This window comes from Colwellia sp. E2M01 (assembly GCF_018860585.1).
Lineage (GTDB): Bacteria > Pseudomonadota > Gammaproteobacteria > Enterobacterales > Alteromonadaceae > Colwellia.
Genome location: NZ_JAHKPR010000041.1, coordinates 7,423 through 65,093, shown reverse-complemented (window position 1 = coordinate 65,093; position 57,671 = coordinate 7,423). Strand labels below are relative to the sequence as shown.

Sequence of the window (57,671 nt, the reverse complement as noted above, 5' to 3'; positions counted from 1 at the left end):
TATTTCGTAGTCAGTTTCGTGAGCAATTTAGCGGAAATATTCATAAAGAATCGGTTTACCATAAAGTCAGCAATGGCATATTACCGCCAGGTATTGAATATTACTTGCCTCTATTCTTTAATAAAGACGTTTATAACCAAAAAGAAGCTCCAACCAATACGTTAAGTAACACATTATGTGATTATTTAACTAATGACACTTTAGTGGTGGTTAGTGGCGATATCGAGGACTCACTTTCTACCTATTGGCTTGATATAGAATATCGTTATGAAAACAGACGTTATGATCCAACTCGACCTTTATTGCCACCAGATCAGTTATTTTTAACCGCAACTCAACTTTATAGCGCATTAAAACCGTTTGACCGAATTACTATCACTAAGCAGCTAGCAATACAAACCACGGCGTTAAATGACAACGCTTTATTAGCCGCTAAAGAAGATGATAATAACGAGCAGCTTATTACCGAAAAGACTAGCGAAAGTACTAGCGAAAGTACTAGCGAAACAGTTAATGCTGAAAGCGATGTTAAGAGTAAAACGAAAAGCAGTGAAATTTACTTTGATGTTAGCGCCCTACCCGACTTAACAATTAATCATAAGCTAAAACAGCCTTTTGAATTAATTAATAAATTTATTGCCAGTAAACTTACCCCTAGCAAAGTACTGTTTATCGCGCAAAGCCAAGGTCGCCGTGAAAGCGTACTTGAATTATTAGAGCGCGATAATATCAAGCCTGCACAATTTGATAATCTTGATGACTTTATCAATGCTGACGATAGTATTGGTATTACCGTTAACAGTTTAACGCAGGGTTTTTCGTTTCAAGCCAAAGGTCATAGCCAGAAAAATGCCATTGCTTTAGTCACAGAAGCTGAATTACTGGGCGATCATGTTTCACAGGCTAGGCGCAGAACTAAAGCGCAAGACTTACAAGCGGACGCTTTATTTAAAAATCTAGCAGAATTAACCATCGGCCAACCTGTAGTACATATAGAACATGGTATTGGTCGTTACTTAGGCTTACAGACCATTGAAAATGGCGGAATAGTTACTGAATTTTTAATGCTCAGTTACGCCAACGAAGCCAAACTTTATGTACCTGTTAGCTCATTACACTTAATTGGCCGCTATTCTGGTGCTGATAGTGAAAACGCACCTTTACATAAATTAGGTACCGATACTTGGAGTAAAGCTAAACAAAAAGCCGCTGAGAAAGTACGTGACGTTGCTGCAGATTTACTCGATATTTACGCTAAACGCGCCAGTAATCACGGTCATACCTTTAAACGTGACAAACAAGATTACCAAGCCTTTAGTAACAGCTTTGGTTTTGAAGAAACCTTCGATCAAAAACAAGCCATCAACGCCGTGGTTAGCGACATGTTATCGCACAAAACCATGGACAGACTGGTGTGTGGTGATGTTGGTTTTGGTAAAACCGAAGTGGCTATGCGCGCCGCGTTTATTGCTGTTAATGATGGTAAACAAGTGGCAATACTTGTACCAACCACCTTACTTGCACAACAACATTACGAAAACTTCAGAGACCGCTTTGCTAACTGGCCAGTAACCACCGAAGTATTATCTCGCTTTAAAAGCGCTAAAGAGCAAAAGGAAGTGATTGCCCGCGTTGAGTCAGGACACGTTGATATTCTTATTGGTACCCATAAACTGCTGCAAAATAGTATTAAATATAAAGACCTCGGATTATTAGTGGTTGATGAAGAGCACAGATTCGGTGTTAAACAAAAAGAAAAGATCAAACAGCTACGCAGCAATGTTGATATTTTAACTCTTACTGCAACGCCTATTCCTCGTACTTTAAATATGGCGATGGGCGGCATGCGTGATTTATCAATCATCGCCACACCGCCAGCAAAACGTTTAGCGGTAAAAACCTTTGTACGTGAACACGATGAAGCGTTAATTCGCGAAGCTATTTTACGTGAAACTTTACGTGGTGGTCAGGTTTACTACTTGCATAATCATGTTGATACCATTGATAAAACCGCTGCTGATATTCAAAAGTTAGTACCCGAAGCGCGTGTTGTTACAGCGCACGGTCAAATGAATGAACGTGAATTAGAGCGAATAATGAGTGATTTTTATCACCAACGCTTTAACGTGATTGTTTGTACCACCATTATTGAAACCGGTATTGATGTACCAAGTGCCAACACTATTATTATGGATAGAGCTGATCATCTAGGTTTAGCCCAACTTCATCAGTTACGTGGTCGTGTTGGTCGCTCGCATCACCAAGCTTATGCCTATTTATTAACGCCGCATGAAAAGCGCATGACTAAAGATGCTAAAAAACGTTTAGACGCCATCGCATCCTTAGAAGATTTAGGTGCTGGTTTTACCCTAGCAACCCACGATTTAGAAATTCGTGGTGCTGGGGAGTTATTAGGTGAAGACCAAAGTGGCTCCATGAGCCAAATAGGTTTTAGCTTATACATGGAAATGCTCGACCAAGCAGTTGAAGCCTTAAAAGAAGGTAAGCAACTATCTCTTGATCAAGTAATGTCGAATCAAACAGAAATTGAACTGCGTATTCCTGCGCTATTACCTGAAGACTATATTTTTGATGTCAGCTTACGTTTAAGTTTATATAAACGTATCGCTAGTTGTAAAACTAAAAACGAGTTAGATGATATTCAAGTAGAATTAATTGACCGTTTTGGTTTATTGCCGCAACCAAGTAAAAACTTAATTCAAGTTGCTAAATTACGACTTAGAGCACAAACCATCGGCATATCTCGTATTGAAGCAAGTGCTACAGGTGGCTCAATTGAGTTTAGTAATAATACCACAGTTGATCCTATGTTAATTATTGGTTTGATTCAAAAGAACCCTGCAATGTATAGCATGGCAGGCGCAAGTAAATTAAAATTTGTTAAAGCCAACGAGGATACTCAACAACGCTTTACGTTAATTGCCAATATATTAAATGATTTAATAAAGTAATCATTTAATAAAGTCAGCATTATAACAACACACGGTTAGATAAAGTTATTTAGTAAAATAATGATATATAATGGTAAACTTGAATGGTTAGATAGTCGATGTTACTTTTTGTTAATATTCTACTAACGCTTTAAGTGCGATAACTCTGCCTTATAATATGGATTAATACGGATCTTTAATGAAATACAATTCAACTAATGCCTTCAACTTACCAGTTAAGCGCCGTTTAAAGCTAACCACACTAGCTGCTTCTGCACTGTCCTCCTTGTGTATATTGAGCAGTTTTCCCTTGATGGCTGCTTATAATGATGCTGATAAGGCTGACGACCGTTGGTTTGAAATTGAAGTTATTCTGTTTAAACATAAGACTATTAATTCCTCAGATAAAACAGAGCAATTCACAGCGAATGACTTAACCGATAAAAAGCGTAATGCCATTGATTTATTAACACCTTATATACAACCGAATATCGCTTCACTAAAGCAATTATTACCGCCTTGTGAACAGAACTCAACAGACTCTAGTGCTATAAGCACAACACTGAATGTATTGCCTTACAGTCAGTATTCAGAACAATTTTCTGTACCTGAATATACAATATGGAGTGATACTGTTAATCATAGTGATACTGTTAATCATAGTGATACTAGTCAGCTTATAGAAAAGCAGCAAGGTGATATACACAACGCATCAATAGCTGCGTCATCAAGCACCACTCCCCCTAATATGTCAGTTTCGGTGATTGAAAACCGAGATACTTCGCAACAAGCTCAATTCGGTAAACAAAACGTTAGCGCATTATTATCTCAAATGGCATTAACAAATTTCACTCAGTACCCAAGTGATAGCAAAGTACCCCTGTGTATTATCTCTACTGAAACGCTTACTAAGCACCTAACAGCTGAACAACAAGCAATTTTTGAAGTTGACGGCTTTCCTGTTGCTGAGTTTAAAACAACTGTCGATGGTTTAGAGCAATGGAAAGACGATGAAAATGGTGAAATAACGTGGGCAAGTAACAGTCCTTATTTAATTAGCCAAGACTCATTACGATTAAAATCTATTGCCAATAGGATCAAAAGATCCCGTAATTACCAGTCACTACTGCATGTTGGGTGGCGCCAAGTTGGCGAAGCAAAAAGACAAGCAACAGCCGTTAATTTGTTTGCCGGTGAAAATTTAATGAATGATTACCAACAAGCACTTGCAAAAAAAATTAGTACACAAGGAACAATTACCAAAAATGCTCAATCAAATACACTCGTTGGCACCGAAAGCACGTTTAAATCAGACGAAGTTCGCAATGATAATTATGTTAAAGAGCAACAAATACAACAAGTAAAACAGCAAGAATTAAACGCTATTTTCGAGCAATTTACACTTATAGCTGACAGCAAAAAAGAGCCTTCATCAGAAACTGAAAATTTAAACAATAGCAAACAAAACACCACTGAAAATAAAGAGCAAGTTCAGCGTATTGTTAACGAATTAACTTACGACATAGCTAAAAAGCCCTTGGCCATTTCCGCCATTGAGGGGGATAATTCAGAAACTGTCATTCTAGCACCAATTCAACCTTGGTCACTCGATGGTTTATTTAAAGTCCACTTAGATCACTACCTATACATCAACACTGAATTTAACCTTGTTGAAAAAACTAAGTCTGCAGCTAAAGTCAGCTTTAATAATGGTTTAGTTAACCAAACCACAACAGATGATAAGCCTTTTAAGGTGATTAGTTTTAAACAAGATCGTCGCGTGATCACTGGTGAAATTCATTATTTTGATCACCCAAACATGGGCATGGTATTACAAATAAGACGCTTTGACCCAACTAAACCTGCAGCAGAAGCTGTGACCCAAGCAAAGAAGTAGTCAGAGCTTATTCTACTTCTCTGTATAGTTGATTTATACAGAGGAGTAACATTCCCACAACTTAATGATGTGTCTATAAAGGTAAAGTCATGAGCAAAAACATAGATAAAGAAGTAGAAATTCAGGCGGCAGTATTTCGTCGTTTATTAGCACACTTAGATTCTCGTAAAGATGTACAAAATATTGAGTTAATGAACTTAGCAGGATTTTGTCGAAATTGTTTTAGTAAATGGACTGTGCAAGAAGGCGAGAAATTAGGCGTAGACGTTGACATTGATACCGCACGCGAGCAAGTGTACGGTATGCCTTATAGTGAATGGAAAGAAAAACACCAATTGCCAGCCACTGCAGAACAAATGGCTAAGTTTAACGAGTTAAATCCTAAGAAGTAACGCTGAAGTTATTGCCTCTAGCCTTACTTCGTAAACGGGTTCTTTAGGCTTAGGTGCTAGAAATTAGATGCTCTAAACGTTTTTAGTAAAGTTTTTTCTTAACGAGTTAAATTATTTTATACTCAGTTAAGAAGCAAATAAGGCTATTTCATCCATAGTTAATTCGCGCCATTCACCTGGCGCTAAATCACCTAAAACAATATTACCAATTTGCTCACGGTGTAAACCAACCACACGATTACCAACAGCGGCAAACATACGCTTAACTTGATGATATTTACCCTCAGTGATTGTTAATAGCACCTCACTGCGATAACTTTCATCATCAATCAAATCGTCTTCCTCTACACGTACGAGCGATGCCGGACGAGTTAATCCATCCTCACCTTGTAATTGTAACCCTTGAGTGAACTGCTCAATTAATTCCGGCAGTTTTTCATCGGTAATTTCATTACGTAACCACACCCGGTAAGTTTTAGGGCACTCTTTTTTAGGTGAGATCACATTATGCGACCAGCGACCATCGTCTGTTATTAATACTAGACCTGTAGTATCAGCGTCTAACCGACCAGCAATATGTAAATCAAAAGCTTTATCAACGTCCAAAAAATTTAACACCGACGGGTATACTTCATCCACATTAGAACAAATAGAGTCAACCACTTTATGTAAGATGAAATAACGAGAGCCTCGTGCGGTAAGTTGTTGTCCATCAATAGTAATGATGTTATTTTCATGTACTTGCATAGCCGCATTTTTAGCAACGTCACCATTAACTCGAACTTCTCCGCTTTTAAGCATCTTTTTTGCTTCTGTTCTCGTCAGCTCAGTACTTTTACAAATAAACTTATCTAGGCGCATTACAAAATATTCTTTAACTACTATTCAATGCCCCTATTATCCTTACCTAAGATATAAGTATCAATAACTTTAAGAGCTAAAAATTAATTAAAACTTAACTAAAAAATTAACTAAAAAATTAACTAAAAAATTAACTAAATAGTTTAAAATTTGCTTACGTTTATAAAAAAGATATAAGTAACCTCATAATAAAACAGTAAAAACCACTTTTAATTTTATATAAAAAAGCTACACTGAAGACTGTAATAAAATAAGTGGTAGTGATAATGACGAATTTCAAGGACAAGAAAACGTTTACCCCAAAACGCTATACGATTCGGTTTACCGTCGTTAGTATCTTCATATTAGCCACGTTAATCACGGCGACCATTGCTATTGGTTTGCAATATCATTTCAGTAAAAAAATGGCCGTTGAGTCTACCCAGCAAATATTTTCATTAACAAGCGATAAAACTCAAGAAGGCTTTAGTTCATTAGATAGAAACGCCGAGCAAATCACTCGCTTATTAGCGACATTAGGTGATTTCATACAAGGTAATAACCTCAATCAAACTGCCTACTCTCTCTTTGCAGAATCATTAAAAAACAATAACGAGTTTTATGCTATTTATGTCGGTTTTCCTAACGGAAATTTTCATCAATTAGTTAACTTAAATGCAAGTTCAAGCATTAGAAAACAAATGCACGCCACTAATGAAGACCGATGGTTACAGCTTATCGTCAACAATGAGTCTGATGAAAAAACGGCGACTTACCAATATCTCGATTCTGAACTATCTGTACGCTCATCCAAGAGAGAGTCCAGTGACTATGAGGTAACGGCACGACCATGGTACTTAAACGCACAGTACAACACAGTGTATAAAACCAAGCCTTACTTGTTTAAACACTTACGAGAACCAGGACAAACTTATTCTATTAAAATCCCTAATACCGAGATTGTATTAGCAGTAGATATTGCCCTCTCCTCATTTAGTCAATATCTAACTAAACAAGAGCAATTATCCATTGATAATTTACATAAAGAAGTCTATTTATTTCAACGCTCAGGTGAGGTAATTGCCAGTAATCAACAACACAATGCGCAGCAGTTACATCAACATATCACTAAGTTACCCTTAAACCAGCAACAGCGTCAGTTAATTGCCAATACTCCGACATTAAGGGTTTCTAATGAACTGGACTGGGCTCCTATCGATTTCTCTATTGCAGGAGAGCCAATGGGCTTAAGCATCGATATATTGACTTTAATATCATCAATGACGGGGTTAACGTTTGAATATAGCAATGGCCTAACCTGGCCAGAGCTTATAATGAATTTTGAAAATAAAAAGATCGATGTCTTACAACCTATTTTTAAAACCTCTGTTAACAATAAAAAAGGGCTATATACTAAGCCTTTTATCGATTTACCTTTAAGTTTAGTTACCTTGCCTAATACTGATAGCATTGGTCATATTGAACAACTTAAAGAAAAAACGTTAGCTATTCCCTCTGGTTGGTCAATTATTCCTTTAATTAAAGAAAACTACCCCAAAATACGTCTAAAAGAATATCCCTCAAGTAAAGCGGTATTAGATGCTGTCGCTACAGGAGAAGCTTACGCAGGATTAGACACACAAGCGATATTTCAATATACACAAAAGCAGTTTTTTATCGATAATATTAAATATCACACCAATATCAAATTAGGTAAAGCTCACTTAGATACCTCACTGCACTTTATGCTGCATAAATCTCAACATGCGTTAGTCGATATTTTCAACTTAGCTATAGACAAAATTAATGATAAACACTACCAAGAACTGCACGAAAGATGGTTTAAAAATCCCACAAACAGTTCAGAAAAAAAACTTAACGATATAAGTAAAGTGGTTCCATACCAAGCACTTATAGAAGAAGCAAATAATATAAAAAATTATGGAAAGTTAACGGAATTCTTGCATGAAGATGTAAAGTACTTGTTGTATTTAACCCCTATTACGGCCCATCAAGATGAGTTTATCGCTATCGTTGTCAATAGTGACTACATCTATGATCAAAGTCTTGAAAAAGTTAAGATATCTATAATACTGACAACACTAATTCTCTTTTTGACCTTGCCTATTAGTTGGATTTTTTCTAGTCCTATTGTTAAACCGGTTAAACTCTTAGCGCTGGAAAATGAAAAGGTGATTAAAGGTCAGTATAATAAAGTTAGGCGTATTTATAGCAATATTAAAGAAGTGGATGCGTTAGGCGTATCACTTTTAAAAATGTCTGAGTCAATCGAAAATCATGTAAAAAAACAAGAAGCCCTGATGGACTCCTTTATCCAACTTATTGCACAAACAATAGATGATAAATCTCCATATACTGGCGGACATTGTAACAGAGTGCCTGACTTAGGTATGTTGTTGGTAAAAGCGGCTGAAAAAGATACCAATCACTTTAAAGACTTTAGCTTTAAATCAAGAGATGAGTGGCGTGAATTTAAAGTATCGGCTTGGCTACATGACTGTGGAAAAATAATTACTCCTGAACATATTGTCGATAAAGGCAGTAAACTTGAAACAATTTATAACCGCATACATGAAATAAGAATGCGTTTTGAAGTGTTATGGCGTGATGCAGAAATCACTTACTATCAAGCCCTCATTGCCCAACCGTCTCAACAAGAGGCTTTGTATAAAGCGCTTACCGAACAACAACAAAAACTAATAAACGATTTTAACTTTGTTGCCAGTACCAATGTTGGCGGAGAGTTCATGGATGAAGATAAAGTCGTTAAACTACATAAAATAGCACAACAAACTTGGCAACGTCACTTTGATGATACTTTGGGGTTATCACCCGTTGAAGAACTGCATATAGCAGAACAAAGCCAAAACAGTCAGCAAGAGCTGGAGGCAAGTTCACAAGCGCTTCCCGTTACTGAAATGCTATTAGCTGATAAAGCACAGCACATTTTTAAACGAAAAAATCAGTTAGCCTTTGATGAAAAATTTGGCATAAAAATGTCAGTACCTGAGCATCAAGCTAATTTAGGTGAACTATATAATTTATCGATTTCTCGGGGCACGTTAACCGTAGAAGATCGTTTTATAATCAACGAACATATTATTGAAACTATCAAGATGTTAGATCAACTCCCCTTCCCTCCTGAGTTAGCTAATGTACCTAAATATGCATCAACACACCACGAAACCTTAATAGGAACAGGTTACCCCAGAAAACTAACTGCTGATGACTTAACTATCCCTGAGCGGGTATTAGTGATCGCTGATATTTTTGAAGCATTAACAGCTGCAGACAGACCATATAAAAAAGCCAAATCGTTAAGTGCGTCTATCAATATACTGCACAAGTTTGCTTTAGACCAACATATCGACATTGATTTATTCGAGCTGTTTTTAACCTCAGGCGTTTATTTAACTTATGCCAATAAATATATGCATGTAGATCAAATTGATGAAGTAGATATCAGCAAATATATCCGAAGTTAAACTGTTTATGGGCTATTAGTTGCTAGCACATATTTTTGTATTGCAACAACCCCATGTGTTTATAGTTAAGCATAAATATAATCACCTACTGCCCTACATCATTTTTATTTAAAGCGCTAAGAACACGCTTTAATTTTAACCACTTGACATGAGCGATAAATACCCATAATTTGTATACTATACATACAGAGACACATTAAAAACACACCTAACTCTTAAATTAAATAATTAACAGAGTGAGTCCTATGAACATCAAACTTCACATTGTAATATTATTCCTACCATTATTTTTATTTGCCTGTGGTGGCGGTAGCGATACACAAAACACACCGTCTACAAATAATGATACAGATAAAACCCCTGAACCACTTTTTGATGAATCACCTGAAAATTCTGATACTGACGATCTTGACGTAATCCCCCTTGACGACACTGTTGATGTTCTGCCTAGTCAAACACCAGAAACGCCTGATAGTAATAATCAAGATTATTCTGACGACGTAGTCGATGGTGGTCTACAAAATGGCGACCTAGAAAATGATAACCCTGTAATTACCAACCCTGCTGATAATGATACAACTCAGTCTGATGAATATACAAACCACGTAGCAAAGATTACAGACACGTTAACAACAGATACAGGGGAGCTTAGGTATCAACTGAGTGCTCCTGTAGAGTCTGGGAAAATAAGCTTATCATTTTTGAAACAAGCGTCTGAAAAAGATGCATTTATTACATTATTTGGTAGCTCTACCACAGTAAGTACTGCACTCATTGACTTAAGAATAAAGTCTGGAAGTTTTGAAATTAGAAACCTAGACACTCTTGTAATTCAACAAACATTTGTTTCAGGTGAGTGGGTTAATGTTAAAATTTCTTGGGATACAACACAGGCAACTGAAAGCGTAGCCCCTCTTTTTACCTTAACGATTAATGGCAATGAAGTTGGCGAGTTTAGTTCTGGCTCGTCTGATTTATCTTTAGTGAAAAGTGGCGTTGAATATGTCGGAATGAGGCTTGGCGACAACCTTTCGGTACTAGAGTCAGCTTATTATATTGATAACTTAGCTATTTTCTCCGGTAAAGAGTTCTCAGGTACAGAATATTCAGGCACAGAAAAGCAGGAAGTATTATTCTCTGATAATTTTGAAAACCACAAAGCAGGTACTTCTTTAAAAATAGCACCTTATGAAAACAATAATACCAATGAAGCAATAGTTTATGGCTTACCCATTGACCTAGTAAATATATCTGAAATTTTAGACTTAGATGGTGACGGCATTATAGGTAGTGAAGATCCATTTCCGAATAATCTCTATAATTATGAATCAATTACCGTGTGTAGCCGAACGGAAGATGTTGGAACGAAAGACCATGAATGTGAAGAAAAAAGTTTCATGGATTATGGTTTAGGCAGTATAACTGATTATAAAATCACTGATCCCTCCGTGCTTTTATTTGACAGATCTGCACGTAAAGCTGAATTAGCCACCTACCCTCAAGAAACTGTTGATTCAATTTGTACCATTGAAAAACCAGTAGATTACGACAGAAAAATTGAAGCTCTACCTGAAAAATACTATGGCGGAGAGTATATTCATGGTGACGATTATGTGTATGACGATGCAGAAAAGGAGCGTTTATTAGACTTTAAAGAAGCATTTACCGTGGCTACCGCAGATTGGTTTGTTAATGAAAATGAGCAAGCGGTCACCTTTATGGTTCAAAACCTTTTATTATGGGCTGAAACTGGCTCTTTAACTGAAATTGATTTAGCTCACGGAAGAAGTACCTTTGACATGAAAAGGTGGAGTATTGCGGTATTATTTGCTTGGGAAGCAATTGGAAACCTTGATCTAATTGCTGATGCTGACAAACTTGTTATCGAAAGTTACCTTAATACAATAATCTCACGTATGGACTATCACGACTACATTGAACAAGGTAGCTCTGAGCCAACTGGCCTAGATATGTATAATCATGGTTGGTTTAAAGACGCTATTAATATGATGTGGGGAATTAAAACCAATAATGATTTGTTATTTCAGTTGGGCATTAAAAGGTATTTAAGAATACTTGATGGTCACCTTCGTACAGACGGTTCAGTTATTGCTGAAACTCAACGAGGGAGTGTTGCATTACACTATCATACTGTTTCGGTTGGTCATGCGGTTCAATTAGCGGAAATCGCTTATCAGCAAGGATATGATTTATATAGTGTCAGTGTGAATGGCTTAGACATACATAAGGCGGTAGAATATACCATATCCGCAATAGAAGACCATTCTCTAGTCACTCAATACAGTCAATACCAATTAACCTGCACTGAGGAACAATGTAATAACTGGCAAGTGCAAGACTTTAATGAACGCAGTGGTTGGAATGATGCAGCCTTTTTAGAAATTTATATTAGGCGCTTTCCTGATAGTGAATTAGCTAAACGACTAAGAGATTACTTCACCCTACCAGAGTTTAATTCTGTTTATCACGACACGTTAGGTTCAATTACAAGCTGTGATTTTAGGCAGTATTAGTTTGTTAATTAGATTTTTTAACACACAAACAGTATGCCCACGCTATTAAGATCAACTGTAAAGGTGCACGTATCAATAAGTAAATGGGTCCCCATTGATGACCACCTAAGCCAACACTATTGACCGCAGCATAAATATTGGCAGGAAAAAAGACTATTAATATTAAAATAGCCAGTTTTGCGGCAATTTGTTGATACCTTGGAATAAATAACGCACAGCCTACTAAAAGCTCTAATACCCCCGTGGCATAAATTAAGAATATTTTCAAAGGCACCCAAGGTGGTAGCATTAACGCCATACCTTCGGTTTTAACAAAGTGCCCAATAAAAAAGAAAATAAAAGCAAAGCCTAAGCCCCAACTGGCGTATTTTCTACTATCTAAAGTTGTGCGCTTTAATCTCGAATAGATTAAAGCAAACGCTAACGGGCACGAGAGAATAAAAAGAATTAATATCGGCGTTATCATAGTTTAATTCATTTGGCTTACAATCCCTAAGCAATAACTAAGCAACCCCAAAGTAAGCCCTAAGTGACTTCGCTAATTCTTTAATTATCTAAGCGACTATTTCTCTCGTACCATCGTTTGCTTTAATGAATTGATTACTCTACTTCAGCTAAATACCAATAACCTTGGTTAAATAATACCGTCACTAATTCAACAAAAGCCGCGTTGTGACTCCAGTCACTTAAATCATTAGGGGATAACATTACCTTATCACACAATAATTTAACGCCATCAGCAATATCAGGGGAAAACTCTAATTCACTACCGTTGATGTAACATAAACCTTGTTCGACGGTGTCTTCAAAATAAAACGCACGTAAGCCACCTAAACGTTTAATTGCATGACTATTAAGTAAATTACTTACTTCGGTTAGTTCAAAGGGTTCATCTGGCAACATAATATCTAACTCATGCTTTGCTGCTGTTAGAAACTGTCCGGTAAAGTTTTTAAAGCTAGTGTCATCATCTAATAGGTTTTGTACTTGTGACTTAATACTCGCGTAATCGTCATTGCTAACTGCGCCGCTATTAGTGACTACCTTGCGACTTGGATCCGTTAAAAGCTGTGTGCCTTGCTCTGTATCAATTAAGTGATCAGCAAAAGCGCTAAATACACTAACCGCTGAATTAGCTCTGAATCCAACAGAAAAACTCATAGACGTGTCTAAGGAAATTCCTTCATGAGGAAAGCCCGGCGGAATATATAAAATATCACCAGCTTCTAATTCAACATCAATAATGGCTTCAAAAGGTTCAACATGTAATAGTGATTCGTGCGCGGCAAATTCAACATGTTCACCGTTATTACCAACACGCCAATGGCGTTTACCAGAGCCTTGACAAATAAAGGTATCGTAATTGTCTTTATGTGGGCCTACACTGCCGCCTGGCATAGCAAAACTTGCCATTAAATCATCTAAACGCCAGTGTGGTAAAAAGCGGAACGCTTCAATAATTTCAGCGGCTTCTTCTGAAAAATGGTCAAGGGCCTGCACAACCAAAGACCAATCTTGCGTACCTAAATGCTCATAACTTTCAAAAGGGCCAAATTCAGCTTGCCATTGCCCATCTTTTTTATGAACCAAGCGCGATTCAACTTGCTCTTCCATGGCAAGACCTGCCATTTCATCAGGAGCAATAGGATCAAAAAAATCTTTGAACCCTTGGCGAATAACAACAGGTTTTTTTTGCCAATATTCATCAAGAAACTTTTGTTGTGTCATTTGGTTCAAATTTAATGTGTACATAGTAATCTCTGTTAGGTTATGACTTATAATAATGACATTAAGTCTTTTCAACTCAGCTTTGTGTTAATAAAATTATACATAAGCACAATTGAATAAAGGAATAACTTATTTGAATTGTACTTTATCTTTAGCAATAAACGGACGCTGATGAATTGTTATTTAATCACAACGTGAAGTAATAGTGATGTTTAATGAGTGAGATTATACTTACAACCTAGCAAAGTTAGAATACCGATTAACATAAAATTTATACCTCAACCCCTTAAAGATTTATACCCCTCTTATTTACACCTCTGCCTTTAGTGGACTTATGTACAATAAGAAAGCAATCGTGCTTATTCTGACAAAATAACTTACTTTTAATATTTAAACGCGGATGTAAATATATTGTTATACTAAAGATAAGTTTTTTACTCATTATCAAAACTATTCAAGCTATAAAAACCTAACCGCATTACCTAGCTCATCAACCAATACAACATATATTTTCAAACATACAGTAATATAAATTTCCTCCTTTAATTAATTCACTCTTACGTATGTTTTAAACTGTCGTTTAAACACAGTTAAACTCCCGTTAACATTATCATTTAAATTTATTATTTATTATTTATTATTTATAATGAATCAAATAAATAATAGCTTAGAATAACATTGCACAATTACTCGTAAGAGGTATCATGTTTAAAGTAAAATGCTGCAAACATTCATTGGTAAGGGATATATCAAGTGAATAAAGTCACTGTAATAGCTATAAATTAAAGGTTAGTAGTCTTAATGAATTTATCTCTCTTTGAAATACAAAATATTATCTATTCATACGAAGATACTGTTGTTGCACGAGCTATTTCTCATCACCCTGAAATTACCGACTCTACGGTTATTATTAAATATCAAAATACTGATTACCCTTCTGCTGAATTAGACTCTCGCTGGAAAAACGAATTTAAGTTATTACAAGCTATAGATTCAAACTGGGTGATAAAAGCTCATGCGCTAAAACAACATAAAAACAGTCATATTTTAGTATTAGAAGATTTCTCATCTACCAACTTAAGTCATCTTATCGCAAAAGACACACTCACTTTTGAACAGCGCTTACATATAGCCTGTCAATTAACAACTGCTTTAGCCGATGTACACCAAGCTCAATTAATTCACCGAGATTTAAACCCAAGCAACATTTTAATCAACCCTGATACCTTACAAATAAAACTATGTGATTTTGCTTTAGCAACACGTTTAAGCCATAAACAAGTAAAAGCGCCTAACCATAAATTATGGGGAAAGTTTGAATATATTTCACCTGAGCAAACAGGGCGTACCAATATAAACGTTGACTATCGAAGTGATTTTTATTCCCTAGGTATAACTTTATTTGAATTGTTTACTGGTAGGTTACCTTTCATCTCACGTAATGCTATGACCTTATTACACTCTCATATTGCTCGAACACCAGAGCCAATGGTTGATGTAAAACCGGGTACTCCGTTAGTCATTTCTGCAATTGTCAGTAAGTTAATGGAAAAATCGCCAGATAATCGTTATCAGAGTAGTTTTGGTCTACAAACAGATTTAGACAATAGCTTATCTCAATGGCAACAAAGCAATCACATTGATAACTTCCCCTTAGCAACAACCGATGTATCACTTCAATTTAATGTCTCCAATAAACTTTATGGTAGACAACACGAACTCATTACTATTTTAAACGCTTATCAGCGCACCTGTATTGGTCAAACTGAATTGGTAATGGTTAGTGGTTATTCAGGCGTTGGTAAATCAGCATTAGTTAATGAATTACAAAAAACAATTCTCGCCACTGACGGTTTATTTATCACCGGGAAATGTGATCAATACAACCGCGGCCAACCTTTTGTCGTGTTAATTGACGCGCTAAAACAATTGTTACAACACTTATTAAGCGAAAGTAATGAAAAGTTAAAACAATGGCGTACTAAATTACAAATGGTTTTAGGTAATAACGCCGCCATTATTACTGAGTTATTACCCGATTTAGCTTTAATTATTGGTCAACCACCGACATTAACCGCATTACCTCCTGCTGAATCAGAAATGCGATTAAATATGGTGTTTATAGATTTTGTGAGTGCGCTATATTCGAAAGAAAGGCCACTCGTTATTTTTCTTGATGACTTACAATGGGTAGACATACCAACGTTAACATTACTACAAAAGCAAGTTAGCGATAACAATAAACAAGGTTTATTTATTATTGGAGCTTATCGAGATAATGAAGTAGACCAAGCACACCCGTTAGTGAAAGTCATCGACAGTATGGCGCAAGATGAGTTCTTAACCCAACTGCACATAGCACCATTACAAATACAACATGTACAACAGTTACTTTGTAACACCTTACAGTGTGACTTTGAAAGTGTCGCCAGTTTAGCCGAACTATGCATGCAAAAAACGCAAGGGAACCCTTTTTTCCTTAACCAGTTTTTATTAGCGCTTTACCAAAAAAATAGTATTCAGTACCACCATGAAAAAGGCGTATGGTTATGGTCTATTGAGGAAATAAATCAACACGCTATGACAGATAATGTTGTAGACCTAATGATTGTTAAATTTAAAAAACAAAGCCATGAAAGTCAATTACTTGCTTCCATTGCCGCGCACCTGGGTCACAACTTTACGCTCAGGCAACTATCATCAGCCTGTAAGGGTGATTTAATAACTACCGCAAAAAACTTATGGCCATTACTTGAAGCTGGTTTTATATTACCGCAAGATGAACATTATCAATTTATTGATGATGAATACCGCTTAAATCAATCACAATATGCTTTTTTACATGATAAAGTTCAACAAGCAGCTTACCAATTAACACCTGAAGAAGGTCGTGAGCAGTTACTTTTACACATTGGTCGACACTGGCTTGAAAACATTACCGATGAAGAGTTAAACAGTAACCTTTTTACCTTATTAAGAGTGCTCAATGGCGCAATTAATATTATTGATGATGAAAAAGAATTAACAAAAATAGTAGGGTTAAACGTAAAAGCCGGTTTAAAAAGTAAAGATGCTGCAACATATAAAGATGCAGCTAAGTACTTTACTTTTGCTAAAAAACACTTGGCTGCCGATGCATGGAGCCATAATCTCCCACAGGCATTAGCAGTTAATAAAGGTTTAATAGAAACAGAATTTTTAGCCGGAAATATTGATGTCGCTAGAGCGCTGTATCTTGATTGTATTAATACTGCACCTACCGATAAAGCTAAAATAGCACTCATTTTAGTGCAAGCAGACCAATTTCAATCTAGAGGAAGTTTTGCTGACGCTATCACGGTGTTAATGGGCGGGTTAGCAATATTAAAAGTTGATTTTCCCGCTAATGAAAGTGAAGCAAAAAAACAGTTAAATAACACCTTCAGTCATACGCAAGAATTACGTAAAACCTATAGTGATGAACAATTATTAGCTGCAGAGAAAATGACAAGTGAACAGTGTTTATTGCGTATGGAAATTCATAATGCACTTGCCCCTGCCTTTTATTTATCCGGTAGTGCGCTATCTTATGCAACTAACGCCTGCAAGATGGTGCAATTGACATTAGAGTTTGGACAATGTGAATTAAGCTCTATAGGTTATGCTGCATATGCTACCGCAATGTCTATGATGGGAGAAAAACCGCCGGCCTGTTATCAAATGAGTAAATTAGCAAAAAGTGTTTCTGATTTATGGGAAAGCAAATACCATCGAGCCACTATTTATCAATATTTTGCTTCGAGTTACCAACACTGGTGTGAGCCTATTGAAAACACTTATCCTTATCTAGATCAAGTAATAGAGTGGGGAGAAGAAGGCACTAATCTTGTGTTTGCAGGGTATTGTGTTTTATTTAAAGCTTGTAATAAGCTTATTAAAGGTGAACCCTTAGAAGAGTTACAAGCCGACATAGAGCAAGGTTTAGCTTTTTTAACGAAAAAACAACAACCTGCTACAGTTAATTTTGTGTTATTGGGCGCTTATCAAAGCGTATTAGCACTGCAAGAGAAAACCATACCCTCAAGGTCTCTCAATACAGCCTCATTTAATATTAATGACCACTTTACTAATGACTTTCATACTCCCTCAATGGGCATGGCTTTTTATACGTTTACAGCGCTACGTTATGCTTACCTCATGGGTGATAAAACATTACAAACACAATGCATTAAAAATATTGATATTGTCTGTATGTTTTTACCTGACAGTCCAATAATGACTGAAAGTCTGTTTTACCTTGCCTTGATTTTAATAGATGGCATTGAAAAAGATATAGAAAAAAACAGCGATAAAACGAATACCAACAAAGAGAAGAGCTCAAATAATTTGGCAAAAGCACAAGAGATTTGTCAGCAATTTAAAAGCTGGTCTGTACATAGCGACAAAAACTACCTCCATAAATATTATTTACTGTCGGCTGAAATAGCGCAAGTACAGCAAAATGATAAAGCAGCAACCGAGTTTTATGCAAAAGCGCTTGATGCCGTTGAAGCAGCAAACTTTATTCATATTGAAGCGCTTATTAATGAACGATATGCAAAATACTGGCGTAATATAGGGCAAAATCGTATTGCCGAAAATTGTATTAAAGATGCTCATTACCTCTATTCTCGCTGGGGAGCTACGGCTAAATGTACTCAACTAGAAGAGCAATGGCCACAACAACGCTTTAATATTATTAGCACTACTTTTACATCACACGGTAATTTGCAACATTCAATACAAAGCTCTTCTTATAATCAAGCACAATCTATTGATTTACATTCTCTACTGCAAACCAATCAGTTGTTATCTGAAGAGATTTACGTTAACTCGTTATTAGAAAAAATGATGACTGTGTTAATGGAAAACGCAGGCGCTCAATACGGTGCGATAATCATTAGTGAAGATAATCAATTAACTGTTGAAATTGTTGGCTCTATTGCTAACCCTTCAACGTCAATCGACAGTAAGCTACACAATATTAATTTAGATGATGTAGATAGCGCACAGCAGCCATTATTACCTGATGCTTTAGTGCGTTATACCCAAAAAACGATGAAAACATTAATCATAGATAACCCTGGTGATGATCCTCGATTTATTCATAACACGTATTTACGAATGAATAAGCCTAAATCCGTATTATGTTTACCTATTACCGGTCAAGGTCGTTTAATCGCAATTGTTTACCTAGAAAATAATTTAACCGAGCATGCCTTCACTAAAAAACACAAAGACATGGTGGAGCTTATTTCGGCACAAGCGGCGGTATCATTAATCAATGCTCGTCATTATGAAACTTTAGAAAACAAAGTAGCTCAACGTACTGAAGAGCTACAATTATTAGCAATAAAAGATGGTTTAACCGGTATTTTTAATCGCCGTAAATTCGATGTTACATTAGATAAAGAGTGGGGACGAGCTTCGCGTGAATTTACCTCTTTATCATTAATGATGATAGATATAGACCATTTTAAAGCTTATAACGATAACTACGGACACCCCGAAGGTGATGCTTGCATTAAGTTGATAGCACAAACCTTAAACTCCATTGTTGCGCGTAAGAATGACTTTGTTGCCCGTTATGGTGGTGAAGAATTTGTTATTTTATTAACAACATCTGATCAAGAAACGATTGAAAGTATTGCTCAACATTGTATTGAAAAAGTCAGGGCGCTGGCAATACCGCATCAGTTTTCTGAAACAGCCGACCACATTACTATTAGCATAGGCATGGCCACTTTAACGGCTCTACCCCATGTCAGCTCTAGTACTTTAATAAAGCAAGCGGATACGGCTCTATATCAGTCAAAAGAGAAAGGACGAAATCAATTCACCTACGCAGAATAACCCCATTACAATACCTTAAGTAGAATACCTCGCGTTAAGCCAATTAATGTTAAGCCGATTAATTATCTTAATCGGCTTATTACGTTTTATGAAGCTCTTTTTTAGATACTCGTACTATTCGGGATCATTGAAGGAAGCTGAAAAGTATAAGGCATTGCGCGGTTTTTATTACGATGACAAATTTCAATTTCAATACCCGCTAATTGACACTGAAAATCACTTACCACTTCAGTTACTTTTTCATCTTTAAAGTACGCAATACGCGGATCTTCATTGTATTTACCAAACACATCATATTGAACACCACTCAATAAATATTCAAACGATAAAGTATATAATGCAATATCAAGCGGTGGACACCAAGATAATAGGTCTTCTTCTGTATCCAGTTGAGTTTCTTTACCTGGTGGTTGATGATAAATACAACCCGTTACGCTCGGTGCAAATGACATTAATGGGTATTGAGCATAATTTACCGACGCATGTTGAGGTCCTGCAATATAGATAATATGTGAGACAAGTTCGACCAAATAATCGAAACTATCTATTTTAAAAGGTTGTTCAGGATTATTGGTAGCAGTTAAACCGTTAAGCCCTTTAAAACCAGCTAATTTCGGAGAAACTAATGCCGAAATAAAACCTTGCAACTCAGTATCTTGCTCAACAGTTTTATCATCATTTTCATAATATACCGTTAAATATTCTCGTACGAAGCTTTTGATTGCTTGCCATAACAGCAAGGTGTCATCACGAAACTCAAAATGCGGTAAGCTGTTTGTATCGACCCCACGGTCTTTAAATAACTGCTCAGGGCTTTGTTCATCCCAACGCCATGACTGCCTCGCTTCTGCAATCATTTCGAATGAAGACTCAGGTGTTAAGCCAACATCACATGCAGTAACACCGCCAGGAATAATGAGATTATGCAAAGCATCATTATTGATATTTAAGGTAAAGCGAAAATGCGGGATCAATAAGGTAAGTATTGGGTGCTGCCTTGATAGCTCTCTATTAGCAGCAATAATAATGGTATCTAGAATTAAATGACACGCACCAAGGTGAGCGACATTTTCATGCTGTATTGCACTACAAATATTTACGGTTTGTTTCGCTATTTGCCATTTTAAGCCATTGCTATCATTTGCATCACTACAATCATTTGGTGTAAATATAGGTGTTTTAGATGCATCATATTGTTGATCTAACTGAATCGCAATCGGTCGCATATATCCATCAGTTTCAGGGTAACCTGCGGCTCGCTCTTTACTCCAATAAAACACTGCAATTGGGGCTGTAACATAACGTTGCTTACCATGAAGTATGTTACTTTTTTTGCCTACTAACATGGTGTAATCACAAATATACAAACGTTTTTGTTCAACGGCCGTTTGCAACGTTACCTTGTTATCACCTAAAACGGATTGCAGTATCGCATCAGTCAGCGGCATTTTATTAAGTAAGTTAGATAATAACATCGCATTTTTTGCTTGTTTGTTATCATTACGTACTGCTAATAAATTAGTTGTATTAAAGCCACCCGTTTGTAAATAACCAAAAAACCAATCTTGCTGATAAGGCGCTTTATCACTTTCCATCCATGGCTTATTCTTAATGGTAACGGTTAATGGTGGCGTTTCAAATGACTGATAAAGATCATTATAATCAGTAATTGAGTCCGCTTTTAAGTAATCACGCTTACCGTCATTATTAAGTAAATCATACAATGTTGATTTCAACAAAGCTGTAGGCCCCTCTTCCTGAACCTCTTTAATAACGGCCTCTATACCTTCCATCATTTTTAATAAATCTTTAGGAATATTTTGAGCATCTTCTAAGGCGGTAGGCAATTTACTTAAGCTATACATAAAGTTCTTTAAATTTTTAAGATCTTTATCTGGATGAAATACACTCATCTCCTTTTCTAGTTTGATATAACTCTGTTCGATATCAGTAAATATGTCGCTATCAATATCGCCATTTAGTTCTTTTTCAAGTAACTCTATAACATTCGTTTTAAAGTTCTCAGCTAATTGAAAAAATACTAATAATACCCCTTCTTTATATTTCAGTGAAAACTCTTCACCAACAGGAACATCAGCAGATAACGGAACACCTTCTAAGTATGAGGTCATATAATTATATTTAGTACGAGCTAGAGATAGTTGAAATTCTCGCGTAGATTTCACTTCAGCATTATCATGTTGAGGAAGACTAGGCAGGGGGCTAATCGACATGTTATTTCCTTTTTATTATTTTTAATTTCAATCAAGTTAAACGACACTATTGCTTGAATAAAGTAGACAGGCTAAGCATAAATAAAGCAATACCAAGTAGCAGCGTACTTTTCAAACATCAGGGAATACTTTCTCTAAGAAAGTATATTTATGAACCTGACTGAAGGTTAATTATTAAGATTTAATTTAGTTTTAAACGTTTAGGTATCTGTAGTTGGGCTACTACAGATGAATAATCTATATGATTTTTATGACAAATAATATAGTTAACCTTGAGATAACATTGGGATAGGACAGGTATATTTAAAAATAACAAAACGTATTAGCTAAACAAATAAGTCTTTAAGTAGAGAGGTACTTCTCTGAGCAGAAATAAATAAGACAGGAGCCTACGTTATATTAACCCTATAACGTAGGTAAACTAGCGAAAGATTTTCTGAGTGAGTAATCACTAAATGAGGTAACTTATTAAATATTTTAATAACTTACCAAGCTTGCGGCATACGTTCTTGCTTTTGCTAAATCTTCAGGGGTATCAACACCTTCAACAGGTACATGACTATTTGCTACAGCAACGTGAATTTTCTCACCTTGATATAAAACCCTTAACTGCTCAAGTGCTTCAACTTGCTCTAATTCACTGGTTGGCCAATTAACATAATCTTTAATAAAACCCGCACGATAAGCATAAATACCAACGTGTCTTAAATAGTAATCGCCTACCTCTGTGATATTGTCAGCGGTATTTGCATCACTATTTAAAAAACGCGTTCTATCGTAAGGGATAGTTGCACGAGAAAAGTATAATGCGTAGCCGTCTTTATCGAGTATTACTTTCACCGCATTCGGGTTAAAGGCCTCGGTAACACACTTAATGTTAATCGCTAAGGTAGACATACGCGCAACATCACGATTTTCTTTTTGATTTGCTAAATTATAGGCAACTTGTGCAATATTAGCAGGTGGAATAAAGGGTTCATCACCTTGCACATTAACAATTATTTCATCATCACTGAACTGGTATTGTTCCATAACCTCAGCAAGACGTTCAGTGCCTGATTGATGATCGCTACGCGTTTTACAAACCTCACCACCAAAGCTTTTTACCACAGACTCAACTTCGTCGTTATCGGTAGCTACGATCACTTGCCTAGCCCCACTAAGCTCTGCTTTTTCAACAACCCATTGGATCATTGGTTTACCTTCAATATCCGCTAATACTTTGCCAGGTAAACGTGAAGATTGATATCTAGCAGGAATAACTACCACAAAGTCTGTTGTACAAGTAGAAGAAGACATAAATTAACTAACCTGCTCAGCTGTTTTGCTCGCATTAATATCGCGGGCTTCACTTTCTAGTAGTACAGGAATATCTTTTTCAATACGAAAGGCCAGTTTATCAAAATGACAAATCAATTCTTTTGCTTCTTTGTCGTAATCTAATTTACCTTTACATACTGGACAGGCAAGGATTTCCATTAATTTTGTATCAAAAGCCATTATTATATCTCTTTAAATTGATTGCTTATTCTTTGTTAGTTTTTAGTCCCATTCAATACTTAAATTCAGAGTAAGTTATAGAATGATTTAGCTACTTAACTATTTAACTATTTATTTAACTAGGTGTATTTTGAATTACTAACGGGTTAATTTTATCGGTAATCATTTGTTTTTCAATGTCAGAAAATTCAGCATCAACCGGTAAGTACCACCAGTTATTTTTACAAAACGCTTGGCATTTTACCGCATCTTTTTCGGTCATTAACAGCGGTGTTTTATCATTAAATTCGCTAAAATCAGTAACCGTAAAACTATGATGGTCAACAAAGCTTTTTTGCTTAATTATTGTTATCTTATTAGCGTTAAGTGTATCAAAAAATCGTTGTGGTGCGCCAATACCCGCAATAGCATTAACATCACTTTTTCCATGTAACTTAATAAAATCGACAATGCTAAGTTTCTTTTGAGTCGCTAAATTACATAATTGTGTCGCTGTCAAACTCATGTGTAAGGAAGCGATATTAGCTTGTTTATTACTTATTGTTGGCTTTTGAGTTAATTTATTCTGCTCTGCTTTACCATTATAAATAACTAAGTCACAATGTGATAAACGCCACTTTCCTTCTCGCAAAGGCCCCGCTGGTAATAATAAACCATTGCCAAACAAACGTTTACCATCAACAATAATAAGTTCTAAATCTCGTTGTAATCGATAATGCTGCAAGCCATCATCACTAATAATAATATCGCAACCCTGACTAATAAGTAACTCAGCACTGGCAATGCGATCACTTCCTACCGCCACTGGCACTTGGCAACGTTTATTAATCAGTACTGGTTCATCACCCGCTTCAACTGGCGTAGAATGTTCAGTCACTAGATAAGGGTAATGCGCTGCTTGTCCGCCGTAACCGCGAGAAATAACACCGGGTGTTAAACCAAGTGAACGCGTTAACTCAACAAGATAAATAACAACAGGAGTTTTGCCATTGCCGCCAACACCAATATTACCAACAACAATGACGGGTTTGTTTAATTTGACTGACTTGGACAAACCTATAGTAAAGCCAATACGTCTTAACTTGCTGATTAGCCAAAACAAGAACGACAAAGGTAACAGCAAAGGAATTAATAGCCACTTAGCTTTGTGACCTTGAAACCATACTTTTTCAATTAAACGCATATCAGCTTACTCAAACTGGAAGTTATGCAATTGTGCATAAGCACCTTGTTTAGCAAGTAAACTTTGATGATCACCCTGCTCAACTATTTTACCTTGATCCATGACAATAATTTTATCGGCACTTTCAATGGTAGACAAACGATGAGCAATAACAATTGATGTTCGGTTTTTCTGTAATGCTTGTAGCGCATCTTGAATATGACGTTCAGATTCGGTATCTAATGCACTAGTCGCTTCATCTAAAATTAAGAATGGTGCGTCACATAAAAGTGCTCGAGCAATCGCTACTCGCTGTCTTTGTCCACCAGAAAGTAAGGCGCCATTTTCACCAATATTCGTTTCAAGCCCTTCTTCCATTTCTGCTGCAAATTCCATTACATGCGCACTAGTAGCGGCAGCAATAATTTCCTCTTGTGTTGCATCGGGTTTACCGTAAGCAATATTATTAGCTAAAGTATCATGAAAAAGTACAACTTGTTGTGATACATAAGAAAACTGTTGGCGTAAATCGGCTAATTTAAATGCTTCGATATTGGTGTTATCTATTAGTATTTCACCGTTAGTAGCATCGTAAAACCTAAGTAATAAAGAACTTGCGGTTGATTTACCACTGCCAGAGCGCCCTACCAGCGCTAAAGTTTCACCAGGTGCTAAATCAAAAGTAAGATCGTTTAACGCCAGCTTTATTTCTGGCGATTCTACTTTAACTGTATCGTTTTCATTCTTTGCTACTTCATAAGCAAAATCAACATGCTTAAAAGATAAAGCGCCTGATGCACGTTCAAGCGGTAGAGTGCCTTTATCTTTTTCTGTTTCTTGATCAAGTACTGAAAAAATACTAATACACGCAGCCATACCTTGTTGAAATTCACTATTAATATTGGTCAATTGTTTTAATGGCCTTAAAAGCATGGACATATAAGTGATAACACTGACAAAAGTACCTGGCGAAATATCCGTTTTAAAAATCTCAGAAGTAATAGCATAGAAAACAAAAGCAAGAGCAAAGGAGGCAATAATCTGAATAATAGGTACGCTCGCTGATTTAGTTGCATTCATTTTCATGCGCTGCTGACGATTACGTTTATTAATTAATGAAAAACGAGAAAATTCACGCTGTTGGCCACCAAAAGTTAACACTACTTTATGGCCATTAAAGGTTTGCTCTGCGGCGGTTGTAACTTCGCCCATAGCACCTTGAATATTTTTACTTACTTTTCTAAAGCGTCTAGATACCAGAGTAACAATAACGGCGATGACAGGCGTTATTAATAAAAAGATTAATGATAACTGCCAACTCATATAAAACATTAACCCTAACAAGCCCAGTACAAAAGCGCTTTGCTGCACCAAAGTTAAAATAGATTTACTCACAGAGTTTAAGACTTGCTCCGTGTCAAAAGTAACCTTAGAAATCAATGAGCCAGTTGAGTTTTGATCATGAAATGCTACCGGCATCGACATAATGTGCTCAAAAAGCTGTTGTTTTAAATCGGCAACAACATTATTACCAACCCAAGCTAAGCAATAATTAGCAATAAAATGAGCAATACCTCGAATAATAAAAGCAGCAATAATAAAGGCAGGTGCCCATTTCATAAATTCAGTGTTTTTACCTGATAAACCTTCATCAACTAAAGGCTGTAATTTTGATAAAAAGTAAATGTCGATAGTTGCATAGCCGATCATGCCCAAAATAGCGGCTACAAAACCAAGTTTGTAAGGTTTAGCGTAGCGTACAAGCCGTTTAAACGTTTGCCACGTTGTAGTTTTAGGACTATTAGAAGTAGAAGATAAGGCGTTAGTAGAAGAAGATGCCATTAGTTATGATTACTCTAGTATTACAATGATAAAAGAAGAAACGAGCGTAGCGTAAAGTTTGACTTTACCCAACCCACAATAATAAAGCTTTATTTTACCGTAGAAACGGGAATACAACCAACAAAAAGTATAGACGAAGCAAGGGCAAAATGAAGGGAACTAAAAATGTAAGATAACATATTAACTAATTACCACTTAACGACTAAACCAAAAGGGTCTTAAATCTTTTTCATAACTTTGTATTTTGTAGTCTTCATTAGTAAAAGTTACAATAATTTGCCCTAATTCCGCACTATTTAACAAAGGTATTTTAAGTGTTTCATAATGTTGCTTAACACTTGCAACAGGCATATTCCAACGATTTAAATACCCAGCGCTCACTAAAGCAATATCGGGTGATAATTGCTGTAAAAAACTGGTGGATGAGGACGTTTTAGAGCCATGATGCGGAACTTGTAAAATATCAGCGGTAAGCGTTGGATATAAAGTTAGTAATTGTTGCTCGACCTTGGCTGAAATATCTCCCGTTAATAGTAATTTTTGCCCTCTTAAATCACTAATTAAAAGCACACAAGAATCATCATTTTTTTGTTTACGGTCAATATCACTCCCTGTTTCGTCAACAGATAATGGCCATAAAATAGAAAATGATAAACCTCGCCAACTAAAACTATAACCAGGCTCACAACGATTAGTTAAGGTTTCTGTATCAGATAACCCCTTATCTGTAAATAAAGAGCGAATTGACTTTATAATATTGTCATCATTACTTAATACTTGTTTAACTTCTATATTGTTAATGAGGGGGATAATTCCACCTGCATGATCATTATCACCGTGACTTAAAATCACCTTATCGAGTGCTTTAATACCTGCATATTGTAAATAAGGTAAAATCACCGACTCTGCCATGTTAAAACCACTGGGGTAAGCCGCTCCCGTGTCATATAAAATTGCATGCTCACCTTGTTTTATGAGTATCGATAAGCCCTGCCCTACATCAAAAAATATAGTTTGCCATGAAGAGTTTTTATTCTGAGCTTGATTAGTCTTTATTGGAATACTATTGATTAAGGTACTATTTATTAAAGTACTAGTTATTTGCGCATTTTTATTTTGATTAAATCCAAATAAATTACCGTTCAGACTTAGTGTTATCATTAAGAACGTCGTAGTAAACAACAAAAATAGGCCTCGTTTACTAGCTACTTTTTGTAAGCTGGCTCGTATCAAGAATAAACATTGATTTAACCAACTGATCCCATTAGATAAAGCAAAAGGCAAAAAATAGCCAAACACTAAAATAATTATGCCCGCACAACATACAATCAATTGTTGAGAAAGCGACAGGTAGATAATAGAAAACTCCTGCTTACTAAGTAATTCAAGATATTGCCACAACCAAGTTAATGACGTTAAAGATATCGTCATAAGCCATGTAGCTAACGACTCACTGAGTGGTAGAGCCAATACTGAAAGTAATGTTGTAGGAATACTCACCGCACTCATCCAGGGCACTGCAATAATATTAGCAGCAAGAGACACTAATGATATTTGTTGAAAAAAAACAGCGGTAATTGGTATTAACATTAAAGTGAGTGCAACTTGAATAATCAACAACCCTTTTATAAAACGCCACAAAGCATTGCCACTATTTAGCCAGAACTTACACCGCCAGAGCGTGGCAAAAATAATGATAACGGCATAAAAAGATAACCAAAAGCTTGCAGTTAATAAACTAAATGGATCGATTAATAACAAAATAAAAATGGTCAGTAAAATTAAGCGCTTCACCGACAAATGAATACCTATTAAACGACTGCACCAATATAGATTTAACATGACTAAGGCGCGCTGTGTTGGCAATGAAAAACCAGCTAAATAAGCATAGAATAATGCAAAGGTTAAGCTTAGCGTTATAGCAATATAACGTATATTTATGTACTGCCAACGGGAATTTTTAATGGGTAAATAACGAGTAATAAATACCACAATAAAAAATGCACTCCCCGCAAGTAACCCTACATGTAAACCTGAAATAGCAATAAGGTGGCTAGTACCTGTGGCTTGTAAAACCTGCCAAAGCTCTGGGTTTAATGAACTGCGTTCACCAAAAGCTAATGCTAATAAAATAGGGGTAAGTGGGTGCACAGGTGTAACTTTTTGATATTGTTCAAATAACTCTTGCCTTACGCTAACATGACTAGAGACCAGCTGATTTATGTTAGGTGACGTTAGCTGACTCTTATGTGGATTAATAACATAGCCCGTTGCCACTATGTTATGTGCTTTTAACCAACTTAGATAATTAAACGAGCCTAAATTAGATAAACCATGTGCCGGCTTTAACTTTACTTTTAGTGAAAGTTTATTACCTTGTGCTATTTCAATAAGTGATTTTTTCCAATTTAATCTTACGATGATTGGCTTAATTAATGATTCGTTGTTGATATTATTAACAAGAAAGTTAAAGCGAATGGTGTCATCTGTTTTAACTTTACTTTGCAAATTAATTACTTCGCCAGCAATGATTAAACTTTGTTTTTTTTGCATTAGCTGCAAGTAAGTCTCTGGTAGTTGACTATGGTAAAGTTGCGCTTGAATTAATACGCATAACGCTCCAATCCATAATCCTGAGCTTAAACGTGACTTTTTATGAATTAAAAAGCCAATACTCAAACAAAAAAGCAGAAATAGCTGAAAACTTGTTGGCACTTCCGATAAAAACAGCGAGAATATAGCACCAAGAAAAAATGTTAGTAACCACCAATCCATAGTGATATAAATCCTTTTGATTTGTACTTGTAAATAATTGTCTCAGGCCTGCTCTTATTCGATGCGCGCTCAATAACATTATTTAAAGTACTTTATTATGCATATGCTATGCAAAGGTAAATTGGGTTACGCATTAGCACTTAATTCTGATTACCTGTTACTTTTGTTTTAGTTTTAGTTTTAGTATTAGTTTTGTTGTAGCTTGGCTTTAGCTTAATAAATTTTTACAAGGTGTTATTTATCATAAGTAACATCAATACATACTAATAGAATAGTCATAAAAATATCATTTAGATAAATTAAAATAACTAAATAAATTATTTTTATAATGTTTAGTCAAAGGACTTGTTGAATACAATGGCGAAAAAACTCTTTAAACGCTTTATGCCAGATCATCAATCAGTTAAGGATAATAAGTGCCTGAAAGTTTTTGGTAACTTATTACACAACCCTAACCTTTGGCATTTAAATCGTCACTCTGTCGCAAAAGCTTTTGCTGTCGGTTTGTTTTTTGCTTTTATGCCTATACCTTTTCAGATGTTAATAGCTGCCGCTGGCGCTATTATGTGTCACGCTAATTTGCCTTTATCTATCGCTTTAGTATGGATAACAAATCCATTTACAATGCCTTTTATCTTTTATGCCTGTTATTTGGTTGGCACTTGGGTGCTTTCGGTCCCAGAGCGTAATTTTCAATTTCAAGCAAGCTGGCAGTGGGTACTCGATAGTTTATCTACGATAGGCCCTGCATTTTTAGTTGGTTGCGGGGTGCTTGCAGTGCTGTTTTCTGTCGTTGGTTATTTTTCAATTCAAATGCTATGGCGCTACCAAACAATTAAAGCATGGCAAAATCGCCCGCACAAATAGTTATTATTCAAACAAAAAATAGCTAATTAACATATAAGCGATGTGTAGCCTAGAGCCTGTTAACTACACTATAAAACTTTAAGTAGTAAACGCTTATTGTTGAGTCATACCTTAATAGATAACCCTGTGTTCTCATTTAATCCGTTTCTACCTTTTCAATACCAAAGTGTTGGTAAGCTCGATCAGTAACAATACGGCCGCGTGGCGTGCGCTGTAAAAAACCTTGCTGAATTAAAAACGGTTCTAGTACGTCTTCAATCGTTTCACGCTCTTCACCAATGGCGGCGGCAACGTTATCTAATCCTACAGGACCGCCCATAAACTTATCAATAATAGCGTGTAGTAATTTTCTGTCCATAATATCAAAACCTTCATTATCAACTTCTAACATATCTAAGGCGTCAGCAGCAGTTTGTTTATTAACAATACCTTGCGTTTTAATATCAGCATAATCACGTACACGACGTAATAAACGGTTAGCTATACGTGGCGTACCACGCGAGCGCCTTGCGACTTCAAATGCGCCCTCTTCATCCATAGTTAAATTTAAAAAGTGCGCAGAGCGCGTAACAATAGACGCCAATTCGGCAACTTTATAAAATTCTAACCGTTGTACTATGCCAAATCGATCACGTAATGGTGAAGTTAATGCGCCGGCACGTGTCGTTGCGCCAATTAAGGTAAATGGCGGTAAATCGAGTTTAATTGAACGCGCTGCTGGCCCTTCACCAATCATGATATCGAGTTGATAATCTTCCATCGCGGGGTAAAGTATTTCTTCAACCATTGGGCTTAAGCGATGAATTTCATCAATAAAGAGAATATCGTTTTCCTCTAAATTGGTTAATAGTGCCGCCAAGTCGCCTGCTTTTTCAAGCACGGGGCCTGATGTGGTGCGAATACTCACCCCCATTTCGTTGGCTACAATATTGGCGAGTGTTGTTTTACCTAATCCCGGAGGGCCAAAAATAAGTAAGTGATCAAGTGGCTCAGCACGATTTTTTGCCGCAGGAATAAATATTTCCATTTGCGCTTTAACGTGCTCTTGCCCCGTATAATCTTGCAGCATTTTAGGACGAATAGCGCGATCAACACTTTCATCTTCAATACTCGCAACAGGCTCAATGAGGCGATCAGCTTCTATCATGGTTAGGTATTCCTTGGATTTCTATATAGTGCTTTGCTTTTACTAACATTTAAGATACTTGATTCAACATCAAATTGAAAAATTGAACAAGTAATATCATGTTTTAAATCACTTATTCTATAACATTGACTTCAATGCATCACGGATAATATCTTCACTCGACATATCTCGCTGATACACAGCTTTTACCGCTTTATCTGCTTGCACTTGTTTATAACCCAGTGACACAAGTGCATTTATGGCATCACCTTTATTATCATTTATAAAGGTAGACTCTTGATGTAATTCTGCAGACATTTGCTCAGGCATAACTCCGTCAGAGCTAACAAGGTGAATTTGCTCTGACTGCCAGTCTTTTAATCTATCACGCATTTCAATTAATAAACGCTCTGCAGTTTTTTTACCAACACCTGGAATTTTCACAATCGCACTAATATCGTCATGTCTTACACAGCTTACAAATTGATCTGCCGACATATTTGATAATATTGCTAATGCTAATTTAGGCCCTACGCCATTCACTTTAATCAATAAGCGAAATAATCGACGTTCAGTTTTATTAGCAAAACCATAGAGTAATTGTGCATCTTCACGCACTACGAAATGAGTATAAATGGTTGCCTGTTGATTAAGTTCAGGTAAAGCATAAATACTGGTCATTGGCATAGTAACTTCATAGCCTACACCACTACATTCAATTAATATTTCAGGGGATAATTTTTCTACTAACGTGCCACGTAAACGACCAATCACGATAAATACCAAAGGTTAACTAATTTAACCAAGAGAATAGCACTATACATTTATACAGTAAAGCAATGGGTCTTTGTAAAATAGAAATTGCATAACTTATATTGAATAGAGTGGATTCCCGACAAGACACTTCGGGAATGACGCGTTTATTTTAGGTGTTATATGAACTGATTTCCTCGTTCCCACGTTCTACGTGGTAATGCATATATCCATTGAGCTTAACAAAATTGATCCGCAATACAATAGAGCAGTTACCGCAAACGCCCTCTAACTGTTTTACTCGCCTGCCCTGCTAAATTAGCAATACTGATATGACTGTGCGCATGACAAAGCGCTACCGCTAAGGCATCAGCCGCATCCGCTTGTGGCGTGCCCGGCAGCTTTAAAATAGTTTTCACCATATGTTGAACTTGGCTTTTATCGGCAGCGCCAGTACCGACTACCGCTTGCTTAATTTGTCTTGCAGAATATTCACTAATAGCTAAACCTTTATTAGTTGCTGCAACAATAGCTGCGCCGCGTGCCTGCCCTAGCTTTAACGCGCCGCCAGGGTTTACGCCCATAAACACTTGCTCAATAGCAAACATATCAGGTTTGAATTGAATAATTAATTCAGACACGCCAGCGAATATAGTTTGCAAGCGCGAGGCTAAATCTTCGCCTTGGCTAAGGGCTTTTATACAGCCACTGCCAAGGTAGGTAAATTTTTGCCCTTCTTGTTTGATCACGCCATAACCTGTAAAACGAGAGCCGGGATCAATACCTAAAATTATTGTCAACTAATTATCTCTATATATTAAATTTTATAAACATGCATTTAAGTGCGAGACGTCATCCCCGTGGTGTCTTAATCAGGGATCCAGTGTTGTAATAAGATGGATCTTCGATCAGATACTTCGAAGATGACGTATCGGTATTTGCTGAATAAACTCGCTTTTTAAATCTATTGTCATCGCTTATTAGAGCATAAAAAATGCAGCTAAACATAAGTTTTAGCTGCATTAATCGAGTAATATTTTAGTTTAAAAAAACTAATTAATAGCTACTTATGCTTCGTCATCTTGTTTCTCTTCAGCTTTTTCTTCAACAATAGTCGCAACACCTAACTCTTTTAACTGCTCAGGATTTGCATTGCCTGGCGCGTTTGTTAACGGACAAGCCGCTGTTGTTGTTTTAGGGAAAGCCATTACGTCACGAATTGAGCTAGTGCCTGTCATTAACATAACTAAACGATCTAAACCAAATGCTAAACCCGCATGTGGTGGAGCACCATATTGTAATGCTTCAAGTAAGAAACCGAATTTCTCTTGCGCTTCTTCGTCACTAATACCTAGAATTCTAAATACTGCTGCTTGCATATCTTGATTATGAATACGTACTGAGCCACCGCCTAATTCACAGCCGTTTAATACCATGTCGTAAGCATCAGATAATGCGCCAACAGGATTTGCTTCTAATTGCTCTGCCGTTAAATTAGTTGGTGCAGTAAATGGGTGATGAATCGCGTGTAATTGACCGTCAGCTTCTTCAAACATTGGGAAATCTACAACCCATAACGGTTTCCACTCACCTTGTAATAATTCTAAATCTTCACCTAGTTTAAGACGAAGCGCCCCAAGTGACTCTGAAACAACGTTGTAGTTATCAGCACCAAAGAAGATGATGTCACCAGTTTTAGCGTTAGCACGTTCTAAAATAGCTTGAGCTTGCTCTGCAGTTAAGAATTTTAGAATTGGTGATTGTAAACCTTCAAGACCTGCATCTGCATCATTAACTTTTAACCACGGCATACCCTTAGCGCCGTAAATACCAACGTACTTAGTTAATTCGTCTAAGCCCTTACGTGAGAATTTTGCAGCACCTTGTGGTACACAAATAATCGCTACACGGCCTTTTTCGTCATTTGCAGGACCTGAGAATACTTTAAATTCTACATCTTTTAAAATGTCTGCAACATCTACGATCTCTAATGGGTTACGTAAATCAGGCTTATCACTACCAAAACGAGACATCGCCTCAGAATACGGCATACGAGGGAATTCGCCTAAATCAACATTGAGCATTTCTTGGAACAATTCACGGATCATTTGTTCGGTAACTTGCATTACCTGATCGCTACTCATGAATGAGGTTTCAATATCTATTTGCGTAAATTCTGGTTGTCTGTCAGCACGTAAATCTTCATCACGGAAACATTTAACGATTTGGTAGTAACGCTCCATGCCAGACATCATTAATAATTGTTTAAACAATTGTGGTGATTGCGGCAGTGCAAAAAATTGACCTTTATGAGTACGACTTGGCACTAAATAGTCACGTGCACCTTCTGGTGTTGCTGCAGTAAGTATCGGTGTTTCAATATCTAAGAAACCTAAGTTCTCTAATGAACTGCGTACTTTTGACGTTACTTTTGCGCGAAAACGTAAGCGCTCTGTCATTTCAGTGCGGCGTAAATCTAAGTAACGATATTTTAAACGTAACTCTTCAGAGTTAACTTGGTTTGAATCAAGCGGTAATGGCAGAGATTTATTTAAAATAGTTAAGTCTAAACCTAGTATTTCAATGCCACCTGTTTTCATGTCTTTATTGACTTGTCCTTCAGGACGAGCACGTACTTTACCGGTAAGTTGTACACAAAACTCGTTACGTAAAGTATTGGCTTTTTTAATCACTTCAGGTAAATCAGGATCATATACAACCTGAACAATGCCTTCACGATCACGTAAATCTAAAAAGATAACCGCGCCTAAGTCACGACGTTTGTTAACCCAACCACATAAAGTAACTTCTTGTCCGATGTGAGATTCATTAACCTCACCACAATAAAGACTGCGCATGTATTTTGTCCTATACCATTTCTATTATATTTTGTTAATAAGTGCTTAAATTGCTCTTATTACGATAATTTGCGCATATTATAAAGCAAAGATTGTTAATGTCACCCTACAACAGGCAGATGGTGAAATTAATGCGTGTGATATGTAGGCTTTAACAGATTGGTATTAATCGTTATATACGTTAAAATAGCAGCATTAATGATTAAGCCCTTAGATAAAATAGTCAAAATGAAGCATTCTGATACCGATTTAATTTACTCACAAGCACATTCTCAAGTTAAAAACTTTACCTTTGATGCGCAAGTTGTTGAAGTTTTTCCTGATATGATTTCTCGCTCTGTACCTGGTTACAACACCATAATTGAAACCATCGGTAGGCTGAGTAAGCAATTTGTGCAAAATAACAGCAACATTTATGATTTAGGTTGTTCATTAGGTGCGGCAACACTTGCCATGCGAAAAGGAATTAGCGCTACTGATTGTAAAATTATTGGTGTAGACAATTCTGTTGATATGGTTAAGCGTTGTAAAATGCACGTCGAAGCTTTTAAAGGTAATACCCCTGTTGAAATTATCGAAGGTAATATTCAAGATATCGATATTGAAAACGCGTCTATGGTCGTGCTTAATTTTACCTTACAGTTTATTGAAAAATCAGAGCGTCAAGCGTTACTCTCTAAAATAGCCCAAGGTTTAAAGCCAGGTGGTTTATTAGTGCTCTCTGAAAAAATATCGAGTAATGACACCGTAATAGATGAAGTACTTATTGACTTGCACCATAGTTTTAAACGCGACAACGGCTACAGTGAATTAGAAGTTGCACAAAAACGCACTGCGCTAGAAAAAGTAATGCTAACCGACAGTGTTGAAACACATAAAGATCGTTTAGCTCAAGCTGGATTTACTCATATTTCACAGTGGTTTCAATGTTTTAATTTCACCTCGTTTATTGCCATCAAATAAAATTACTTTAGAATCATACTTATTTAGAATAATGCTTATAATAGTTCACTCAGATATAGTGCTCTCAGATATAGTTTACTCAGAAGCTTGTTGTAATCGTCATCTTCGAAGTTTCTGATCGAAGATCCAGTACTTTAAAAAACTGGATCCCCGACAATACACCTCGGGGATGACGTATCTGAGACAATCAGCAAAGGAATGACGTATCTGAGACAATCGCCTTGGTACGATAAGTTTATAAAAATACGAAAACTTTAAATCATCTTAAAAAAGACATAATCACCTATGAACCAATTTAACTTATTTTACCAAAAAATTGCCACAAACCGTTTAAGCCATTGGTTAAATACCCTGCCCGCTCAACTTACCGATTGGCACCAAAATAATTTACATGGTGAATACAAACATTGGCAAAAAACCTTAGATGCTTTACCAAAAGTAAATCAAGGTGAACTAAGGCAAACACAAGTAAACCTGGTTGATAAAGTTGAAGTAGGTGAACTAGGTGATTTAAACCAAGGCGAATTTAAACGCCTTGAAAACTTAATGAAAAAGTTTAAACCATGGCGCAAAGGTCCTTATCATATTCATGGATTGCACATAGATACCGAATGGCGTAGTGACTTTAAATGGGACAGATTAGCCGATCACATCAGTGATTTATCAGGTAAATATGTTTTAGATATAGGCTGTGGTAGTGGTTATCACTTATGGCGTATGCGCGGCGCTGGCGCTAAATTTGTAGTCGGTGTTGACCCGACGCAACTATTTTTAATGCAATTTAATGCCGTAAAGCACTTTATCAACGATGAGCAAGTGCATCTATTACCGTTAGGCGTAGAACAATTACCAGAATTAAAAGCCTTTGATACGGTTTTCGCCATGGGCGTGTTATATCACCGCCGCTCGCCGATTGATTTTTTATACCAATTAAAAGCACAACTGGTTAAAGGTGGCGAGCTAGTACTTGAAACGTTAATTGTTGATGGCGATGAAAATACGGTATTAGTTCCAGGTGAACGCTACGCAAAAATGCGCAACGTTTGGTTTTTACCGAGTGAAAAAGCTATGTGTGCTTGGTTAGAACGCTGCGGATTTAACAACGTTCGTGTGGTAAATACCGATATTACCGCCCTTGATGAACAACGAAAAACCGAGTGGATTGATACCGAGTCTTTACAAGATTTTCTCGACCCAGAAGACAACACTAAAACCATTGAGGGTTACCCGGCGCCTAAACGCGCTATTTTTATCGCCACTACATAAACTAAAAACATAATAAGCTGAACCTTGAATTTAAACTAGCCAATCCGTTCAGCTTTGACGTTATCTCGACCTGAGACTTTAGCCTGATACATAAGCTCATCTGCTTTAGACAGTAAACTATCCAGTAATGATTCAGCACTTTCATCAACATTAATAGTAAAATCATTAATCGTAACTAAACCAAAACTTGCGGTTATTTTTATAATATCTTCATTGTTTTTTACTTCTATCGCATTAATAACTTCACGTAAACGCTCAGCTAATACTACAGCTTTATCAACATGTGTTGAATGAAGTAAAATAACAAACTCTTCTCCCCCATAACGACACACCAATTCACTATTTCTGCAAACGTTTTTACTGGTATTAGCTATGGCTTTTAACACTAAATCCCCAACACTATGACCATATTGGTCATTAATGTCTTTAAAATGATCAATATCATAAAGCAATAAAGATATTGGTTGCTGATGACGTATAGCATTAGCAATCTCTTTAGTCGCTAAACTCGAAAAAGCCCTTCGATTAAGTAACGAAGTTAAAAAGTCTTCACTGGCTACTTGCTGTAACTGCTTTTGGCTGGCTTTTAACTCTTGGGTTCTTTGCTCTACTTTATCTTCTAGTTCTTGAGCAAATTTGGTTAAGGCTATTTGCTGCTGCCAATCTCTCACCAAGTAAATAACCAAGGACGTCAGGGTAAATAAAATTAACCCCCACTGCGAAGAGCGTCCTAACCAATCAATAAAGCGATGAGCACTCATCATATCAAGCACTAACGAGATAAATAACGCTAAAACACCTACCGTCATAATAACACCGTGTATCTCAACTTTTTTAAGGTTTTTTAGGCAACCAATAAAAAGAGCAAGCACTAAAACGATAAATAGCATGTCAAAATACGGGTAAGCATTTATAAAATTAAACGAGGTAAATAAGCTTAAAAACAACACACCTATCACAAAAAACAAACTAACAAGTAACACCCCATAGGCAATTTTAGGGGTACTTTTTTTAAACCAAGTAATCATCAACAAAGCTAAAAAAGCAGGCACTAAAAAGTAACTAAATGCAGCTATATAGCGCCAACATAAAGGGTTATACCATACGGCTTGATTAAGCTCATTTTCAGCAAACATCATTAACGCAAGATTAAAAGACAAGAATCCTGTACACATGGCCACATGATTATCTTTTTTAATCATTCCCATAACGGTACTAATAATACCGACTAACAACACGACTAAAATAAATAAAAAGCCAATAAAGCCACGTTCATAAACGCCTGATAATAAATCGTATCGATCACCAATAAAGACATTACCCGACAAACCGATATCCGGGTAATTAGAATAAATTCTCAAAAAGATAGGGTGTTGATCATAATCATCAGGCAGACGAATTAGGTGCCACGGCCATCCTGAGAACTGACTATTGCCCTGAGCGTCAAAATCGCCATATTGATAAATGAGTTTGTTGTTTTGAAAAACTTGTACAGTTAGGTCGATACTACTGATAAATATATAAGGATCGCGCCAATTACCAGACGGTAAGTCTCGCTTAAGCCAAAGAATATTTTGGCTATGCTCGCTAGCACCTAAAATAGGGAGATGAGCAGCTTGCCATGTAGCACTTATACTCGACTGTGTAATTAACGGTGTTTCATTAACTTTTAATTGCTGAATATTTTTTGTCGCTAAAAGTTGACTGTCTACATCAGGTAATTCACCATCATGATAATACCAATTATTAAGGATAAGTTTTTTGCTAGGATTATCTTCAGCAGCGTATGCATCTGTATTAAATAACATACAAATACATAAAGATAATAAAGCGAAAATTATTCTCGTACTATTAATTTGAATAACTTTAAACATGCAGGCCCTAATTAAGATAAAACATTTGCTGATAGCTGAAACTTTTGTTCAGCCTTTAACTATTATTCACTAACTCAAACTTGGGATAATTAAAGCGGCTTTGGCATTTCACTTATCCGGAGCTCCATGTAACTAGTATATACTTTAAGGACATTACACGTTAATTATCTTGTAATATTTTTTAATATTTAAAAGATATGCCACAAAAATTAACGCTTATTTAATTTATTGATTACAAAAAACAAACAAAGATAACAAATACATATATGTCGGCTGGTTTTAGTTTAGTCCTAACAATCAAACAGTTTTAACAAAATAACGTTAACTGCTCTTCCCCCGATAAAATGAATGTTATATGTCACCTTGCTGGTAGCTAAATCATTTCGTAATCTATCAATAGAAAAAGTTTTAAGGTAAGTTAAATAAACTCATAAAATCACAGTAAATAAATATGAATGAAATGTGGATGGAAAGGCGCCTAAAAAAGGTTGTTGCAAGAAGACAAGATCATCGTGACCCATTTCAGCGGGATCGTGCTCGTATATTACACTCAGCATCATTTAGGCGTTTACAATCTAAAACTCAAGTGATGGGTAGCGGTCAAAGTGATTTTTACCGTACGCGTTTAACCCACTCTTTAGAAGCCGCACAAATAGGCTCAGGTATAACCGCACAACTGCGTTGTAAATTTCCTGTGTTATGCAATGAGCTTTCCATCGACAGTGATAGTTTAATAGAAGCCATTTGCTTAGCTCATGATATTGGACACCCGCCTTTTGGTCATGGCGGCGAAATTGCTCTTAATTACATGATGCGCGAACATGGCGGTTTTGAAGGCAACGGACAAACTTTAAGGATAGTTGCGCGATTAGAAACTTTTAGTGAACATTTTGGTATGAACTTAAGTCGACGTACCTTGTTAGGGTTAATGAAGTATCCGCAATTAATTACGACGCTGAGCAAAGATACGTCAACCATTGCCGTTACTAACTTCAGGCAACTAAAAGCCTGTGATTGGCATCCGCCAAAAGGCTTGTATGAGGACGATCAAGATATTATCGATTGGATTTTAAAACCTTTATCGAAAGCAGATAGAACTCTTTTTCAAAGTACGGTTAACCCTAGTAGTAATACTGAAAGTAGTAGCAATACACAACACCAAAAAACCCGTTTTAAGTCTCTCGATTGCTCAATTATGGAACTTGCCGATGATATCGCCTACGGCATTCATGATTTAGAAGATGCCATTGTCACCAATGTAGTAAGCCGTAATGATTTTGATAGAGAAGTAATTAAAAAGCTGCAAAAAATTGATGATGTTTGGTTGCAAAAGCATTGTAAAACTTTAAAAGAAAAACTCTTTAGCGAGCAACATCATTTACAAAAAGACGCCATAGGTGGTTTAGTTAACTACCTTATTACCGCTATTCATTTAACCGACTTAAATGAGCAAGATGATGTGAACTTTGCTGAACCGTTACTTCGTTATAATGCAGCTCTTACGGCAGAAGCCGCAAAAGTACTGAAAATATTTAAAGATTTTGTTTATTTTTATGTGATCAAACTTACCAGTTTACAGCGTTTAGAATACCGAGGACAACAAATGGTGATGGAGTTATTTGAAGCATTATCATCTGATCCTCTACGCTTACTCCCAAGCAATAGTGCTAAGCGTTGGCAAGATGCTGTAGATAAACAACTTAATTCACATCGTGTTATCGCCGACTATATAGCCGGTATGACAGATGATTACGCCACACGATTGTATCAATCATTATTTAATGCTCATGATGCGTCGGACTACCAGCTAACCTAATCGATGTGAAAGCAAAAACACCGACAAAAATAAGTAAATACAAAAACAGAAAACAGAAAACAGAATATAAGTTAAATGAGAATGCAAAATGTTAGAGATATACGCAGGTAATAATGCTTTAAAAACCATTCAAGAACACGGTTTAAAACAAGAGTTATTCACTAATTTTCTTGGTGCGAGTGGCGGCCCAAAGTGGTTTATGCTATTTGGATTAGATAAGTACCTTTTTAGTGAGTTTTTTCAAAACAGAACTACTGAGCTTAATCTCATCGGCTCAAGCTCTGGTGCCTTTCGCGCTGCCTGCTTAACCCAAAATAATCCTGTACAAGCAATTGAAATTTTAGCGCAGCAATATTCTAATACTGTTTATTCTAAAAAGGCTACGGCCCAAGAAGTTACCAATAAAACGATTACCCTTGTAGAGCAATTGTTTTCAGAAAATGGCGCTCATGAGGTAATTAATAACAAGGTTTTTAAGGCTCACTTTTTGGTTGCTAAATGTAATGGATTAACTGCTTTTGACAATAAAATACTACAAGTGCCTGGTTTACTTAACAGTATGTTGCTAAACAAAATAGCTAGAAGCCAACTCAACAAACAATACCAACGTTATGTGTTTAAAAATAAATACAGTAATTTAGCGATAAACGATCCTTATAATATTAATACCATATACCAAAACTTAACCGCTGCTAACATTAAAAGCACTGTACTCGCTTCAGGTTCAATTCCTTTGGTAATGTCAGGAGTTAAAGATATTGTTGGCGCTGAGAAAGGAACTTACCGCGATGGTGGCGTAATTGATTACCATTTTGATTTTTCGTTAGAACAGAAGAATCAAAATAAAATGACTGTAAAGCAACAGCATAAAAAGCACTTTTCTGATTTACCTCACTCTAGTAGCGAATCAAAGATTACAGATCATAACTTAACCTTATATCCACACTTTAGCTCAGAGCCAAAAGCGGGATGGTTTGATAAAAGTTCAAACCGTAAAGTACTCGCTAGCAGTTATGATAATACAGTGTTGTTAGCGCCATCAGCCAAGTTTATTCAATCTCTGCCTTACAAGAAAATTCCTGATAGAACTGATTTTACGCAGATGGAACCAAACCTACGAATTAAATATTGGCAACAAGTATTAAAACAAACAGGCCAATTGGCTGAGTCTTTTCATGAATTTAGAGAGAAAAAAGATTGGGGTGAGATAAGAAATTTTACGCCATAATATTTGCTAGTTAATACACAAGCGGCAAGTAAATTAGCACAAGAAAATTATCAACATCACCGCTTACAAGTACATAAACCACCTGACACAATATAATAGTCAGTCTTGAAAATAAGCGCTACTCAAATATCTTATAGCGTACCTATTAGCTTTAGCTGTTTTACTTACTTGATTTACTTTGACTGGTCATCGCTTTGACAAGTACCGTAGAAACAAAAAATCTCGTTCTTGTCGAAATAACATATCGGCAATAACGAGATTTAATACTAGATTTAATACTAGAAAGTACCTAGTTGCTTCTTTACTTAGTTTATTTAGTTTCTTTACTCGCTTTAGCGGGTTTAGTTGGTACTAAATCGGCTAAAAAATCTTTAAAGTCATCAGCTAACTCAGGGTGACGTAAACCATACTCAACATTGGCTTTCATATAACCAATTTTAGAGCCACAATCATGCGAACGTCCTGTCATATGAAATGCTTCAACGGTTTCTTTTTCCATTAACATCGCAATTGCATCAGTTAACTGGATTTCGTCGCCTGCACCAGGAGGCGTTAATCTTAATAGTTCCCAAATTTTCTCAGATAAAACATAACGACCAACAACAGCTAGATTAGATGGTGCATCATCAACAGCAGGTTTTTCAACAACAGCTGTCATAGGTCTTGATTCACCAGGTAGTATTTTTTCACCACCGCAGTCAACCACACCGTAACTACTTACTTTTTCCATAGGTACAGGCTCAACCATGATCTGACTGTAACCACCTACTTCGTTATAACGAGTAATCATCGCTGCTAAGTTTTCAGTTTTTAAATTAGCTGATACTTCATCTAAAATAACATCAGGTAATACAACAGCAAAAGGTTCATTGCCAATAATAGGTTGCGCTTTTAATACTGCATGACCTAAGCCTTTCGCCTCCCCTTGACGAACATGTAAAATAGTAACATCTTTAGGGCTAATGGCTTGAATTTCCTCAAGCAATTGTCTTTTTACGCGTTTCTCTAAAGTAGTTTCAAGTTCAAAAGACTTATCAAAATGATTTTCAATGGCATTTTTTGAAGAATGAGTAACTAGAACAATCTCTTTGATGCCAGCGGCAACACATTCATTAACAATGTATTGAATCATTGGCTTATCAACAATTGGGAGCATTTCTTTAGGAATAGCTTTTGTTGCTGGTAACATACGTGTACCAAGGCCTGCAACGGGGATTACTGCTTTAGTTATTCTATTATTCATATTTATCCTTAATTAATCACTGAGTTTTTATTCTAAAACGAATTTTACAAGAATTCATCAAAATTTATTAACTTCCTTTATTAATTACATATAAATTAATATTTAATAATTTACCACGTACATCTATAAAGCCTGATCTATCGCCATATTTTTGTAAGTAATTGAAGATAAGTACTTAAATTTATTTAAAATATTTTTCAAAAAAATATAAAATAAGCACTATAGATACATTTTCCAATTTTTTTAACTAAGAAACAACTCAAATCGCCCCTACAATCTATTTTTCTTTATCTAAAATGGTGTAGTTATACCAATTTTGATAAGTTTCTTGTTTAACTGTGCTCAATAAAAATATTTAAAGACAAGGCGCTTGCTTGTGCAATAACTGGTAATTACGATTGAGAGCAACGCAGGATTTACTTATTTTAACCCGTATAGGTGATCTAGTAACTTAACGGACTTGGTATTAATTTGGCACCTTATTATTAGCACCTAACAACTTAGGTGATACAAATGAAAAAGAAAAAACACCCAATTTATAGCGCAGAGTTTAGACTCGAAACAAGTTAATTGATATTTGATTTTTGATTTTTGATTTTTGATTTTTGATAAAAATTATACACAGACAGATGCTGCTAAAGCGATGAATGTAGGAAAGTACATTCAGTTAGCGGGGTAATCAATCAAAATAAGAGCGTAAGGTAAGGCTCCTATATTCACAGAAGACAACTGATAAAGTGAGTTAAACAAGGCTACAGCTCTGTTTATGTCGTATAGCTAAAAACTCTTATTAATTGAGAAATCTTATTAATTGAGAAAATAAATCAAACAATAATAAAAATAGCCAATAAAAACATTACCAGAGGTGTTTTACTTTCACCCTAGTTGACCAGAATAATACTTCATGGCTATTTTCTTTAGCCTATAAATTTATTAGAAGGTTCATCGTCAATATTTATTAACGTCTAAATAGCTCTTGATTGTTTAAAAACCACTTATAAGCTAATTCTAATCCTTCGGTTAATGAAACAGAGTATTGCCAACCTAATGATTTAAGCCTATCTACATTCATTAATTTACGAGGCGGACCATCAGGCTTTGATGAATCAAAACTAATTGTCCCTTCAAAGCCCACTACTTTAGCAACAGTTTCTACTAACTCTCTAATAGAACAATCAACTCCCGTACCAACATTAATATGACTTAACATAGGCTCAGTATTATCATTATATGTTTTTGTATCTAAGTTCATTACATGAACTGAAGCAGCGGCCATATCATCAACATATAAAAACTCACGCATAGGCTTACCGCTTCCCCATGCAATAACTTCCTGATCTCCATTTAATTTTGCTTCGTGAAAACGACGTAATAAAGCAGGTATTACATGACTATTTTCAGGATGAAAATTATCATGTGCACCATAAAGATTAGTCGGCATAACACTACGATAATCTCGTCCATATTGGCGATTATAACTTTCACAAAGTTTAATACCTGCTATTTTCGCTATTGCGTACGGTTCGTTAGTTTCTTCTAGTGTGCCTGTTAACAAAGCACTTTCTTTCATTGGTTGCTCAGCTAGTTTGGGATAAATACACGAAGAACCTAAAAACAGTAGTTGTTGAATATTTGTTATGTGCGCACTTTGAATAATGTTCGATTGAATCATTAAGTTTTCATATATGAAGTCTGCCGGATAAGTGTTATTTGCCACGATACCACCTACTTTAGCTGCAGCTAAATAAACCTGATCTATCTTTTCTTGCTGAAAAAACGATAATACCGCTTGTTGATTGGTCAAGTCTAATTCTTTTCTAGTCCTTAAAATCAATTCTATTGAGCTATCATTTTTTAATTTCCTTACGATAGCCGATCCAACCATACCGTTATGGCCAGCTACAAATACCTTAGTTTTATACTTTATACTTTCATTGGTACTCATTTATGCATTCTCAACCGATACTGACACGTCAAAACCATGATTTTTTAATAAAGCATGTTGCTTAGCACTTTGTAAGTCATTAGCTACCATTTCACTACACATTTCTTCTACCGTGATCTGTGGTACCCAACCTAGTTTTTCTTTAGCTTTAGAAGGATCACCTAAAAGGGTTTCTACTTCAGCTGGACGGAAATAACGAGGATCGACCTTAACAATCACATCACCTACTTTTAATGCAGGAGCATTATTACCAACTATACTTTTTATAGTGCCAATTTCATCAAGGCCTGTTCCTGTAAACTCTAACTCTATTCCTGCTTCTTTTGCGGAGAGCTTAACAAACTCACGTACTGATATTTGCTTTCCTGTAGCAATAACAAAGTCATCCGCTATATCTTGTTGCAGCATCATCCATTGCATACGCACATAATCTTTTGCATGCCCCCAATCACGTAAAGCATCCATATTTCCTAAATATAAACACGGCTCTAATCCTTGTGAAATATTGGCGATGGCACGGGTTATTTTACGGGTAACAAAAGTTTCGCCTCGTCGAGGTGATTCATGGTTAAATAGAATACCGTTACAAGCATACATACCATAGGATTCACGATAGTTAACTACTATCCAATAAGCATACATTTTCGCTACCGCATATGGGGAACGAGGGTGAAACGGTGTGGTTTCCTTTTGAGGGATTTCTTGCACTTCCCCGTACAACTCAGATGTTGAAGCTTGATAAAATTTTGTTGTTTTTTCCATACCTAAAAAACGAATAGCTTCTAATAGGCGTAATGTTCCCATTGCATCAACATCAGCAGTATATTCAGGACACTCAAATGAGACAGCAACATGTGACTGAGCGCCTAAGTTGTATACTTCATCAGGCTGTACGTCTTTTAATATACGAGTTAAATTAGACGAGTCTGTTAAATCACCATAGTGTAAAAAAAATCTTTGATTACTTTCGTGACGATCTTGATAAATATGATCAACACGCTCTGTATTAAGTGAAGAAGCTCTACGCTTTATACCATGTACTTCATAACCTTTTTCCAGTAATAATTCTGCTAAATATGATCCATCTTGGCCTGTAACGCCGGTAATTAATGCAACTTTTGACTTTGTCATTTTTATTCCTAAATATTCGAAAAAGGTAGTTCTGAGAATTTACTTCTAAGTTTATCTGCTTTAGTGAAGTTTATATCAGCTTAAGTATTTTGTTGAAAATACCATTTAAGCTGATCCTGCACATCACTTTCCAGTCAACCAAGTATAATGGGAGTATTGCTCTAGTGGTAGTGACATTAATTATTTATCTAAAACTATTTTATAATTAAAGCCATATAATGGGCGCTAAATTTCTTTTCATAAAAATACCAAACAAATGATATCTTTAGACTAATTTAAAACGAGTTTACTCATTGTTGCTCGGTTTTTTAAATAGAATAACTAATTCTCGAAATAGCAAGTAAAGCTGGCGCCACGATTAAATCCGTTTAAACGAAATAAATTTCACCCCTAAAAATTCAACTATTTCTAGTATATATTCTACAACGTTTTAATCTTTCAACTTCTAACACACAAGAGACTACTTAAAATTAACTCATAAAAAAGTCCTTCTGGTAAAAGGACTTTTTTATGAGTCTACTCAGAAGGAAATTAAATATTAATCGGTAACCACAGGTTTTGTTATATATTTAATAATGCTTATATAACATACAAATACGAAAAGAAAGCTTACAAACATTATACTTTCTGAAATATTAAAATACTCACCTGCGATACCGAAAGTTGACATAACCACGGCAACAATTGAAATAATTAATAGTGCTTGGTTTGATGTAAGTCCTACACGTTGTAATATGTGATGTAGATGATCTCTATCTGGTTTGAAAGGTGATTTACCATTTCGGTACCTACGCACGACAATTGCCAACATATCCATTAATGGTATTGCACAAATCCATAGTGCGGTTACAGGCCTAAAGGATGCTTGCTCCCCTTGTGTTCCCATAGTTAATAACCAAATAACACTTAAACCAACAAACATACTTCCTGCATCGCCCATAAATATTTTTTGAGTTTCTTTCTTAAAAAATCGCTCAAATAAACCAAGGTTATGCATAAGGTAAGGTACCGTTGCAGTTGCTAATACTAAAGGGTAACTTAAATAATCCGTTTGGCCGTACATAATAAACAAAACTGCAATTGAGGTAAAAGTATTAATACTTAAACTACCGATAAGGCCATCAATACCATCAATCATATTATAGGCATTAATTACTACAATAATACCAATATAGGTAAATACAATTCCGAAAGACCCAAGCGTTACATCACCTAAACCAAACAAATTCCCTAAGTTTGAAATATAACCGCCAACACCATAGATCATCAAACTTGCGATAATAATTTGCCCTACAATCCTAATACGTACGCGTAAATCAAATTTATCGTCAAGTGCGCCAATAAATACCATCATTGCCGAAGCAATAAGATACATTCTAAGCTCTAAAGTGTCAGGTAACCAAAGGAGGCTGGCGGCGAGTACCGCTAAAAATATTGAAATTCCTCCAATAAGAGGAATATGACCAGCATGACGTTTACGTTCTGAAGGTTTATCTACTAAGCCAATTTCAATTGCAACAGGATTGAAAAATTTAATCGCGATAAATGCAGAAATAAAAGCGGTAACAACTGTAGCAAAAATATACATATATGGTTCCGGTAGCATCCGATTAATTAACTCAAATGAATAAAGATAGTCGAGTAAAGATAAGCAATAAAAATAATATATTGCAATAGAAGGTAATACTAAATTAAGCCTTACTCAATTTTCAACGACCTGGCTTTTAACTTCGTCATAAATTAGTTTCTTTGATAACATTGCATTATACTTGAGTTTTTGCACTATTCACAGGGCTAAATAAAGCTTAACTACAAAGTGTTACATTAACCATTAAGGTATTTTTGTTCATCTCAGATTGAGATAAAGCCACCTTAGATTGAACTATATTCGAGTACACCAATAGTGCACAGCTTTATTGTGGTGTTTTCAAGCTTAATTGGTGATAGACCGCAAATTCTCGTATTAAGCCTATTTCGATTGTAATACCTGATATAAGATGCCACATGTTTTTCATGACACTTGTTGTTAAGTGGTATGCATTCAATAGCCATTTATATTTTAAACTGCCAAAAAATCGTTCAACTACTTTATTATTCAAACAGGCACTTTTGTAACTCATTAATACTATAATACTGTTTCTAGTGAAAGCTTCTCGCCCCTTTTATGGCGACCTACTAAACTAGTCGTTTTTTCAATAGTTAATGCAAATAAATCAACTATCATACGGTTTTAAATAGGCTAGCCTTAAGCTGTGCGTAGAGGTCATGTCACCAACTCATACGTGAATTGCACTTATAGGGAAATTATTAAAATAATAATTATCAGCAAAACACAATTAACAAGTCTAATTATTGCCCACTATTTAGCCTGTACGTAACTGTGCGAAGCTATTGGATGGAACTACTTAGTTACTGTTCTCTTCGCATAAAATAACGAAAAAGCACAATAAGCACAGATAAAACTCCCCCTAATATGGTACCTAAAACAACAATCAAAGCACGTTTAGGCTTATCTTTTATATCTGGTACTTGTGCTGGGTCGATAGTTTTAAGTACATATTCTTTTTTTACCATGATTAACATCATACTTTTCGTTTGCTCTTCAATCAATTGGTAAAAAACCTTTTCCATAGTTGCTATTTTAATATTTGCTAACTGATCTTTTAAATAATCTATTGATGTTTGCGCTTCCTCTTTATCTTGCTCTCGCATAAATTCATTAATATCGTGTACTAGCAATGTAAGCCATTTCTTCGCTATATCTGGTGAATAAAAAGAAATATTAATCGTAATCATCGATGTACTTTTATCTTTTTCAATAGACAATAATTCAGAAAATTCTTGAAATGCTTCCCAAGGAGATGGCTCTGCTGTTCTTGGCGCTTCAAATTCTCTTATCCACTTTTTATTGCTTTGGTCGTAAACCTGCTCGTTAAAAAGTAATTTATTTGAGTTTATATCCCAACCTTTAGAAGCCATTAAAGGTACAAGTAAATTATGTCTTTCAATAAATGACTCTATAAATGAGCGTGACTGTAACACTTCTATGGCTAGCCCTGATTTATCTGCACCACCACCACCGCCTAAGTTAATACCTGCCATACTAGCCAAACCACCAAACTGCCCGGCAAGTGCAGCTAAACCGCCAGCCCCACCTTCACTTTCTGCGGGGGTAAGTATAACGGATGCTTTATAGATATTAGGCTGTGATAAGGCAAAAAACACAGAAGCAACTGCGAATAATAAACTAATAAATATAATAATAAATTTACCCGCCCAAATAGCGTGCCATAACTCGGCTATATCTATTTCATCGTCTTGATTTGAATTATTATAAGAGTTTTGAAGTTGCTGCTGAAATAATTGCTGTTGCAAAATTTTCGATTTTTCATCATTCGTCGATACTTGAGGATTCTCTATTGACTTTGACACTTTTCACCATATCCGGTTGGTATTTTTTGTTGCTCATATTCACTTTATTTATAAAGATACTAACAACCATTAGATTTGACGCATTATACGAAGAATACTTATAAAGTTAAAGAGGCAATGAATAAAGTTAAAGAGGCAATGAAGTTACGATAAACTAAAACTAAAACTAAAATTTACATATTAAAGTGGCCAAATATTCAATTTTTACATTACTTAATTGTCGATAATCGAAATATGGGCAAACGATGAGTTTATTCTTATTATCGATCGCAAACTCATCATTTAACCACACTAAATTAGCTTTAAGCTTGCCACTTTTAATTAATGATTGCGCATGGCCTTTACCACAAATGATATGCACAGTATTATTTCTCACGGTTTGAGACGCTAACTGCGGAGTGGAAAATAACAATGCTGTGTTGCTGCCACTTTGCAATAAGTGTTTATCACGGTATTCTTGCCAAGTTGGAGCTTTACTTGAAAAATTGAATACTTGTTGCTCTAAGGCATACAATAACTTTGCATAAACATTAAAAACTTTTCGCCAACCATTACCACAAGATTGGTTGATTACAACAATTTCACCTAAGTTAAGTGGGTTAACCGAAGATATACCTTGATATTCCAACATATTTGGAATGTTGCCGATATATACAGCAAAGCTAAAGCGACTATCTCCAAATCCGACATTACTCATTTAAATAAATCACCTTTAACTATATTATTGACCACTTAATTATTAGCTTTACGACTTTTATAATTTTGTGTGAATTATACTACAAGCATAATGAATAGAACTAGTTAGATTAATTACGCTATAGATGCAGTAAGTACCTTAAATCATATTAATTCTTTATTACTGAGCATTAATAGCAAAGCGATAATTAAATATTAATAGGTTATAATAAATAAAAAATAATCTCGATTTATAGACTTAACAAATAAGCGAATGATAATGACTTCTACTATACAAGACACAATTCTCTGGCACGATTATGAAACTTGGGGAATTGCTCCAAAGTTTGATAAACCATCGCAATTTGCTGGCATTAGAACTGATCTTGATTTGAACATCATTGGCGAGCCACAAATGTTTTATTGCCAGCCGCCGGTTGATTACCTACCACACCCAGAAGCCTGTTTAGTCACGGGTATAACACCGCAACAAGCACAACGTGAAGGTTTATCTGAAGCTGAGTTTGCAGCGCGTATTCATGAGTTATTTGCAACACCTAATACTTGTGTTGCTGGTTATAATAATATTCGTTTTGATGATGAAGTTAGTCGCTATTTGTTTTACCGTAATTTTTACGATCCTTATGCGCGTGAATGGCAAAATGGTAATAGTCGGTGGGATATTATTGATATGATTCGTGCCTGCTATGCCCTTCGCCCTGAAGGTATCAATTGGCCAACGGTTGATCGTGATGGTGAAGAAGTGGTTAGTTTTCGCTTAGAGTTATTGACAGCAGCGAACGGTATTAGCCATGAAGCAGCACATGATGCCATGAGCGATGTTTACGCGACTATTGCCATGGCAAAGTTGATAAAAGAAAAACAACCTAAATTGTATGAATTTATCTTTAATTTAAAGAACAAAAACCAAGTTAAAGATTTAATTAATACTGCTGAGATGACACCTATTGTGCATACCTCAAGCAAAATATCTTCAGCACATGGTTGCACCAGTTGGTTTGCGCCAATCAGTTATCACCCAGTGAATAAAAATGCGGTTATTTGTGTTGACTTAGCCCGCGACATTTCGCCTTTACTTGAATTAAGCAGTGATAAAATCAAAACACGTTTATATACACGTTTTGATGATTTAGCGCCTGATGAGTTACCTATTCCCGTAAAGCTTATTCATGTCAATAAATGCCCTGTTATTGCCCCAGCTAAAACCTTATTACCTGAAAATGCTGAGCGTTTATCAATACCGCGAGATTATTGTTTAGATAATTTAAAGTTATTAAAAACACATGCTGAACTTCGCGATAAATTAAGTGATGTATTTGCAACGTCAGATTTTGATGATACTGAAGTTGATGCTGAACAAGGGTTATATGGCGGTAATTTCTTTAGTCACAGTGATAAAGCACAAATGGATATTTTACGCGGACTAACACCTGCACAATTAGCAAGCCACCCGTTTCAATTTCAAGATGCACGTTTAAGTGTTTTATTATTTAGGTATCGCGCCAGAAATTATCCAGAGACGCTTTCAACAGAAGAGCAACAAAAGTGGCAACAATATTGTCAAACTAAGCTGCAATATGGCGGTAAAGGTATATTATCGCTAGATGAGTTTATGATGAAAATTGAGAACTTGGCGCACGAGCATGAAGAAGATAAAACAAAAATGTCTGTGCTTAAAGCGCTTTACGAATATGTTCAGGGCTAAGCTGTGTTGAGCATGGTAAAATTGAGTAATTGAAAATCACTAATTAAGGTAAAAAGTATGAGTAATATTTATCAGTTTTCGGTTCAGAATAACAAAAATGAAGATGTTGCATTAACTCAATTTTCAGGATCTGTTTTACTGATAGTTAATACTGCCAGTCATTGTGGGTTTACACCACAATATGAAGGTTTACAGGTATTACATGATACCTATGAAGAACAAGGTTTTGAGATATTAGCTTTTCCGTGTAATCAATTTAAACAACAAGAAAGCGGAAGTAACGAAGAGATCCAACAGTTTTGTGATTTACGCTTTAACATTAAATTTCCGCTCTTTAATAAAATTGACGTCAATGGCGATAACGCCGATCCACTATTTGTTTATTTAAAACAACAAGCACCAGGTATTTTAGGCTCTAAATCAATTAAGTGGAATTTCACTAAGTTTTTAGTGAACCGTCAAGGTGAGGTAATAAAGCGTTATGCACCAACAACCAAACCAGAAGATATTACTGCTGATATTGAAAAGCTATTATAAATAACGATAAATAAGATACATAGCGCGATTAAAAGTCCCGCCTACTTTATTGCCTTACCGAGTAACATAAACGCCGTACGATAATATTAATCGTACGGCGTTTTATTTTTAGGTAAACATAAGAAGCATTTCTTAACTAAAGTCTTAACTAAAGTCTTAACTAAAACTTTAACTAAAAAGCCTTAACTAAACGTAACTAAACGTAACTAAAACTTTAAGTATTAGTTACGAGTAAATTAGCGATATTCAGCTTCTTTAAAACCTACAGTGAAGCAAATAAGCTTCTATGTAGCTTTTCAACAGTAGGGTTAGCGTCTGCTTCTTCAACTAAGAAACATAAGTTATTGGCACTAGCACCGTGACAAATTAAACGTACATTAATGCCCGCTAATGTATCAAATACTTTTTGACCAACACCATGGGCGCGATTTAAACCATTACCAATAACCGCAACGAGTGATAAACCATGCTCTACTGTTACTTCACAAAGTTGCTCTAATTCAGCAACAACAGTATTGGTGATAATTGATTGTGTTGAGCCCACAGGGTTATCAAAGGTTAACGCAACACTAATTTCACTAGTCGTGATTAAATCTACACTGAGCTCATGCTTGGCTAAAATGCCAAACACTTTCGCTAAGAAACCGCTAGCGTGTAACATTGCTGGGCTTTTTACTGTAACTAAAGTTTGCTCGCGTCTTAAGGCTATTGAACGGTAAGTTGGGGTAGAATCTACCTTTTTCATAATTTGAGTGCCGCCCTTTTCTGGCTCTTTACTTGAGCCAACAAACACAGGGATATTACAACGCATCGCAGGAATAAGCGTCGCAGGGTGTAAAATTTTGGCGCCAAAGGTTGCCATTTCAGCCGCTTCGCCGAAACTTATTTCTTTAATTGCACGAGCTTGGTCGGTAATACGAGGATCAGTTGTAAAAATACCAACTACGTCAGTCCATACAGACAAGTTACTTGCTTTTAATGCCTCAGCAAGTAATGCTGCTGAGTAATCTGAGCCACCACGACCTAAGGTTGTAGTATTGCCATCGGCGTCTTGTCCAATAAAGCCTTGAGTTACAATAACTTTATCAGTTAATTTAGGCGCTAATATTTTGCCGCAAAGTTTATCTAATTCAATTAATTCAACTACCGCTTTACCAAATAGGCTGTTAGTTTTCATAATTTCTTGCACGTTAAAGTATTCACCTGCCACGCCAACTGATTGTAAAACCTGCGCAAAAATACGTGAGCTAAATTGCTCACCAAAGGCAAGAATAGCATCAGCCGTTTTAGTCGTATGCTCAGCTGATTGCGTTGCTGCATATTTAGTAAGCTCACTAAGTAAGCTATCAATTTCTTGATTAAGAGACGCTTCAACATCGTTTGCTAAATGTTGAGTAATGTTTACTTGAATAGCACGAATATTAGCAACAATTTCAGCTTGCTCTGCAGCTGGCACATCTTTTTGACCTAAACGTACTAAGTAGTTAGTTACACCAGCACTTGCTGAAACAACAACTAAACGATTGCTTGTGTCATTTTTAATGATGCTTGCACAACGTAGCATGGCTTCATAGTCGGCAACACTAGTACCACCAAATTTGGCGACAGTTAATGCATTTTCAGGTGTATTAGTTTGTTCAATTTTCATAAATTTCTCCCATAAAAACTTAAGCATTTTTATATAATAGTGTTATGTAAAAAACACAATGCTAAGTAAAATAATTTTGGAAGAGCATGACTGAGTAGTTAACGAAGAGGATTTGCTTTAAAGGAAGTCATAAAACAAATAAACGTAATCTTTTCAGCCAGAAGCTCTCCACCTATTGTTTGTTGTTAGTTTACTCTCTATTAATAATAAACAGCGTAACTAACAAATATGTCAGGTGACAGTCATCAGGATTCAGCCTAAATGACCGAATATTTAAAGCCACTCTTTAAATATTCTCGGCGATAACTTCCCTCAAAAAACAGTCATTGGAATTGTGGTTCCTCCTGCTTTTTTACCTAAGTTTCGCGCCTCTTCTGGTGCTTTTTTATGTAGGTATTAACCTTGGTATTAACATAGTCAATATCATTGATATTACCTATGTTGTTAATATAGAGCATTAACCCTAATAAAAAATGCGTGCGTATTAGAACTGATTTTTATTGGCATTGCAATAAACTTTATACGATAAATGATTAAAAATATGGCGATTTGTTAAAGTGCTGATTGCACAAGCACTTTCTTGTAATACTTGATATAGTGGATATATCTCAACGATGTAGGTGGTAAAGTTTACGTTTATGGATTTATTTCTTCTAAAAAAAATAATTACTGTTTTTATTATGCCGATTAATATTGTGCTGTTGTTATTAATTATTGCCATGATAATGTACAAGAGAAAGCCTAGCTTCAGTATCAAAAGTGTATCGGTAGCATTTGTCATTCTTCTCGTCAGCTCATTTGCACCTTTTTCAGATAGTGTAATGACGACTATTGAAAATGATTATCCTGCTTATAAAAAATCAAATATACCAATAGACTATATAGTCGTGTTAGGTTGTAGTCATAACACCAATGCTGAATTGCCTGTTACTAGTCAATTGTCGGCTTGTTCATTACAACGAGTGGTTGAAGCATTACGCATTTATAAACTACACCCCGAAGCAAGGGTTATCACTTCAGGATATGGCGGTTTCAATCCTGTTTCAAATGCAGAAACAGTTAAACAATCCTTGGTTATTTTAGGGGTTCCTGCACAAAAAATTATTACCGAAAGTTTTCCTATGGATACTGCTGAAGAAGCTGAGTTAATTGCACCACGTGTACAGGGAAGCAAAATTGTTCTGATCACTAATGCTGACCATATGACAAGATCTATGAATTATTTTGAAGAACAAGGTGTTTATCCACTTGCAGCACCGACGGGCTTTTGGGTGAAAAGCCCAGACAGCGCTAAAAATTGGGCTTATTATTTTCCTAATAGTTTAAGTTTACAACAAACAACTGTTGCTTGGTATGAGAGCCTTGGCCAATTAGTTCAATGGTTTAAAAGTATTTTTAAATAAACTTAGACAGAGTAATATACTACTTGTTGGCAATCGCCATAGTAAAATAAAGGTCATTATTAAGCTGGATTATCAATATCGATAAACTCTACATCAAGCCCTAATTCTTGGGCTAAATGTTCACCTAAGGCTTTTACACCATAACGCTCTGTAGCATGATGTCCTGCAGCAAAAAAGTGTATATCCATCTCATGTGCAACATGAGTGGTTTGCTCTGACACTTCTCCAGTTAAAAACGCGTCGATACCTTGTTCGGCTGCTAATTCAATGTAACCTTGTCCGCCACCTGAACACCATGCAATAGTCTTTATAGGTTTATTACTCGGTGCTGCTATATGTAAGCATTCTCGGTTAAGTTTTTTATTTATTAGCTGTGTTAAGTCGTTAGCAGTATGCGCATTAGCAAAATTGCCTTGTACTGCCACACTTAACGGATTACCAAGCTCTAACGCTTGTACATTTTCAATGTTAAATAATTTAGCTAACTGGGCGTTATTACCAAGTGTTGGGTGAATATCTAATGGTAGGTGGTAGGCAAATAAATTAATGTCGTTGAGTAATAATGCTTTAATGCGATCATGCTTCATACCTCGAATAACATAGGACTCATTTTTCCAAAAGTAACCGTGATGAACTAATATCGCATCGGCTTTTTCAGTGATTGCTCGCTCTATAAGTGCTTTAGTTGCGGTAACACCCGTGATCACTTTGCTGATATTGTCGCTGCCCTGTACTTGCAGACCATTAGGGGTGAAATCTTTAATTTGTTGTGGTTTTAATAAGTCAGTTAAATACTGCTCTAAATCTTTTCTTTGCATGGTTAAGTTACTTTTTTTAAAAGGTATTAATATATAGAGTGTTAAGTTCAGGATGTTAGCTTCATTCAATTAACATACTAATTAATTCGACTATTTAGTCACATCAGTCGTACTTTTTTTATGAGTGTACGTTGTTTTTCTAGATCTATTCATTGTCGGCACTTTTACCGGGTTAAACTCTGGTCTTATTTGCCATCGCGGTTTGATAGGCGTTAACGGTAACACGCGTTTCTTCGCGATAATGACATAAACTGATCCAAGTGCAGGTAAATAACGACTCGCAAATTGATGCCATTTATTACTGATTTTATTAGCCCATTTATTCTGGGTATTATTATCAGCACAATGACTGCTTAATGATGAATGTAGGCAACGTTGATCAGCTATTACTTCAAAGCCCATTAAATGTAACCAGTCTTTAACTCGCATTGGCGTGAAGAACTGTTCATTCCAAGGCGTTTTATTTCGTCTATAAGGTAATAACCTATTTAATCCTGCTAAGCTAAGTGGATTAAATCCTGTTATCACTATATAACCATTAGGGATCAAGACCCGGTTTGCTTCGCGTACAACATGATGAGGATCAAGTGAAAACTCTAAAGCATGACTTAATAAACACACATCAACACTGTGCTCTTGTAGTGGTAAATCGTCAATATCACCAACAACTTCAGTACAACTTACCTCGTTTGAGCCAGTAACATCACAATGATATTTATCACTGTTTGCTTGTGTAATGTTAGCACTACCAATACTTACCTGATGTTTTATAGTGCTATTGCTTATTGCTATCTCAGCACTTAATGCTCCTAACTTTGCTAAATGGTAGCCAAAAAATTTCGGCCACCATGGTGCAAGTTCAAGCTCTATGGCCTTTTTTATCAACTCCCCATTAGGCAAGTCTTGCCATGTTTCTGGGTAATGTAATTGTCGAAAAGCTAATGCTGGTTTCATTTAATTCGCTTTATCTATCAGGTATGTAAAGAGACAACTTAATGCTACTATATATCCATACTTATTAAAATGTGAATAAAGCGCTAATAAAAACCTAAATTAGACGTTCAAATTAAAAACTTATACCAAGTTGATTAAGTTCTTTCCCACTCAGCGAAAGTTAAAAGGCTTAGAGG

At 35.9% G+C, this 57,671-nt stretch carries 38 protein-coding genes and 1 riboswitch (1 of these 39 running past the window's edge); of the genes, 14 read left to right on the top strand and 24 right to left on the bottom strand.

The window, feature by feature from the left end:
* The 3 genes from mfd to KO502_RS09200 form a co-directional block, all read left to right on the top strand.
* Window positions 1–2,972: the 3' portion of a transcription-repair coupling factor gene (mfd, locus tag KO502_RS09210; protein WP_216022286.1), read on the top strand. 712 nt of this gene lie to the left of the window's left edge; the window shows 2,972 of its 3,684 coding nt (coding positions 713–3,684); the start codon falls outside the window, past its left edge; it ends in the stop codon at window positions 2,970–2,972.
* A 178-nt stretch (window positions 2,973–3,150) separates the two neighbouring features.
* Window positions 3,151–4,848 (top strand): CsiV family protein, encoded by a 1,698-nt coding sequence (locus tag KO502_RS09205; protein WP_216022285.1) that lies wholly within the window; start codon window positions 3,151–3,153, stop codon window positions 4,846–4,848.
* A gap of 89 nt (window positions 4,849–4,937) precedes the next feature.
* Window positions 4,938–5,240 (top strand): DUF1244 domain-containing protein, encoded by a 303-nt coding sequence (locus tag KO502_RS09200; protein ID WP_252730694.1) that lies wholly within the window; start codon window positions 4,938–4,940, stop codon window positions 5,238–5,240.
* A 126-nt stretch (window positions 5,241–5,366) separates the two neighbouring features.
* Here the strand turns inward: KO502_RS09200 and KO502_RS09195 are convergent, their stop codons facing one another.
* Complete coding sequence (locus KO502_RS09195; RefSeq protein ID WP_216022284.1) at window positions 5,367–6,101, bottom strand: pseudouridine synthase; 735 nt, start codon at window positions 6,099–6,101, stop codon at window positions 5,367–5,369.
* A 266-nt stretch (window positions 6,102–6,367) separates the two neighbouring features.
* Between KO502_RS09195 and KO502_RS09190 the strand changes: the two genes are divergently transcribed.
* Complete coding sequence (locus KO502_RS09190; RefSeq protein ID WP_216022283.1) at window positions 6,368–9,586, top strand: HD domain-containing phosphohydrolase; 3,219 nt, start codon at window positions 6,368–6,370, stop codon at window positions 9,584–9,586.
* Between the two features lie 245 nt (window positions 9,587–9,831).
* A complete protein-coding gene (locus KO502_RS09185; protein ID WP_216022282.1) occupies window positions 9,832–12,120 on the top strand; it encodes an alginate lyase family protein in 2,289 nt (762 codons plus the stop codon).
* A gap of 4 nt (window positions 12,121–12,124) precedes the next feature.
* Here KO502_RS09185 and KO502_RS09180 read toward each other — a convergent pair whose 3' ends face one another.
* The gene (locus tag KO502_RS09180; RefSeq protein ID WP_216022281.1) at window positions 12,125–12,586 is read right to left on the bottom strand and encodes a hypothetical protein; all 462 of its coding nucleotides are present in this window, start codon (window positions 12,584–12,586) and stop codon (window positions 12,125–12,127) included.
* A gap of 134 nt (window positions 12,587–12,720) precedes the next feature.
* A complete protein-coding gene (locus KO502_RS09175) occupies window positions 12,721–13,872 on the bottom strand; it encodes a cupin domain-containing protein (protein WP_216022280.1) in 1,152 nt (383 codons plus the stop codon).
* A gap of 777 nt (window positions 13,873–14,649) precedes the next feature.
* On the opposite strand from KO502_RS09175, the gene KO502_RS09170 reads away from it, so the two are divergent.
* Entirely contained in the window at window positions 14,650–19,719 is a 5,070-nt protein-coding gene (locus tag KO502_RS09170; RefSeq protein ID WP_216022279.1) for a diguanylate cyclase, read from the top strand.
* 101 nt (window positions 19,720–19,820) lie between these two features.
* Here the strand turns inward: KO502_RS09170 and KO502_RS09165 are convergent, their stop codons facing one another.
* The 6 genes from KO502_RS09165 to KO502_RS09140 form a co-directional block, all read right to left on the bottom strand.
* A complete protein-coding gene (locus tag KO502_RS09165; protein ID WP_216022278.1) occupies window positions 19,821–21,953 on the bottom strand; it encodes a lipoxygenase family protein in 2,133 nt (710 codons plus the stop codon).
* A 477-nt stretch (window positions 21,954–22,430) separates the two neighbouring features.
* Window positions 22,431–23,252, bottom strand: coding sequence for a 3-deoxy-manno-octulosonate cytidylyltransferase (gene kdsB / locus KO502_RS09160; RefSeq protein ID WP_216022277.1), 822 nt, complete (start codon window positions 23,250–23,252; stop codon window positions 22,431–22,433).
* 3 nt (window positions 23,253–23,255) lie between these two features.
* Complete coding sequence (locus KO502_RS09155) at window positions 23,256–23,453, bottom strand: Trm112 family protein (RefSeq protein WP_216022276.1); 198 nt, start codon at window positions 23,451–23,453, stop codon at window positions 23,256–23,258.
* Window positions 23,454–23,568: 115 nt separating this feature from the next.
* Window positions 23,569–24,636: a tetraacyldisaccharide 4'-kinase gene (gene lpxK / locus KO502_RS09150; protein WP_216022275.1), complete on the bottom strand. Its 1,068-nt coding sequence runs from the start codon at window positions 24,634–24,636 to the stop codon at window positions 23,569–23,571.
* A gap of 6 nt (window positions 24,637–24,642) precedes the next feature.
* Entirely contained in the window at window positions 24,643–26,457 is a 1,815-nt protein-coding gene (gene msbA / locus KO502_RS09145) for a lipid A export permease/ATP-binding protein MsbA (RefSeq protein WP_216022274.1), read from the bottom strand.
* A 195-nt stretch (window positions 26,458–26,652) separates the two neighbouring features.
* Window positions 26,653–29,232 (bottom strand): DNA internalization-related competence protein ComEC/Rec2, encoded by a 2,580-nt coding sequence (locus KO502_RS09140; RefSeq protein WP_216022273.1) that lies wholly within the window; start codon window positions 29,230–29,232, stop codon window positions 26,653–26,655.
* Between the two features lie 357 nt (window positions 29,233–29,589).
* Between KO502_RS09140 and KO502_RS09135 the strand changes: the two genes are divergently transcribed.
* The gene (locus KO502_RS09135; RefSeq protein ID WP_216022272.1) at window positions 29,590–30,099 is read left to right on the top strand and encodes a DUF2062 domain-containing protein; all 510 of its coding nucleotides are present in this window, start codon (window positions 29,590–29,592) and stop codon (window positions 30,097–30,099) included.
* Window positions 30,100–30,235: 136 nt separating this feature from the next.
* On the opposite strand, the gene ruvB is transcribed toward KO502_RS09135, so the two are convergent.
* The 4 genes from ruvB to aspS all read right to left on the bottom strand — a co-directional run bounded on the left by ruvB (window position 30,236) and on the right by aspS (window position 34,836).
* Window positions 30,236–31,246 (bottom strand): Holliday junction branch migration DNA helicase RuvB, encoded by a 1,011-nt coding sequence (ruvB, locus tag KO502_RS09130; RefSeq protein WP_216022271.1) that lies wholly within the window; start codon window positions 31,244–31,246, stop codon window positions 30,236–30,238.
* Between the two features lie 117 nt (window positions 31,247–31,363).
* Window positions 31,364–31,999 (bottom strand): Holliday junction branch migration protein RuvA, encoded by a 636-nt coding sequence (gene ruvA / locus KO502_RS09125; RefSeq protein WP_216022270.1) that lies wholly within the window; start codon window positions 31,997–31,999, stop codon window positions 31,364–31,366.
* 251 nt (window positions 32,000–32,250) lie between these two features.
* On the bottom strand, window positions 32,251–32,778 hold the full coding sequence (gene ruvC, locus KO502_RS09120) for a crossover junction endodeoxyribonuclease RuvC (protein WP_216022269.1): 528 nt from the start codon (window positions 32,776–32,778) through the stop codon (window positions 32,251–32,253).
* Window positions 32,779–33,045: 267 nt separating this feature from the next.
* Window positions 33,046–34,836, bottom strand: coding sequence for an aspartate--tRNA ligase (aspS, locus tag KO502_RS09115; protein ID WP_216022268.1), 1,791 nt, complete (start codon window positions 34,834–34,836; stop codon window positions 33,046–33,048).
* 228 nt (window positions 34,837–35,064) lie between these two features.
* Here aspS and cmoA point away from each other — a divergent pair, with 228 nt between their 5' ends.
* Both cmoA and cmoB read left to right on the top strand, forming a co-directional pair.
* On the top strand, window positions 35,065–35,799 hold the full coding sequence (cmoA, locus tag KO502_RS09110) for a carboxy-S-adenosyl-L-methionine synthase CmoA (RefSeq protein WP_216022342.1): 735 nt from the start codon (window positions 35,065–35,067) through the stop codon (window positions 35,797–35,799).
* Window positions 35,800–36,084: 285 nt separating this feature from the next.
* The gene (cmoB, locus tag KO502_RS09105) at window positions 36,085–37,065 is read left to right on the top strand and encodes a tRNA 5-methoxyuridine(34)/uridine 5-oxyacetic acid(34) synthase CmoB (protein ID WP_216022267.1); all 981 of its coding nucleotides are present in this window, start codon (window positions 36,085–36,087) and stop codon (window positions 37,063–37,065) included.
* Between the two features lie 35 nt (window positions 37,066–37,100).
* On the opposite strand, the gene KO502_RS09100 is transcribed toward cmoB, so the two are convergent.
* Window positions 37,101–38,873 carry a diguanylate cyclase gene (locus KO502_RS09100; protein ID WP_216022266.1) on the bottom strand — a complete coding sequence of 591 codons (1,773 nt, stop codon included), beginning with the start codon at window positions 38,871–38,873 and terminating at the stop codon, window positions 37,101–37,103.
* 517 nt (window positions 38,874–39,390) lie between these two features.
* Here KO502_RS09100 and KO502_RS09095 point away from each other — a divergent pair.
* Together KO502_RS09095 and KO502_RS09090 are read left to right on the top strand one after the other, a co-directional pair.
* Window positions 39,391–40,755: an anti-phage deoxyguanosine triphosphatase gene (locus tag KO502_RS09095; RefSeq protein ID WP_216022265.1), complete on the top strand. Its 1,365-nt coding sequence runs from the start codon at window positions 39,391–39,393 to the stop codon at window positions 40,753–40,755.
* 88 nt (window positions 40,756–40,843) lie between these two features.
* The gene (locus KO502_RS09090; RefSeq protein WP_216022264.1) at window positions 40,844–41,983 is read left to right on the top strand and encodes a patatin-like phospholipase family protein; all 1,140 of its coding nucleotides are present in this window, start codon (window positions 40,844–40,846) and stop codon (window positions 41,981–41,983) included.
* 310 nt (window positions 41,984–42,293) lie between these two features.
* Here the strand turns inward: KO502_RS09090 and galU are convergent, their stop codons facing one another.
* The 7 genes from galU to KO502_RS09055 form a co-directional block, all read right to left on the bottom strand.
* Entirely contained in the window at window positions 42,294–43,226 is a 933-nt protein-coding gene (gene galU, locus KO502_RS09085; RefSeq protein ID WP_216022263.1) for a UTP--glucose-1-phosphate uridylyltransferase GalU, read from the bottom strand.
* 958 nt (window positions 43,227–44,184) lie between these two features.
* Window positions 44,185–45,171 (bottom strand): GDP-L-fucose synthase, encoded by a 987-nt coding sequence (locus KO502_RS09080; protein ID WP_216022262.1) that lies wholly within the window; start codon window positions 45,169–45,171, stop codon window positions 44,185–44,187.
* A complete protein-coding gene (gene gmd / locus KO502_RS09075) occupies window positions 45,172–46,302 on the bottom strand; it encodes a GDP-mannose 4,6-dehydratase (RefSeq protein ID WP_216022261.1) in 1,131 nt (376 codons plus the stop codon).
* 538 nt (window positions 46,303–46,840) lie between these two features.
* The gene (gene wecA / locus KO502_RS09070) at window positions 46,841–47,890 is read right to left on the bottom strand and encodes a UDP-N-acetylglucosamine--undecaprenyl-phosphate N-acetylglucosaminephosphotransferase (RefSeq protein ID WP_216022260.1); all 1,050 of its coding nucleotides are present in this window, start codon (window positions 47,888–47,890) and stop codon (window positions 46,841–46,843) included.
* A 284-nt stretch (window positions 47,891–48,174) separates the two neighbouring features.
* Window positions 48,175–48,354 carry an IS3 family transposase gene (locus KO502_RS17330; RefSeq protein WP_216022259.1) on the bottom strand — a complete coding sequence of 60 codons (180 nt, stop codon included), beginning with the start codon at window positions 48,352–48,354 and terminating at the stop codon, window positions 48,175–48,177.
* Window positions 48,355–48,711: 357 nt separating this feature from the next.
* Window positions 48,712–49,734 carry a Wzz/FepE/Etk N-terminal domain-containing protein gene (locus KO502_RS09060; RefSeq protein WP_354668315.1) on the bottom strand — a complete coding sequence of 341 codons (1,023 nt, stop codon included), beginning with the start codon at window positions 49,732–49,734 and terminating at the stop codon, window positions 48,712–48,714.
* A 166-nt stretch (window positions 49,735–49,900) separates the two neighbouring features.
* Window positions 49,901–50,431, bottom strand: coding sequence for a hypothetical protein (locus tag KO502_RS09055; RefSeq protein ID WP_216022258.1), 531 nt, complete (start codon window positions 50,429–50,431; stop codon window positions 49,901–49,903).
* Between the two features lie 258 nt (window positions 50,432–50,689).
* On the opposite strand from KO502_RS09055, the gene sbcB reads away from it, so the two are divergent.
* Both sbcB and KO502_RS09045 read left to right on the top strand, forming a co-directional pair.
* On the top strand, window positions 50,690–52,135 hold the full coding sequence (sbcB, locus tag KO502_RS09050; RefSeq protein WP_216022257.1) for an exodeoxyribonuclease I: 1,446 nt from the start codon (window positions 50,690–50,692) through the stop codon (window positions 52,133–52,135).
* 57 nt (window positions 52,136–52,192) lie between these two features.
* Complete coding sequence (locus KO502_RS09045; RefSeq protein WP_216022256.1) at window positions 52,193–52,672, top strand: glutathione peroxidase; 480 nt, start codon at window positions 52,193–52,195, stop codon at window positions 52,670–52,672.
* 262 nt (window positions 52,673–52,934) lie between these two features.
* Here the strand turns inward: KO502_RS09045 and lysC are convergent, their stop codons facing one another.
* Complete coding sequence (lysC, locus tag KO502_RS09040; RefSeq protein WP_216022255.1) at window positions 52,935–54,320, bottom strand: lysine-sensitive aspartokinase 3; 1,386 nt, start codon at window positions 54,318–54,320, stop codon at window positions 52,935–52,937.
* A 153-nt stretch (window positions 54,321–54,473) separates the two neighbouring features.
* A riboswitch (Lysine riboswitch) is annotated at window positions 54,474–54,702 on the bottom strand.
* A 256-nt stretch (window positions 54,703–54,958) separates the two neighbouring features.
* On the opposite strand from lysC, the gene KO502_RS09035 reads away from it, so the two are divergent.
* The gene (locus tag KO502_RS09035) at window positions 54,959–55,723 is read left to right on the top strand and encodes an ElyC/SanA/YdcF family protein (protein ID WP_216022254.1); all 765 of its coding nucleotides are present in this window, start codon (window positions 54,959–54,961) and stop codon (window positions 55,721–55,723) included.
* Window positions 55,724–55,782: 59 nt separating this feature from the next.
* On the opposite strand, the gene KO502_RS09030 is transcribed toward KO502_RS09035, so the two are convergent.
* Together KO502_RS09030 and KO502_RS09025 are read right to left on the bottom strand one after the other, a co-directional pair.
* Window positions 55,783–56,541, bottom strand: coding sequence for a Nif3-like dinuclear metal center hexameric protein (locus KO502_RS09030; RefSeq protein ID WP_216022253.1), 759 nt, complete (start codon window positions 56,539–56,541; stop codon window positions 55,783–55,785).
* Between the two features lie 90 nt (window positions 56,542–56,631).
* Window positions 56,632–57,495 carry a class I SAM-dependent methyltransferase gene (locus tag KO502_RS09025; protein WP_216022252.1) on the bottom strand — a complete coding sequence of 288 codons (864 nt, stop codon included), beginning with the start codon at window positions 57,493–57,495 and terminating at the stop codon, window positions 56,632–56,634.
* Window positions 57,496–57,671: the final 176 nt, after the last annotated feature.

Coding starts and splice junctions, on each gene's coding strand:
- KO502_RS09090 (WP_216022264.1), top strand. CDS start 40,844: ATGTTAGAGATATACGCAGGTAATAATGCTTTAAAAACCATTCAAGAA.
- lpxK (WP_216022275.1), bottom strand. CDS start 24,636: ATGCGTTTAATTGAAAAAGTATGGTTTCAAGGTCACAAAGCTAAGTGG.
- KO502_RS09165 (WP_216022278.1), bottom strand. CDS start 21,953: ATGTCGATTAGCCCCCTGCCTAGTCTTCCTCAACATGATAATGCTGAA.
- kdsB (WP_216022277.1), bottom strand. CDS start 23,252: ATGTCTTCTTCTACTTGTACAACAGACTTTGTGGTAGTTATTCCTGCT.
- KO502_RS09200 (WP_252730694.1), top strand. CDS start 4,938: ATGAGCAAAAACATAGATAAAGAAGTAGAAATTCAGGCGGCAGTATTT.
- galU (WP_216022263.1), bottom strand. CDS start 43,226: ATGAATAATAGAATAACTAAAGCAGTAATCCCCGTTGCAGGCCTTGGT.
- lysC (WP_216022255.1), bottom strand. CDS start 54,320: ATGAAAATTGAACAAACTAATACACCTGAAAATGCATTAACTGTCGCC.
- KO502_RS09030 (WP_216022253.1), bottom strand. CDS start 56,541: ATGCAAAGAAAAGATTTAGAGCAGTATTTAACTGACTTATTAAAACCA.
- sbcB (WP_216022257.1), top strand. CDS start 50,690: ATGACTTCTACTATACAAGACACAATTCTCTGGCACGATTATGAAACT.
- KO502_RS09190 (WP_216022283.1), top strand. CDS start 6,368: ATGACGAATTTCAAGGACAAGAAAACGTTTACCCCAAAACGCTATACG.
- KO502_RS09025 (WP_216022252.1), bottom strand. CDS start 57,495: ATGAAACCAGCATTAGCTTTTCGACAATTACATTACCCAGAAACATGG.
- KO502_RS09035 (WP_216022254.1), top strand. CDS start 54,959: ATGGATTTATTTCTTCTAAAAAAAATAATTACTGTTTTTATTATGCCG.
- KO502_RS09095 (WP_216022265.1), top strand. CDS start 39,391: ATGAATGAAATGTGGATGGAAAGGCGCCTAAAAAAGGTTGTTGCAAGA.
- KO502_RS09055 (WP_216022258.1), bottom strand. CDS start 50,431: ATGAGTAATGTCGGATTTGGAGATAGTCGCTTTAGCTTTGCTGTATAT.
- ruvB (WP_216022271.1), bottom strand. CDS start 31,246: ATGATAGAAGCTGATCGCCTCATTGAGCCTGTTGCGAGTATTGAAGAT.
- KO502_RS09135 (WP_216022272.1), top strand. CDS start 29,590: ATGGCGAAAAAACTCTTTAAACGCTTTATGCCAGATCATCAATCAGTT.
- gmd (WP_216022261.1), bottom strand. CDS start 46,302: ATGACAAAGTCAAAAGTTGCATTAATTACCGGCGTTACAGGCCAAGAT.
- KO502_RS09140 (WP_216022273.1), bottom strand. CDS start 29,232: ATGGATTGGTGGTTACTAACATTTTTTCTTGGTGCTATATTCTCGCTG.
- cmoA (WP_216022342.1), top strand. CDS start 35,065: ATGAAGCATTCTGATACCGATTTAATTTACTCACAAGCACATTCTCAA.
- KO502_RS09195 (WP_216022284.1), bottom strand. CDS start 6,101: ATGCGCCTAGATAAGTTTATTTGTAAAAGTACTGAGCTGACGAGAACA.
- KO502_RS09080 (WP_216022262.1), bottom strand. CDS start 45,171: ATGAGTACCAATGAAAGTATAAAGTATAAAACTAAGGTATTTGTAGCT.
- KO502_RS17330 (WP_216022259.1), bottom strand. CDS start 48,354: ATGGCTATTGAATGCATACCACTTAACAACAAGTGTCATGAAAAACAT.
- cmoB (WP_216022267.1), top strand. CDS start 36,085: ATGAACCAATTTAACTTATTTTACCAAAAAATTGCCACAAACCGTTTA.
- wecA (WP_216022260.1), bottom strand. CDS start 47,890: ATGTATATTTTTGCTACAGTTGTTACCGCTTTTATTTCTGCATTTATC.
- KO502_RS09205 (WP_216022285.1), top strand. CDS start 3,151: ATGAAATACAATTCAACTAATGCCTTCAACTTACCAGTTAAGCGCCGT.
- msbA (WP_216022274.1), bottom strand. CDS start 26,457: ATGGCATCTTCTTCTACTAACGCCTTATCTTCTACTTCTAATAGTCCT.
- KO502_RS09185 (WP_216022282.1), top strand. CDS start 9,832: ATGAACATCAAACTTCACATTGTAATATTATTCCTACCATTATTTTTA.
- KO502_RS09170 (WP_216022279.1), top strand. CDS start 14,650: ATGAATTTATCTCTCTTTGAAATACAAAATATTATCTATTCATACGAA.
- KO502_RS09155 (WP_216022276.1), bottom strand. CDS start 23,453: ATGGCTTTTGATACAAAATTAATGGAAATCCTTGCCTGTCCAGTATGT.
- KO502_RS09180 (WP_216022281.1), bottom strand. CDS start 12,586: ATGATAACGCCGATATTAATTCTTTTTATTCTCTCGTGCCCGTTAGCG.
- KO502_RS09100 (WP_216022266.1), bottom strand. CDS start 38,873: ATGTTATTTAATACAGATGCATACGCTGCTGAAGATAATCCTAGCAAA.
- KO502_RS09045 (WP_216022256.1), top strand. CDS start 52,193: ATGAGTAATATTTATCAGTTTTCGGTTCAGAATAACAAAAATGAAGAT.
- aspS (WP_216022268.1), bottom strand. CDS start 34,836: ATGCGCAGTCTTTATTGTGGTGAGGTTAATGAATCTCACATCGGACAA.
- KO502_RS09175 (WP_216022280.1), bottom strand. CDS start 13,872: ATGTACACATTAAATTTGAACCAAATGACACAACAAAAGTTTCTTGAT.